At 57.6% G+C, this 57671-nt stretch carries 51 protein-coding genes and 1 tRNA gene (2 of these 52 running past the window's edge); 23 read left to right on the top strand and 29 right to left on the bottom strand.

Features of this window, described 5'->3' with window-relative positions; all coding sequences use genetic code 11:
- Both CDO73_RS15720 and CDO73_RS15715 read right to left on the bottom strand, forming a co-directional pair.
- A protein-coding gene (locus CDO73_RS15720) for an aminopeptidase (protein ID WP_088489464.1) crosses the window boundary here: on the bottom strand, window positions 1-621 show its 5' portion. It extends 498 nt beyond the left edge of the window; 621 of the gene's 1119 nt are visible here — the first part of the coding sequence; it begins with the start codon at window positions 619-621; its stop codon lies off the left edge, out of view.
- A 209-nt stretch (window positions 622-830) separates the two neighbouring features.
- Entirely contained in the window at window positions 831-2816 is a 1986-nt protein-coding gene (locus CDO73_RS15715; protein ID WP_088489463.1) for a sensor domain-containing diguanylate cyclase, read from the bottom strand.
- A gap of 570 nt (window positions 2817-3386) precedes the next feature.
- Here CDO73_RS15715 and rpsD point away from each other — a divergent pair.
- Together rpsD and CDO73_RS15705 are read left to right on the top strand one after the other, a co-directional pair.
- A complete protein-coding gene (gene rpsD, locus CDO73_RS15710) occupies window positions 3387-3986 on the top strand; it encodes a 30S ribosomal protein S4 (RefSeq protein ID WP_088489462.1) in 600 nt (199 codons plus the stop codon).
- 268 nt (window positions 3987-4254) lie between these two features.
- A complete protein-coding gene (locus CDO73_RS15705; RefSeq protein ID WP_088489461.1) occupies window positions 4255-7449 on the top strand; it encodes a transglycosylase domain-containing protein in 3195 nt (1064 codons plus the stop codon).
- Between the two features lie 149 nt (window positions 7450-7598).
- On the opposite strand, the gene CDO73_RS15700 is transcribed toward CDO73_RS15705, so the two are convergent.
- The 4 genes from CDO73_RS15700 to CDO73_RS15685 all read right to left on the bottom strand — a co-directional run bounded on the left by CDO73_RS15700 (window position 7599) and on the right by CDO73_RS15685 (window position 10500).
- A complete protein-coding gene (locus CDO73_RS15700; RefSeq protein ID WP_088489460.1) occupies window positions 7599-8315 on the bottom strand; it encodes a 5'-methylthioadenosine/adenosylhomocysteine nucleosidase in 717 nt (238 codons plus the stop codon).
- A gap of 13 nt (window positions 8316-8328) precedes the next feature.
- Window positions 8329-9339, bottom strand: coding sequence for a catabolite control protein A (gene ccpA, locus CDO73_RS15695; protein ID WP_088489459.1), 1011 nt, complete (start codon window positions 9337-9339; stop codon window positions 8329-8331).
- Window positions 9340-9585: 246 nt separating this feature from the next.
- Window positions 9586-9927, bottom strand: coding sequence for a bacillithiol system redox-active protein YtxJ (gene ytxJ, locus CDO73_RS15690; RefSeq protein ID WP_088489458.1), 342 nt, complete (start codon window positions 9925-9927; stop codon window positions 9586-9588).
- A gap of 120 nt (window positions 9928-10047) precedes the next feature.
- Entirely contained in the window at window positions 10048-10500 is a 453-nt protein-coding gene (locus tag CDO73_RS15685; protein WP_088489457.1) for a hypothetical protein, read from the bottom strand.
- A gap of 381 nt (window positions 10501-10881) precedes the next feature.
- Between CDO73_RS15685 and CDO73_RS15680 the strand changes: the two genes are divergently transcribed.
- Window positions 10882-11418 carry a type 1 glutamine amidotransferase domain-containing protein gene (locus CDO73_RS15680; protein WP_088489456.1) on the top strand — a complete coding sequence of 179 codons (537 nt, stop codon included), beginning with the start codon at window positions 10882-10884 and terminating at the stop codon, window positions 11416-11418.
- Between the two features lie 135 nt (window positions 11419-11553).
- Here CDO73_RS15680 and ptsP read toward each other — a convergent pair whose 3' ends face one another.
- Together ptsP and CDO73_RS15670 are read right to left on the bottom strand one after the other, a co-directional pair.
- Window positions 11554-13278, bottom strand: coding sequence for a phosphoenolpyruvate--protein phosphotransferase (gene ptsP / locus CDO73_RS15675; protein WP_088489455.1), 1725 nt, complete (start codon window positions 13276-13278; stop codon window positions 11554-11556).
- Window positions 13275-15164 carry a glucose PTS transporter subunit IIA gene (locus CDO73_RS15670; RefSeq protein WP_088489454.1) on the bottom strand — a complete coding sequence of 630 codons (1890 nt, stop codon included), beginning with the start codon at window positions 15162-15164 and terminating at the stop codon, window positions 13275-13277. Before CDO73_RS15670 ends, ptsP begins: the two co-directional genes overlap by 4 nt.
- Before the next feature lie 222 nt (window positions 15165-15386).
- On the opposite strand from CDO73_RS15670, the gene CDO73_RS15665 reads away from it, so the two are divergent.
- The gene (locus tag CDO73_RS15665; RefSeq protein WP_088489453.1) at window positions 15387-15971 is read left to right on the top strand and encodes a hypothetical protein; all 585 of its coding nucleotides are present in this window, start codon (window positions 15387-15389) and stop codon (window positions 15969-15971) included.
- 266 nt (window positions 15972-16237) lie between these two features.
- Here the strand turns inward: CDO73_RS15665 and CDO73_RS15660 are convergent, their stop codons facing one another.
- Both CDO73_RS15660 and aroA read right to left on the bottom strand, forming a co-directional pair.
- Window positions 16238-16672 (bottom strand): CoA-binding protein, encoded by a 435-nt coding sequence (locus CDO73_RS15660; RefSeq protein ID WP_088489452.1) that lies wholly within the window; start codon window positions 16670-16672, stop codon window positions 16238-16240.
- 68 nt (window positions 16673-16740) lie between these two features.
- A complete protein-coding gene (gene aroA / locus CDO73_RS15655; protein WP_088489451.1) occupies window positions 16741-18030 on the bottom strand; it encodes a 3-phosphoshikimate 1-carboxyvinyltransferase in 1290 nt (429 codons plus the stop codon).
- Window positions 18031-18125: 95 nt separating this feature from the next.
- Between aroA and CDO73_RS15650 the strand changes: the two genes are divergently transcribed.
- Entirely contained in the window at window positions 18126-18431 is a 306-nt protein-coding gene (locus CDO73_RS15650) for a rhodanese-like domain-containing protein (protein ID WP_088489450.1), read from the top strand.
- A gap of 206 nt (window positions 18432-18637) precedes the next feature.
- On the opposite strand, the gene gndA is transcribed toward CDO73_RS15650, so the two are convergent.
- Complete coding sequence (gene gndA, locus CDO73_RS15645) at window positions 18638-20056, bottom strand: NADP-dependent phosphogluconate dehydrogenase (RefSeq protein WP_088489449.1); 1419 nt, start codon at window positions 20054-20056, stop codon at window positions 18638-18640.
- Window positions 20057-20397: 341 nt separating this feature from the next.
- Between gndA and CDO73_RS15640 the strand changes: the two genes are divergently transcribed.
- The gene (locus tag CDO73_RS15640) at window positions 20398-21033 is read left to right on the top strand and encodes a YktB family protein (protein ID WP_088489448.1); all 636 of its coding nucleotides are present in this window, start codon (window positions 20398-20400) and stop codon (window positions 21031-21033) included.
- A gap of 89 nt (window positions 21034-21122) precedes the next feature.
- Here the strand turns inward: CDO73_RS15640 and CDO73_RS15635 are convergent, their stop codons facing one another.
- The 3 genes from CDO73_RS15635 to CDO73_RS15625 all read right to left on the bottom strand — a co-directional run bounded on the left by CDO73_RS15635 (window position 21123) and on the right by CDO73_RS15625 (window position 24470).
- A complete protein-coding gene (locus CDO73_RS15635; RefSeq protein WP_088489447.1) occupies window positions 21123-21917 on the bottom strand; it encodes an SDR family NAD(P)-dependent oxidoreductase in 795 nt (264 codons plus the stop codon).
- Window positions 21918-22075: 158 nt separating this feature from the next.
- Entirely contained in the window at window positions 22076-23377 is a 1302-nt protein-coding gene (locus CDO73_RS15630) for an MFS transporter (RefSeq protein WP_088489446.1), read from the bottom strand.
- Window positions 23378-23507: 130 nt separating this feature from the next.
- Window positions 23508-24470: a GNAT family N-acetyltransferase gene (locus tag CDO73_RS15625; RefSeq protein ID WP_088489445.1), complete on the bottom strand. Its 963-nt coding sequence runs from the start codon at window positions 24468-24470 to the stop codon at window positions 23508-23510.
- Between the two features lie 243 nt (window positions 24471-24713).
- Between CDO73_RS15625 and CDO73_RS15620 the strand changes: the two genes are divergently transcribed.
- Complete coding sequence (locus CDO73_RS15620) at window positions 24714-26192, top strand: aminotransferase class I/II-fold pyridoxal phosphate-dependent enzyme (RefSeq protein WP_088489444.1); 1479 nt, start codon at window positions 24714-24716, stop codon at window positions 26190-26192.
- A gap of 165 nt (window positions 26193-26357) precedes the next feature.
- On the opposite strand, the gene CDO73_RS15615 is transcribed toward CDO73_RS15620, so the two are convergent.
- Together CDO73_RS15615 and CDO73_RS15610 are read right to left on the bottom strand one after the other, a co-directional pair.
- Window positions 26358-26693, bottom strand: coding sequence for a DUF1292 domain-containing protein (locus tag CDO73_RS15615; protein ID WP_088489443.1), 336 nt, complete (start codon window positions 26691-26693; stop codon window positions 26358-26360).
- A gap of 119 nt (window positions 26694-26812) precedes the next feature.
- Complete coding sequence (locus CDO73_RS15610; protein WP_088489442.1) at window positions 26813-27361, bottom strand: stalk domain-containing protein; 549 nt, start codon at window positions 27359-27361, stop codon at window positions 26813-26815.
- A 232-nt stretch (window positions 27362-27593) separates the two neighbouring features.
- On the opposite strand from CDO73_RS15610, the gene CDO73_RS15605 reads away from it, so the two are divergent.
- Window positions 27594-28322, top strand: a complete 729-nt coding sequence (locus tag CDO73_RS15605) for an MBL fold metallo-hydrolase (RefSeq protein WP_088489441.1) — start codon at window positions 27594-27596, stop codon at window positions 28320-28322.
- Between the two features lie 115 nt (window positions 28323-28437).
- On the opposite strand, the gene CDO73_RS15600 is transcribed toward CDO73_RS15605, so the two are convergent.
- Window positions 28438-31659 carry a bifunctional cytochrome P450/NADPH--P450 reductase gene (locus CDO73_RS15600; RefSeq protein WP_088489440.1) on the bottom strand — a complete coding sequence of 1074 codons (3222 nt, stop codon included), beginning with the start codon at window positions 31657-31659 and terminating at the stop codon, window positions 28438-28440.
- A 339-nt stretch (window positions 31660-31998) separates the two neighbouring features.
- Window positions 31999-32400, bottom strand: a complete 402-nt coding sequence (locus CDO73_RS15595; protein ID WP_088489439.1) for a winged helix-turn-helix transcriptional regulator — start codon at window positions 32398-32400, stop codon at window positions 31999-32001.
- A gap of 247 nt (window positions 32401-32647) precedes the next feature.
- Here CDO73_RS15595 and hxlA point away from each other — a divergent pair, with 247 nt between their 5' ends.
- The 4 genes from hxlA (at window position 32648) to CDO73_RS15575 (ending at window position 35606) form a co-directional block, all read left to right on the top strand.
- On the top strand, window positions 32648-33298 hold the full coding sequence (gene hxlA, locus CDO73_RS15590; protein ID WP_088489438.1) for a 3-hexulose-6-phosphate synthase: 651 nt from the start codon (window positions 32648-32650) through the stop codon (window positions 33296-33298).
- Between the two features lie 4 nt (window positions 33299-33302).
- Window positions 33303-33890 (top strand): 6-phospho-3-hexuloisomerase, encoded by a 588-nt coding sequence (hxlB, locus tag CDO73_RS15585; RefSeq protein WP_088489437.1) that lies wholly within the window; start codon window positions 33303-33305, stop codon window positions 33888-33890.
- 207 nt (window positions 33891-34097) lie between these two features.
- Window positions 34098-34802, top strand: coding sequence for a Na-translocating system protein MpsC family protein (locus CDO73_RS15580; protein WP_088489436.1), 705 nt, complete (start codon window positions 34098-34100; stop codon window positions 34800-34802).
- Window positions 34803-34865: 63 nt separating this feature from the next.
- Window positions 34866-35606, top strand: a complete 741-nt coding sequence (locus CDO73_RS15575) for a Na-translocating system protein MpsC family protein (RefSeq protein WP_143536137.1) — start codon at window positions 34866-34868, stop codon at window positions 35604-35606.
- 131 nt (window positions 35607-35737) lie between these two features.
- Here the strand turns inward: CDO73_RS15575 and CDO73_RS15570 are convergent, their stop codons facing one another.
- On the bottom strand, window positions 35738-36004 hold the full coding sequence (locus CDO73_RS15570; RefSeq protein ID WP_088489434.1) for a hypothetical protein: 267 nt from the start codon (window positions 36002-36004) through the stop codon (window positions 35738-35740).
- Between the two features lie 149 nt (window positions 36005-36153).
- Window positions 36154-38484 (bottom strand): beta-glucosidase family protein, encoded by a 2331-nt coding sequence (locus tag CDO73_RS15565; protein WP_088489433.1) that lies wholly within the window; start codon window positions 38482-38484, stop codon window positions 36154-36156.
- A 169-nt stretch (window positions 38485-38653) separates the two neighbouring features.
- Here CDO73_RS15565 and CDO73_RS15560 point away from each other — a divergent pair, with 169 nt between their 5' ends.
- Together CDO73_RS15560 and CDO73_RS15555 are read left to right on the top strand one after the other, a co-directional pair.
- Window positions 38654-39466 carry a helix-turn-helix domain-containing protein gene (locus tag CDO73_RS15560; RefSeq protein WP_179218717.1) on the top strand — a complete coding sequence of 271 codons (813 nt, stop codon included), beginning with the start codon at window positions 38654-38656 and terminating at the stop codon, window positions 39464-39466.
- 92 nt (window positions 39467-39558) lie between these two features.
- Window positions 39559-39630 (top strand) — tRNA-Val (locus CDO73_RS15555).
- A 107-nt stretch (window positions 39631-39737) separates the two neighbouring features.
- Here CDO73_RS15555 and CDO73_RS15550 read toward each other — a convergent pair.
- The 4 genes from CDO73_RS15550 to CDO73_RS15535 all read right to left on the bottom strand — a co-directional run bounded on the left by CDO73_RS15550 (window position 39738) and on the right by CDO73_RS15535 (window position 41881).
- Window positions 39738-40376, bottom strand: a complete 639-nt coding sequence (locus tag CDO73_RS15550; protein ID WP_088489431.1) for a hypothetical protein — start codon at window positions 40374-40376, stop codon at window positions 39738-39740.
- Window positions 40366-40863, bottom strand: coding sequence for a sigma-70 family RNA polymerase sigma factor (locus CDO73_RS15545; protein WP_088489430.1), 498 nt, complete (start codon window positions 40861-40863; stop codon window positions 40366-40368). The genes CDO73_RS15550 and CDO73_RS15545 overlap by 11 nt, the downstream gene beginning before the upstream one ends.
- A 156-nt stretch (window positions 40864-41019) precedes the next feature.
- Window positions 41020-41640, bottom strand: a complete 621-nt coding sequence (locus CDO73_RS15540) for a hypothetical protein (protein ID WP_088489429.1) — start codon at window positions 41638-41640, stop codon at window positions 41020-41022.
- Window positions 41641-41674: 34 nt separating this feature from the next.
- Window positions 41675-41881 carry a hypothetical protein gene (locus tag CDO73_RS15535; RefSeq protein WP_088489428.1) on the bottom strand — a complete coding sequence of 69 codons (207 nt, stop codon included), beginning with the start codon at window positions 41879-41881 and terminating at the stop codon, window positions 41675-41677.
- 159 nt (window positions 41882-42040) lie between these two features.
- On the opposite strand from CDO73_RS15535, the gene CDO73_RS15530 reads away from it, so the two are divergent.
- The 5 genes from CDO73_RS15530 (at window position 42041) to CDO73_RS15510 (ending at window position 47375) form a co-directional block, all read left to right on the top strand.
- A complete protein-coding gene (locus CDO73_RS15530; protein ID WP_088489427.1) occupies window positions 42041-42361 on the top strand; it encodes a hypothetical protein in 321 nt (106 codons plus the stop codon).
- Window positions 42362-42373: 12 nt separating this feature from the next.
- A complete protein-coding gene (locus CDO73_RS15525; RefSeq protein WP_088489426.1) occupies window positions 42374-44026 on the top strand; it encodes a glycoside hydrolase family 32 protein in 1653 nt (550 codons plus the stop codon).
- Between the two features lie 292 nt (window positions 44027-44318).
- Window positions 44319-45290, top strand: coding sequence for an ArsR/SmtB family transcription factor (locus tag CDO73_RS15520; RefSeq protein ID WP_088489425.1), 972 nt, complete (start codon window positions 44319-44321; stop codon window positions 45288-45290).
- Window positions 45287-46600 (top strand): MFS transporter, encoded by a 1314-nt coding sequence (locus tag CDO73_RS15515; RefSeq protein WP_088489424.1) that lies wholly within the window; start codon window positions 45287-45289, stop codon window positions 46598-46600. The genes CDO73_RS15520 and CDO73_RS15515 overlap by 4 nt, the downstream gene beginning before the upstream one ends.
- Before the next feature lie 523 nt (window positions 46601-47123).
- Window positions 47124-47375, top strand: coding sequence for a hypothetical protein (locus CDO73_RS15510; RefSeq protein ID WP_088489423.1), 252 nt, complete (start codon window positions 47124-47126; stop codon window positions 47373-47375).
- A 135-nt stretch (window positions 47376-47510) separates the two neighbouring features.
- Here CDO73_RS15510 and CDO73_RS15505 read toward each other — a convergent pair whose 3' ends face one another.
- Entirely contained in the window at window positions 47511-48110 is a 600-nt protein-coding gene (locus CDO73_RS15505) for a sugar O-acetyltransferase (protein WP_088489422.1), read from the bottom strand.
- Window positions 48111-48138: 28 nt separating this feature from the next.
- Window positions 48139-49170, bottom strand: coding sequence for an ROK family protein (locus CDO73_RS15500; protein WP_088489421.1), 1032 nt, complete (start codon window positions 49168-49170; stop codon window positions 48139-48141).
- A 202-nt stretch (window positions 49171-49372) separates the two neighbouring features.
- Here CDO73_RS15500 and CDO73_RS15495 point away from each other — a divergent pair, with 202 nt between their 5' ends.
- Together CDO73_RS15495 and CDO73_RS15490 are read left to right on the top strand one after the other, a co-directional pair.
- Entirely contained in the window at window positions 49373-49915 is a 543-nt protein-coding gene (locus CDO73_RS15495) for an RNA polymerase sigma factor (protein WP_088489420.1), read from the top strand.
- The gene (locus CDO73_RS15490) at window positions 49890-51617 is read left to right on the top strand and encodes a DUF4179 domain-containing protein (protein ID WP_088489419.1); all 1728 of its coding nucleotides are present in this window, start codon (window positions 49890-49892) and stop codon (window positions 51615-51617) included. The genes CDO73_RS15495 and CDO73_RS15490 overlap by 26 nt, the downstream gene beginning before the upstream one ends.
- Window positions 51618-51733: 116 nt before the next feature.
- On the opposite strand, the gene CDO73_RS15485 is transcribed toward CDO73_RS15490, so the two are convergent.
- Window positions 51734-52894: a copper amine oxidase N-terminal domain-containing protein gene (locus tag CDO73_RS15485; RefSeq protein WP_088489418.1), complete on the bottom strand. Its 1161-nt coding sequence runs from the start codon at window positions 52892-52894 to the stop codon at window positions 51734-51736.
- 176 nt (window positions 52895-53070) lie between these two features.
- Between CDO73_RS15485 and CDO73_RS15480 the strand changes: the two genes are divergently transcribed.
- The gene (locus CDO73_RS15480) at window positions 53071-54177 is read left to right on the top strand and encodes a glycerol dehydrogenase (RefSeq protein WP_088489417.1); all 1107 of its coding nucleotides are present in this window, start codon (window positions 53071-53073) and stop codon (window positions 54175-54177) included.
- 125 nt (window positions 54178-54302) lie between these two features.
- Here CDO73_RS15480 and CDO73_RS15475 read toward each other — a convergent pair whose 3' ends face one another.
- A complete protein-coding gene (locus tag CDO73_RS15475; RefSeq protein ID WP_088489416.1) occupies window positions 54303-56615 on the bottom strand; it encodes a putative bifunctional diguanylate cyclase/phosphodiesterase in 2313 nt (770 codons plus the stop codon).
- A gap of 238 nt (window positions 56616-56853) precedes the next feature.
- On the bottom strand, window positions 56854-57345 hold the full coding sequence (locus CDO73_RS15470; RefSeq protein ID WP_088489415.1) for a YflT domain-containing protein: 492 nt from the start codon (window positions 57343-57345) through the stop codon (window positions 56854-56856).
- 152 nt (window positions 57346-57497) lie between these two features.
- On the opposite strand from CDO73_RS15470, the gene CDO73_RS15465 reads away from it, so the two are divergent.
- On the top strand, window positions 57498-57671 hold the beginning of the coding sequence (locus CDO73_RS15465; RefSeq protein WP_088489414.1) for a GNAT family N-acetyltransferase. Its footprint extends 276 nt past the window's final position; the window shows 174 of its 450 coding nt (coding positions 1-174); it begins with the start codon at window positions 57498-57500; the stop codon falls past the right edge of the window.

Raw genomic sequence — 57671 nt, 5'->3', positions numbered from 1 at the left:
TTTGATTGCCGGAATATCTTTGATGGAGAACGTCAGGTCCGTCGCGCCCGGTCCCACGATGCGAACCTGCTCCGTTCGATTCATTAACGTTTGCAGCGAATCCTGCGCCCGGTCCATCTTCGCGTAATCGAGATTGCATACGTCGAAATAGAAGTCTTCGAACGCTTGCGTGCTCATGTTCGCCAATTGGGCCATGCTCGGACTCGGATAGCGCATCACGACCCATTTGGTGTGCTTGACGCGCTGTTCGCTATGTACCGGATGATTGTAGAGCGAATTGTACATCTTCATCTTGTCTTCCGGCACGTCGGCCAGTTCGTTCACGTTCTCGCCCGAACGGATGCCGATATACCCTTGCATCTGCTTCATCCGGTTCAGATCCGTTTCCGCCCAAGTGCGGATCATCTCTTCGGTGGCATTCATCAGCATCGTGCGCTGCACCATCTTGTCGGTCAACAGCACGAACGGATTGCCGCCCAGCGCCGCGACCTCTTCGACGACCGCTTGCAGCAGATCCCGCTCCGGACCGATCATTTCGACGAGAACGTTCTCGCCCGGCTGCACGTTGACGGAATAACCCGCCAGCGTTTTCGCCAACTTCTGTACTCTAGGATCACGCATCCTGTTCGTTCCTCCCGCGATTCGGACTTTCGATACTGCTTGAGAGCCCGATTGAATTGAACGGCGGTCAGCCGAACGCCGACGCCGATAGCTTTACTATTGTAGCACTTCCCCCGCTTGAAGTCAGGTGTTAAACCTATCTTTGGTCCGCAAAAAAACGCCCCTGCCGCAAAAAGCGGCAAAGGGCGCGGAAAAAGACGATGGAGTTCTTATTCGGCGACGGCGGTCCGAATGCGATTCCGACCGCTGTGTTTGGCTTGATACAGAGCCATGTCCGCGCGGTAGAACAGCGATTCGACGCTGATGGTCGTATCTTCCGCCGACCATTCGGCGACGCCGCACGACACGGTTACCGAAGGTCTCGTCTCCTGTTCGACCAGACTTCGAATCCGTTCGGCCACGATCAGCGCTTCTTCCAACGTCGTCTCGGGGAAATACACGGCCAGTTCTTCGCCGCCCCAGCGTGCGGAGACATCGGTCATCCGGATCGAATTCCGCATGATTGCGCTCACCTGCTGGAGAATCGAATCGCCGATCTGGTGGCCGTACGTGTCGTTCACTTGTTTGAAGCGGTCGATGTCGATCACGAGCAGCGAGCCTTTCGAACCTTCGAGCTGGTGATTATGGATTCGTTCGTCCAGATGACGCCGCACGTGAAGCCCCGTCAACGTATCCCGGTTCGCGATGCGCTGAAGCTCGGCGTGCAGCGTGGCATTGGCTACGGCGAGTCCGATATGAGTCGACAGCATCTGAAGCAGCTTGAAGTTCTCGTAAGAGAAATAATGATGTTCGCGTTGAGCCAGCAGCACCGCGCCCATCGTCTTGCCGTTGGAGATCAGCGGCGCGGCGATCATCGACCGGGCTTCCGACAGCTCCATGAAACGCGAAGGTACCGACGATTCCAGATAGTCGGAAATGATCAGCGGCTCCTGAGTGCGCAGAACGATCCCGCCGAAGCCGTAATCGCGGCTGAACGAACTCCCCTCGAGCTCGGACAAACTGCAGGCCATGACGTCGAAGCGGTGTTCGGCCGGGTTATCTCCCAGAATGCAGCAGAAATCGGCTCGGAAGATCCCCATCAGCTCTTGAATGGCAAAAGAAAAAACGTCGCTGAGATGCAGGTTCTGGTTCAGGCGCTTCGTCAATTCGTTAATCAGCAGCAGCTCGCGAATCAACAAATTGGATTGCTCGTACAACTTGGCGTTCTCGAAAGCTTTGCCTGCCGTATCCGAAACCATGCCGAGCAGCCGCGTATCCAAGCGTTCCGGCGGCAGATCCAATTCGAAACGGAACACGCCGTAGATGCCTTGATGACCCGCCAGCGGAAGAGCCGCTTCGATGCGATGCGGGTACTCGGGAGTCGGAACCTGCTCGACTTCCACGCTTCCGCGCATGAAAGCCGTCATGCAGATATCGGCTTTGCGCTGGTCGAGCAGCGCGACTTTGAGCTGCGGGTTCGAACTCTGGTAATCCTGAGTCATCAGCAGCTCGCAGCGCGCGGACGGATGCAGCACCAGCACGATGCGCAGAAGCTCTTCCAGCACGCCGTCGACGTTGAATTTGTCATAGAGCCTGCGTACCATACGAAACAGCGCCGAATCCCCGTTCAGCGCTGTCGATCGTGCATGACGGGTATACAGCGTATCATGAATGAAAGAGTACTCCAGCCTCTGGTAGAAACAAGTTCGGAAATGCGCCGCGCCCATCTCGACCGCCCGCAGCATGCCTTCCGCTTCTTCTTCCGGAACGACGCAGCCCAGCACGGCAAAAATTTCTCCGCCGCTTCGCGTGAATACCGGAACCGCGAGAGTCGCCCGTTTGCTCATGTAGAGGCCTTCGTGCCGGCCGGCCGGAACCAGAACGGATTCTCTTCTTGCAAGCGACAACCATGCGGCATGTTCGGACTCGCTTTGCAGCCGACCGATCAGCCCCGGGTCGCCTGCCGCCGCTTCGCCTTCATGGCTGAACAAGAACCATTCGGCGCCCGATCCGGAGAACGAGGACGAGTTCTGTTCGCGCCAATCGGCAAAACTTTCTTTAAGCAAAGGTTCTATATAAGGAAAATCGGCAGTGCCGATGTCCACGTGCTGGATCCAGAAGGACTGGTCGCCGCGGGCGATAACAGGGAATAACGCCTCCCCGATATCGTCGCGCCGAATTGCCTCCACCGGGTTTTTCCCTGCGTGCTCGGACATAACTTCTCTCCTTTGCCGAAAACAAATAACCTGCTACCTTGCCCGATCGGATCGGCCGAGGTACTGCTGGCTTGCGGCCTTGCTCGCAAACGGCCGAACGACCGGCGCGTTTGCGTACTCGTCCTATCGTAAGGCCCGGTGTCTTGCAGCAAGATCTGCAAAAGCCGGGCTTCTGGTTTATATTCGAAATGCCTTTCCCTATATTACTCTTTTCGCCCCATTTTTGCATCCTATTTTTCACTATTTCTCCTTTTTCATTGGGTCTTTTGTCTCAAGACGCTTTTCGAACCTTTTAAGTTGCATTTCTTTTCATTTTAAAGGCTTGACGTTGGTGATGTTTTCCTATAAAATTTGGTGATGTATGAACGCCGGATACTTACGTATCTGGGTGTAACGGTGCGTCACCCTCACGCGTTTTGTGGCTGTCGGGACAGCGGCTGAACTTTCCCGATATGAGTACGCTGATTCGTTTCCTATTATATAGGCGGACGTCTCCGGCCTGCGTACACAAGCAAAACACGGCGCACACGGTTCCCCGGCCATTACACATGACAAAGGAGTTTTTCCAATATGGCACGTTACACAGGCCCTAAATTCAAACTCAGCCGCCGCCTCGGTATTTCCCTGAGCGGTAACGGCAAAGATCTCAAGCGTCCTTTCCCTCCGGGTCAGCACGGCGCTAACCAACGCAGAAAACAAAGCAACTACGGCATGCAGCTTCAAGAAAAGCAAAAACTGCGCCACATGTACGGTCTGGGCGAGAAGCAATTCCGCACGCTGTTCAGCAAAGCGCAAAAAATGCAAGGCATCGCCGGCGAGAACTTCATGTTCCTGCTGGAAAGCCGTCTGGACAACCTCGTGTACCGTCTGGGCTTCGCTAACTCCCGTGCAGGCGCACGTCAGTTGGTCGCTCACGGCCACGTAACGGTTAACGGCAAAAAAGTCGACATCGCTTCCTACGCGGTAAGCCTCGGCGACGTAATCGGTCTTCGCGAAAGAAGCCGCGGCCTTTCCTCCATCAAGGAAGCCCTGGAAAACCGTTCGCACGTACCGGGTTACATCGAGTACAACGATTCGGCTCTGGAAGGCAAATACATCCGTTTGCCTGAGCGTTCCGAACTGTCGCAAGAAATCGACGAAAAGCAAATCGTCGAATTCTACAACCGTTAATCGGAAAGCAAGGTCAAAATCCCTGCAAGCCTTCGGGCTTGCGGGGATTTTTTTATATCTTCGCGCATGGAATGAGAACGATTTCGTCCTTCCGTCCCGCTCCCCAATTCATATGCTGTTTTTCTTGTTTTTGTGCTATAATAAGGCCTGTTCTATTACCTTTAGTAGTTGACAAGGTATTAGCTCGCGCGACAGCTCAGATTTTAGCCGCCCGGGTCATCCCCTGCACGGGCGCGTGGATTGAAACACTAAGGAGGAAGATACTCTAATGGCTGACGAGAACAAAAAGCCCGAACAGAATCCTCCCGTCAAAAAAAGATCATTTTTCCGCAAAACGCTGACTTTCTTTAAATGGATCGTCATTTTGGGCTTTGCGGCCGTTCTTTTTGCGGGCGGCGCGGCAGCGGGGTATATTACCTCCATTCTCAAAGACGAGCCGGTACGCTCGGAAGCTTCCATCGTACAGGCGGTCGACGAGAACGCGATCACGGGCTTCGCTTATTTCCGGGATGCCTCCCCGATCGGCCAACTTCGTACCGACGAAGATCGGAGGCCCGTATCGTTCGATCAGATTCCTCAGCCCGTTATCGAAGCGCTGATCTCGATCGAAGACAAGAATTTCTACGAGCATCCCGGCATCGACACCAAAGGCACCCTGCGTGCCGTCAAGCAGAAACTGCTTAACGAAACGGTTCAGACCGGCGGCAGTACGCTGACCCAACAGCTCGCCCGACGGGTATTTTTAAGCCTCGACAAAACGAACGACCGCAAGATCAAAGAGATTCTGCTGTCCCTCCGCATGGAACGCTTTCTGTCCAAACAGGAGATCGTTACGGCTTACTTGAATAAGATGCCGTTCGGCAAAGGTTCCGCCGGCTACAACCTGTTCGGGGTCAAAGCGGCCGCGAAAGGGATTTTCGGTCTCAACGACCCTTCGCAGTTGAATCTGGCCCAATCCGCTTATCTGGCCGGCCTGCCTCAATTGCCGACGACGTATTCGGCGTTCAACAGCAAAGGCGATTTTAACGAAAAAGGCTTCAAAAGCGCCGTAAGCCGGCAGCATCGCGTGCTGGAGAACATGTTGGAAGACGGCAAGATCACGCAGAGCGAATATCAAGAAGCGCTCGATTTCGATCTGAAAAGCTCGCTCGCCGGCAAGATGCCCAAAGCGTACGCCACTTATCCGTATCTGATGACGGAAGTCGAACGCGAAGCGACGAAAGTGATCATGAAACTTCAGAATCCGGGCGGCGACGCGGCTTCGGGAGAAGGCAGTTCCTCCTACGAAGCGGCCAACCAAATGCTGCTGACAGGCGGATACCGCGTCTATACGACGATCGACAAAGGCATTTACAAGACCATGCGCGCCGTGGCCGAGAATCCGGAAAACTTCGGCGCGGCCGACCCCGGAGGTCTGCCGCAGCAGTTGGGTGCCAGTCTGATCGATCCGAAGACCGGCGCCGTGCTGGGCATGATCGAAGGACGCAGTTTCGATACGCTGGAACTGAACCTCTCCACGCAGATGAAACGCCAGCCGGGTTCGACCATGAAGCCGATCGCCGCTTATCTGCCGGCGCTTGACGCCGGACTGATTCAACCGGCCGGCATCATCGACGATGCGCCGATCATTCTGCCTTCGGGATCGTCTTATCATATTCCGAAAAACGCGAACAATCGCTATCAGGGGTTAGTTACCGCCCGGCATGCGCTGAATCAATCTCTCAACATCCCGGCGCTCAAATTGTTCAACCAGAAAGTCGGGGTCGCCAAAGCGTGGGAGTTTTCGAAGAAACTGGGCATCACGACGATTACGGACGACGACTACAAGAATACGACCGGCGTAATCGGCGGGATGAGTCAAGGCGTAACCGTGCAGGAGCTTACCGGCGCGTACGCCTCGATCGATAACGGCGGCGAATTCAACGAGTCGTACATTATCAGCCAGATTGTCGATTCCAACGGAAAAGTCGTTTATCAGCATCAGGCAAGTCCGAGCCGCGTTTATTCCAAGCAGACGGCTTACCTGATGACCAGCATGTTGGAGTCGGTCATCAGCGACGGTACGGGCAATGCTCGTCAAGGCAATATTCCGAAGATGTTCGACGGATACGGCAAGATCGCCGTCGCGGGCAAGACCGGTTCCACGCAGAATTACGGCGACGTATGGTTTATGGGCTACACGCCGGATCTGACGTTGGGCGTATGGTCGGGTTACAACCAGCCCGTGAACACGATGAACGACGATAAGAGCCGAGCCCGCGTATTGTGGGCCACGATCATGAACCAACTGCTCGCGACGCGGCCGGATCTGTTCAAAACGACGGAGTTCGCCGAACCGGACGGCATCGTCACGAAGACCGTCTCGGGTTACAGCGGCAAACTGCCGACCGAATTGACCGTGCAATCCGGCAATCTCGTTACCGACATTTTCAACGAAAAATATGTACCGAAAGATTACGACGACGGTCTGGTTAACGCCAATTACATCATCTACGACGGCGTAAACTACGTGCCTCAACCGGATACGCCGGACGATATGGTTTTGTCCAAAGTGACCGTCAACCGCGAAATGCCGATCAACCAGCTCATCATCGATCTGCAAAAAGCGCTGGCGAAGATGAGAGACGGCAGACCGCTCAGTTACTACATTCCGGAAGACGCCGGCGTCGACGCGCCTAAGGAAGTCGATCCGCGCAAAGACGACGGTTCTGCTCCTTCCGCTCCCGTGAACGTATGGATGAACGATGCGGGAACGGAGATCGCGTTCACGGCCAATCCGGAAAACGACGTGGTCGGTTACCGTCTGTACAGCTCGTGGAACGGCGGAGGTTCGTTCCAGTATGCCGGTGCCGTACGGACAGGAGAATTCTTGCAGTTCCGAATCTCTCCGAGTCAAGCGATCCATTACGTGACCGCGGTGGACGTGGCGGGCAAAGAGTCCGCGCCGAGCCGTACCGTAGGAGGAGGAAGCGCGCCGAGCCGGCCGGCCGACAAACCTGACGTTCCCGATCAAGAGACCGGGCAGACCGTCGAAGGGATCGTCGTGCCGAACGAGCCTGTCGAATCTCCCGAAGAGGTTCCGACAGAGCCTGCGGAACCGGCGCAGCCGGAAACGAACGCCGAACCGGAACAGCCGAAGGTCGAAGAACCGAAACCGGAAGAAAAGCCGCCTGCCGAGACGCCCGTAACCGCGGTTACGGCTCCGGCAGCACCGGAACAGCTTCAGGTCAGCGCTTCCGCTTCCGGCGCTCAACTGAGTTGGAAAGCTTCGGAAGGCGCGACCTCTTATACGATCTACTTCAGCCAAACGGCGGAAGGTCCGTTCACGTCGATCGGCACCTCTTCGTCCGCGTCTTACCATTACGCGGCTCAAGCTCCGTTCTCTGCTTGGTTCAAGGTATCGGCTTCGAACGAAGCCGGCGAATCGGCGCATTCCATGACCTTGTACGCAGCCAGTCCTTGATTGCCGCGCGGCGGCTCTGCCGGTTGTCTCCGGCACCCGCTCGACAGAAAACCCCGAATCGCCATGACGGCGATTCGGGGTTTTCTTTGTCTTCTATTCGCTTAACGACGGGGGTCCGGAATCGAACATCCTCGCTTTTTCCGCTTCGTTCAGCTTGCCGGTTCCGATGCGTTCCAACGATCCAGCATGCCGGCAACGACCGCATGCGACCGAACCGAAGCCAAGATCGTGAATTCGGCGAAACTTTCGGGCGCTTCGCCGTTCGCTTTGTCCGACATGGAACGGATGACCACATGCGGAATCTCGTTCATCCAGCAGACCTGCGCCACGGCTGCGCCTTCCATCTCCGTGCAAGCGCCGTCGAACGCCTCGCGCAGCCGACGTCCTTCTTCCTTGTCCGCCACGAAGCGGTCTCCCGACAGCACCCGGCCGATCCGGTAACGAACTTGCTCCGATTCGCAAGCGGCTTCCGCAAGCGCGATCAGAGCGGAGTCCGCCTTAAAACAAGATTCGGACTGATCCGGAATGATGCCCGGCGCGTAACCGAGCGGCGAAACGTCCATATCGTGCTGAAGACTCTCCGAAGACACGACGATGTCGCCGACTTCGAGTTCGGGATCCAACGCTCCGGCCACGCCGGTAAAGATCAAAGCTTGCGCGCCGAATTCGCTGATCAGAATCTGCGCGGCCGCGGCCGCGTTGACTTTGCCGATTCCGCAGCGGCAGATGACGACATCATGTCCGCGAAAACGGCCTTTCGTATACGCGATGCCTGCAACCGTGCGGCTGCTGGCCTCTTCCGTCTCGTCAAGCAGCAGCTTGATTTCTTCGTCCATTGCCCCCATCAGGGCGATCGGTCCGCTCATCTCTGCACCCCGCTTAGTCATTCAGACGCGCGACGGACAAACGTAGAATCGTTTCGTGCGGCAGGATGACCTGCGAATTTTCCACGTTTTCCTTCTTCATGAGCTTCGTCAACAGACGCATGGCGACCGCGCCGATATCGTACATCGGCTGAGCGACCGTCGTCAGCTGCGGACGAACCATCGAAGCCATCCGAATGTTGTCTACGCTGATGATCGAGAAATCGTCCGGTACTTTATAGCCTTCGTCTTGAACGCTATGAATAGCGCCGATCGCCATTTCGTCCGTTGCCGCGAAGATCGCCGTCGGCTTATGTTTGAGGCCGAGGAAATATTTCATGGCTTCCACGCCGGACTCGTAACGATAGTTGCCGATCCGGACCAGGTCTTCTTGATATTCGATGCCCGCCGTCTCCAGCGCGCGTTTGTATCCTTGGAAGCGCGAGTAACCGTTTGCCGGATCTTGCAGCGTGCCGCTGATCATCGCGATCTCGCGGTGACCGTGGCGCACCAACGTGCTCACGGCATCGAAAGCGGCCGCTTCATGATCGATGTCGACGGACGGAATCGTACCGTTTTCATCTTTGGTCGCGCAAAGTACGATCGGCACGGAAGCCGTCTGGAACGCTTGCACATGATCTTCCGTAATCGTTCCGCCCATGAACAGCAGACCGTCCACTTGCTTTTCGAGCAGCGTGTTGATGACGCGGATCTCTTTTTCTTTCTTCTTATCGGCATTGCACAAAATAATATTGTAATGGTACATGTTGGCGATGTCTTCGATTCCGCGCGCGATTTCCGCGAAGATCGAGTTCGAAATATCGGGAATGACCACGCCGACCGTCGTCGTCTTTTTGCTTGCCAGACCGCGAGCGACCGCATTCGGACGATAGCCGAGACGTTCGATCGCCTCATAGACCTTTTTGCGAGTCTGCGGCTTTACGTTAGGGTTGTTGTTTACGACCCGGGAAACGGTGGCCATCGAGACTCCCGCTTCGCGCGCCACATCATAAATAGTTACCGTCACATCTGTTCTCTCCATTGCCAGTAAATTTTTCAATCAGGTTTCAATGAATTACATTCAAGCTTTCATTATTACCATGATACGATAAATTTGCTTGGTACGCAATGTTAACGCTTCACTTTTTTCCAAATAAGGCGTCTGTATCAGGACGTCGACCGATAACGATGTCAGGTTACGCCCATCGGAAACCCGCTTGAACCCTGCGTGTTTCCGATGAACGCAAACTTCGGATTCGATTCGGTCGACGTTTTAGGACAGTACCTCTTGCAGCGCGGACGACGTGATTCGGGAATGGGAAACGTTCCATACGGCCTTGCCGTCTTTCAGCAGAATCGCTTGAGGCGAAGCATGTTCCACGCCCAGAAGGTCCGCGGCTTCGAGCGACACGGGACGGTCTTCGACCACGTGAATCAGTACGTAAGAAGCATCGGGATTCGGCGTATTTTTCAAATAGTTTTTGGCTTCCGCGTAAGCGCCTGCGCTGATCGGGCAGCGGGTACTGTGTTTGAACAGCAGCACCGGTTTATCCTGCGATTCGCGAATGGCGGCTTCCAGCTGCTCGCTGGTCGTAATCTGAGTAAAAGTAGGCATGGGTCATTCTCCTTTCCGTTCTGCGACGGTTCCGTTTGTCATTGTCCACACAAGTGTTCGCTCTCAGTGTAACAACCCCGCAAAATGAAGTCAAAAAAGCAGGCTTCGCGCCGCTTTGCGTCAAGCCGGCGAGAAGCGCAGCTGCCGCCCTTCGACGCACACCTTTTCGGTCAGCTGCGCCAACCGCGTTTCGATCTCCGCCATCCAGACTTGATCCCCGACGTCGCCGGCGCAGCGATACAGGTCGAGCAGCGCGTTGATTCTGGCTTTGCAGCTTTCTTTGATTTCCGCTCTGAGGGCATCTTTCGTATCTACCGGGCTGCACGTGAATACCGTATAAACGATATGGGCCAATTCGTTAAATTCGGTATAATCCAGCCCGTACGGTTCGCCGTCGAGCGGCAAACTCAGAAGCAGCGCGGTCAGATCGCGCTTCAACCAGTGGAGCACTTCTTCATGTTCGCATCCGGGACAGACCAGAACCGGCACGTTATCGATACTGACGTGTTTCTTATAATCGACGAGCCGAAAATCCAAGTCGTATCTTTGTCCGCACTCGCAATGCTCCAGCATCTTGCGATCCCCTCCAACATGGATATTTCCCCCTGCCTCCGGCCGTTCTTTCCCGCCTGCGACGGATTTTCATGCCGGCTTACTCTGCTGCGATCGATTCGCCGCTGAAGTCGGCGAATCGGATCTTGAGCCTGTTTCGACGCGAGTTCGGCCTGCGAAATTCGAGATTCCGCTCCCCTGCTCTCCCCCGTAATTGCCGGTTCAGGTTCTTGCTGCAATGGATTCGATACCGCTTGCGCAAATTCCTGCTTGTTTTCCAAAGAAATTAAGCGCTTTCAAAAAATATTGCTGAATCTTTCTTTCTCTTTTTGCGGCGAACGGACGGGACTGCTACAATAAGACAAGAAAGAGCCTATACGAAGAACGAAAGGACGGTTATTCATGCGACTTGACGGCAAAAAAGTCATTGCGTTGGTAGACGAAGAGTTCGAAGATCTGGAGCTGTGGTATCCGGTCTATCGGGTACGCGAAGAAGGCGCCGAAGTCCATCTGGCCGGTGCCGAAAAAGGCAAAACGTATATCGGAAAGTACGGGGTTCCCGCGCAAGCGGAATACGCGTTCGACGAACTTGATTCCGCCGACTACGACGGAATTCTGGTTCCCGGAGGCTGGGCTCCCGACAAACTGCGCCGTTATCCGAAAGTATTGGAACTGGTGCGGGAGATGAACGAAGCGAAGAAACCGATCGGACAGATCTGCCACGCCGGTTGGGTGCTGATCTCCGCGCGCATTCTCGACGGCGTGACCGTGACTTCGACTCCCGGGATCCGCGACGATATGGAAAACGCGGGCGCGATCTGGAAAGACGAGCCGGTCGTGACGGACGGTCATATCATATCGGCTCGCCGACCGCCGGACCTGCCTCCTTACGGCAAAGCATTCTGCGACGCGTTGGCCGATTCGCAGGCCGACGGTTAAATCGGCCGGCTTTTGGGGCGATCGGGTCGATCTTGCGAAAGTCGACACGGCGCTATGACGAAGCGTAAATCGAAGAATAAAGAAGAAGCGCCTTTCCGAAGAAAGGCGCTTCTTGTCGTTCAAAAACGAATCGGCTTACACGACCGTCGTCACGAATTCGGACAGCAAACGCTCGATCTCGCCGGAGCGGCTGCGCTTGAAACATTCGCGGCCCGTCTCGCGAGCGGCGGAGGCCGTCGTGTTGAGTACGCGGTGTTTTACGCGCAGCAAAGATTGAGGCGACATGCTGAGCTTGTCCACGCCGAGCTCCAGCCAGATCGGCACGGCCCGTTCGTCGCCGGCCAACTCGCCGCAGACGCTCACTTCGATGCCGCGATCCCGCGCGGCCTGCACGGTCATCCGCAGCATCCGCAGCACGGCCGGATGGTAAGGATGATACATATGCGCGATCTGCTCGTTCATCCGATCGACGGCCAATACGTATTGGACCAGATCGTTGGTGCCGATGCTGAAGAAATCGACTTCTTCGGCCAGCAGATCCGCGATCGCCGCGGCTGCCGGCACTTCGATCATGATTCCGGCCGGCAGATCGGCATTGTAGGCGATGCCGCGCTCGTCCAATTGTTCTTTGGCCCGGCGCAGCAGGTCGTTAGCCTGTCGGACTTCCTCGACGGAAGAGATCATCGGGTACATGACCCGAACGTCGCCGAACGCGCTGGCGCGCAGAATCGCGCGAAGCTGCGTCAAGAACAGATCCGGACGGTCCAGACAGATGCGGATCGCCCGGTACCCGAGAAACGGATTGTCTTCTTCCGGCAGCGCGAAATAGTCGAGCTGCTTGTCGCCGCCGATATCCAGCGTGCGGATGACGACAGGCTGACCGGCCGCCCGTTCGGCGATGCGGCGATAGATGTCGAACTGTTCGTCTTCGCTCGGGAATTCGGAGCGGTCCATATAGAGGAATTCCGTCCGGAACAGTCCGACTCCCTGGGCGCCGTGTTTGAGCGAAGTTTCCAGTTCCTTAAGCGAACTGATATTGGCCGCCAACGTCAAACGGTGCCCGTCGCGCGTGACCGCGTCGACTTCGGCGAGCAGTTGAAGCTGCTCTTTCTTGCGCTGAAGCTTGCGGCGCTTCTCTTCGTAGACGCGAAGTTCTTCGGCGTCGGGATCGACGAACAGCAGCCCTTCGTCTCCGTCGATGACCAGCATCTCTCCGGTCTGGAACGGCTCGTCCCGTTTGCCTTCGAGTCCGGCGACCAGCGGAATCCCGATCGCGCGGGCCATGATGGCGGAATGCGACGTTTTGCCGCCGATCAACGTCACGATCCCCAATACATGGTTCGGATTGAGATGGACCAGCTGCGACGGAGACAATTCTTTCGCCACCAAGATGTAAGGCTGCGTATCCGAAGGCAGCTTGATCTCCGGCGCGCCGAGCAGATGCTTGAGCAGCCGGTTGCCGACGTCTTTAATGTCCGCGGCTCTTTCTTTCATGTATTCGTCGTCGAGCAGATCGAACATGGTGACGAAATGGTCGATCGCTTCTTTGACCGCCACTTCCGCCGCTTTGTACTGCCTTTCGATGATCCCCTTGATTTCGCTCATGAAGACGGGATCTTCCAGAATGGCGAGGTGGGCATCGAAAATGCTCGATTCTTCCGGCCCCACCATTTCTTTGACTTCTTTCTTCATGTCTTCGATCTCGCAGCGGGATGTACGGATGCCTTCGGTCAGACGCTCGAATTCGCGCGTCAGATCGACGACGTCCATCTTCTGCTCCGGAACGTCCCATTCCCATGTCGGTAGAACGAACGCTCTCCCGATCGCTACGCCCGGTGCGGCCCCGATACAGGTTATCATCGTCCTCCCCCTCCCGTTTCTCTATCTTTATCGTATAAGACCACGGACATGACCGATCCTTGGCCTTTTTTGACCGCTTTGAACGGCGCGAAGCTCCAAGACCGCACGCGATCCGGATTGGTAATCAGCATCGGCGTCGCCAGCGACTTGGCTTTCTCCCGCAGCAGCGGCAGATCGAACCGGATCAGCAATTGTCCGGGTTCGACGATATCCCCTTCTTTGACGAACGCTTCGAACGCGCCTTCCAGATGAGAAGTATCGATGCCGATATGCAGCAGAACGTCGACCTCTTCGTTGGTGCGGATGCCGAGCGCATGCTGGGTCGGATAGATATGCAGCACCGTTCCCGCCACCGGAGAGACCAGTTCGTCTTTCTCGGGGATAAACGCGACGCCGTCGCCGACCAGCTTTTTGGCGAAAATCTGATCCGGCACTTCGTCGAGCGGCATCATCCGGCCCTGCATCGGCGACGCGAACAGCACCTGATCCAATTGGCGGTCGATCAATTTATTGATCTCTTCGCGGATCAGCTCCGAATACGTGCCGAAGACCACCTGAACGTTGCCTCCGCCCAAACGGATCAATCCGGCCGAACCGAGCGATTTGAGCGCATGGCCGTCGATCTTGCGATCGTTCGCCACCGTCAAACGCAGCCGGGTGATGCAGGCTTGTACCTGCACGATATTTTCCCGTCCGCCGAGCGCTTGCAGAATCAGCGGCGCGCGGTAAGGAATATTGCCCGCCCAATCTTCCAGCGTCGAACCTTCTTCGCGGCCCGGCGTCGGGATCTGAAATTTGCGGATCGCCCAGCGAAACAAGATATAGTATCCCAGACCGTACACGATGCCGATCGGAATCAGCAGCCAGCCGTTGGTCGACAAATGGAAGTTGAGCACGAAGTCGATCAATCCCGCCGAATAAGAAAAGCCGTGATGGATATCCAACGCGTACGTCAGCCACATCGCGAATCCTGCCAATACGGCATGCAGCGCGAACAGGAACGGCGACGCGAACAAGAAAGCGAATTCGATCTGTTCCGATACGCCGGTCAACAAGCAGACGAGAGCGGCGCGAACGAACGTTTTGCGGACTTTGGGTTTCAAGTCTTCGCGCGCTTCGTGGATGACGGCCATCGCCGTAGCGGGCAGCGCGAACATCATGATCGGGAACAGCCCCGACATGAACAGGCCCGCGGTCGGGTCGCCGGCGAAGAAGCGCGGCAGATCCCCCTGCACGATCATGCCCGAAGCGGTCTCGTAAGAACCGAACTGGAACCAGACGACGTTATTGAGCAGATGATGCAGGCCGAAAGCCGACAACGCCCGATACAGAATCCCGTATACGAACAAGCCGAATCCGCCGGTCGAACGGACCTCCAAGTCCATCCAGTCGATAATGGCCTGCAGAACGGGACCGATCGCCAGCATGGCAAACGCGAACAAAGCCGACAGCAGTCCCATAAACAGCAGGACAAAACGCGATCCGCCAAAAAACTGGATCGTTTCCGGAAGCTTGAAGTCTTTGAAACGGTTATACAGCGCACCGGCGATCGCGCCGAGCAGAATCCCGATCAGCGTGGTCGGCTGAATCTGGCCGCTCGCGAAGTGGTCGATGACCCGTTCGTAGATCGTCATGCCCATAAGCGCCGCCAGGCCCGCGTATCCCGCCTGGTTGGCGAGTCCGAGCGCTACGCCTACGGCAAATATATAAGGCAGGTAGAGCAGTACGCCCGACCCTGCCACGTTCAACGCTTCGGCCGCTCCGGGAAGCCCCCACGCTTCCCAAGGAAGGCTGCCCGCGCTGAGCAGGATCGCCGCCGCGGGAAGAACCATGGTCGGGATCATCACGGCCCGGCCGAGCTGTTGAAGCGAACCTAACCAATTCAAAGACGTCCCTCTCCTCTCTTCCTTCAAATGTTAAGCTTTGAAAGGCGGTTTGTCAAAGGATTTGCGGGGGTCGGCGCGGGCATTCGCGGGCTTTTTTCGGACGCTTTTCGGTGGACATGACCGTCGTTCGAACCTTATGATGGCTGATAAGAGCGAGCCTGCGAAACGCTGCGGATTCCGCGCGCTCGGAGGCCTACTTAATAGAAGGAGCTGACTTACGGGATGATCGACAAAAGCATTTTTCCGGCCGACGTTCAGGAAGTGCTGGATTGGGCGGAAAACGGAGAGTTTCTGAACGGGCTTTATCGGGAAAAGACGGATCGCGCGGCGGTTTCGGAACATCGAAGCGGGCGCGTCGGAATCGTAAAAAGCGGACCGTTCGCCGGACTCGAAGAAGCGCTGCGTTTCGAGCAAGACCAAGACCTCGAACCTCCTTACGTTTTTCTGCAAGACATCGTCGACGATGCGGCCGGAGATATTCCGCCTGCCGCGGACGGCGCGCAAAAAGAATTGGCGAGAGCTTTGATCTTCTACGAAGAAGAGCAGGATTTCCCCAAGAAGCTTATGGCGAAACTCGCGCCGCTGGCGGCCGAAAACGGATTGAAAGCCGAACTGCTGGCGGCGCTGGCGGATAAGATCGGAAGCGAGCTGTATCAATGCGCCAAAGCTCGGCTGCTGGCCGAAGAACGTCATCCGTTCTTCGAAACGTTGTTCGCGATCTACAAAAATCAAGGGCTTCCGGTAGGTTGGATCGGCGGCGAAAGCGCGGACGACGGACAATTCGTCGTTTATGCGCGCTTCGAATAGACGGCGTTCGGCGGTCGAACAAGGTTCGGCACGGCAGCTTCCCGGCTTCTCGATACGGGGACGGCCTTGTCTGCCCCACACGGCGCCAGTCTTCCGATCGCTGCGGTTCGGCCGGACTTCGGACCTCGGCCGCAGCGCAAAAAAGCCGCACGGCATGCCGCGCGGCTTTTTTGCGTTGTTCTTGTCGAAGCTTCAATTAGGAAGCTTCTTAACGAAGGTCGTTTATCGAACCTTCTTCTCGGTCTTCCCGCTTCGCCGCCTTCGGATCAGCGCCGCGAACCGGCGCCGGTCACGGCGTCTTCGACTTTGATGCAGCGATCCATGATGACCGTCATGCCGGCGGAACCGGCGATCTCGGCGGCTTCGTCGCTGTAGACGCCGGATTGCAGCCATAAGGTCTTGGCTCCGGCGTCCACCGCTTCGCGGGCGACGTCCGCGCAGAATTCGCTGCGGCGGAATACGTCGACGATATCGATCGGCTCCGGCACGTCGGCGAGCGACGCATAGCACGTCTCGCCGAGGATCTCCTGTCCGGCGGCGGTCGGGTTGACCGGAATGATGCGGTAACCGCGCGACTGCATCGCCTGCGCGACCATGTAAGACGTCCGGTCGGGCTTGTCCGACAAACCGACGACGGCGATATTGCCCGCTTGTTCGAGCAGACGGCCGATCTCGTCGCGGCTTGGATTTTGGAAAGACATGGTTGACTCCTCCTCGATTCTGGAATGAATCCCGGAATAAGCTTCGTTGTGCGTTTATCCGTTCGCCTTTATTTTACCCATTCCACATTCGCGCCAAGCGCGATCATGTGATCGAAGAATCCCGGATAAGATTTGGCGACGTGATGGGCATCGGTAATGGTAATCGGCTGCTCGGCGCGCAGGCCGACGATCGTCAGCGCCATAATGACGCGGTGGTCGTAATGCGAATCGATGCGCACGCCGCCCGCCACGCCCTGCGGGCGTCCGTGCACGATGATCTCGTCGCGCTTCTCTTCCACGTCCGCGCCGGCTTTGCGAAGCTCGCTTAGATAATCGGTGATCCGGTCGCATTCCTTGTAACGCAGATTCTCTACATTATAGAAACGCGAAGTGCCTTCGGCGAATACGGCGGCGGCGACCATCGCCAGCACGGCGTCGGTCGCGGCGTCGCCGTCGAACTCGACGGCTCTGAGTTTGCCGGTGCCTTTGACTTCCACGATGTCGTTCTCGTGCGTCAGCGGCGTCTCCATCATCCGCAGCACGTCGACGACGGCGCGCTCGCCTTGACGGCTGCGTTCGGCCAACCGGCGCACCGTCACGTCGGACGGCAGAACCGCGGCGGCGGACAAGATCGCGGCCGAACCCGGATAATCGCCTTGCACCGAATATTCGCGGGCCTGATACGCTTGGCCGCCCGGCACGCGGAACAGCGAATAATCGTCGCTTGCTTCGACCCGGATTCCGGCTTGTTCCAATACTTCGAGCGTCTGGCCGACGACGACTTTGGACTTCAGATCGCCGGTTACGACGATCTCGCTGTCTTCTTCGAGCAGCGGCGTCAAGAACAGCAGCGCGCTCAGATACTGCGAGCTGACTTCGCCCGATACGGTGATCTTGCCGCCTCGGACCGGCCCTTTGACCGTGATCGGCAGACGGCCGTCGTTATGGTCGATCTTCGCGCCCATCTGCCCGAGCGCCTCGATCAGGTCGTCGTGCGGACGTTTGCCGAGCGAATCGGGATACGTGTTGACGAAATGAACGTCTTCAGACAGCGCCGCGACGGCCAGCAGGAAACGCAGCACCGCGCCCGCATTGCCGACGTTCAGCTCGGCGACGGGTTTCGGCCGGCGGCCGAAGCCTTTGATGACGATCTTCTCGTCGTCTTCTTCAAGCTCCGCTCCGAGTTCCGCGATGCAGCGGCGCATGGCGTCGCTGTCTTCGCTGTGCGCGGGAAAGCGCACGGTGCTGGTTCCGTCGGCCAGAGCCGCGACGAGCAGATAACGGGTGGTATAATTTTTGGATGACAGCGCCTCGATGGCGCCTTCGAGTTTTTCGGTGCGTCTGACGATTACGTCCATGAATTCGTTTCCTCCAAGCGGCTTATTAAAATTTGACATAAGTTTGGTCGGTTCGTATCATGAACCTATCCCAACCGAAAGGCAGGAAGTCCACGATGTCCATTGCACAAATCGAACCTTCGGAGCTTCGCGAACGGATCCGGCAGGGCGACGCTCCGCTGATGATCGACGTCCGCGAACCGGAAGAAGTCGCGCACGGCATGATTCCGGGCGCCGTTCATATTCCGCTCGGACAATTGTCCGGCCGATTGGACGAACTCGATCCCGACCGCGAGACGGTATTCATCTGCCGCAGCGGTTACCGCAGCGAACGCGCCTGCGAATATCTGGAGATGTCCGGCTACGACAAAGCCGTCAACATGACCGGCGGCATGATCGCCTGGTACGAAGACGAAGAATAGTCCGGTAAAAAGGAGCCTTGCGGCTCCTTTTTTCATGCCTGCTTCCTTCACTATACACGTTGGAACACGCTTATTCAACCATTAGACGCTGTGAAGCGCTAAACTGATTTACGTTCGCTTTTTTCTCCGCTTGGGCAAAAAGAAACAGCGGCGAAGGCCGTCCCTAAAGACGAACTTCGCCGCTGCTTAACCTCATGTTGCCGATCTTAGTTGTCCAGTTGCAGCCACTCGTGGTGGAAGACGCCTTCTTTGTCCACGCGTTTGAACGTGTGGGCGCCGAAGTAGTCGCGCTGCGCTTGCAGCAGGTTCGCCGGCAGGCGCTCCGTGCGGTAGCTGTCGTAGTAAGCCAGCGCGCTGGAGAAGCCCGGCACCGGAATGCCGTTCGTTACGGCCGTCGCGATGACTTTGCGCCACGAATCTTGATATTTCTCGACCACGTCTTTGAAGTAGTCGTCGAGCAGCAGGTTGGCGAGCGCGCCGTCTTTGTCGTACGCGTCTTTGATGTTTTGCAGGAACTGCGAACGGATGATGCAGCCGCCGCGGAAGATCATGGCGATGTTGCCGTACTTCAGGTCCCAGCCGTATTCGTCGGAAGCCGCGCGCATTTGAGCGAAGCCCTGCGCGTACGAAACGATTTTGCTCGCGAACAGCGCTCTGCGCACGTTCTCGATGAACTCCGCGCGATCGCCGGAGAACGCTTCGGTCTTAGGTCCGTTCAGCACTTTGCTTGCCGCTACGCGTTCTTCTTTCATCGCGGACAAGAAACGGGCGAAGACGGATTCCGTGATCATGGACAGCGGAACGCCCAAGTCGAGCGCGCTTTGGCTGGTCCATTTGCCCGTGCCTTTTTGGCCGGCGGAATCGAGGATCACGTCGACCATGGCTTTGCCGGTTTCTTCGTCTTTTTGCGAGAAGATGTCGGTCGTGATCTCGATCAGGTAGCTGTCGAGTTCGCCTTTGTTCCATTCGCCGAAGATCTGGTGCAGTTCGTCCGTGTCGGCGCCTACCACGTCTTTGAGCAGGTGGTACGCTTCGCCGATCAACTGCATGTCGCCGTATTCGATACCGTTATGAACCATCTTCACGTAGTGGCCCGCGCCGCCCGGTCCGATGTACGTGCAGCAAGGATCGCCGTTCACGTGCGCGGAGATCGAAGTCAGGATCGGCTCGACCAGCTCGTACGCGCTTTTCGGTCCGCCCGGCATGATCGCAGGGCCTTTCAGCGCGCCTTCTTCGCCGCCCGATACGCCCGTGCCGATGAAGCGGAAGCCTTTGGCTTCGAGATCTTCGCTGCGGCGCTGCGTGTCCGGGAAGTAGGCGTTGCCGCCGTCGATGATGATGTCGCCTTGATCCAAATGCGGGATCAACTGCTCGATCGTCGCGTCCGTCGCCGGACCCGCTTGAACCATGATCAGGATCTTGCGCGGCACTTCGAGAGAAGCCACGAACTCTTCGACGGAGAAGGTGCCGACCAGATTTTTGCCTTTCGCTTCCTCGACCAGATCATGCGTCTTCTGAGGGGAGCGGTTATATACCGAGACGGTAAACCCTTTGCTTTCGATATTGAGCGCCAAATTTTTGCCCATGACGGCAAGGCCGACTACGCCGATTTGCTGTTTCGACATTTTAGGTTCTCCATCCTTTGCTTATGAAATAGAGTTGCAATAATTTTCATTGTACTCGTTTTGTTTAGTAAAGTGAAGTCCTCGGAAATAGGAATACATTCAAATTGATACACTTAATCCGCGAATTTCCGAACGGATCGGAGCACTTTAACGCCGCAAAGCGCGTCAGGACAACGAAAACGCCTTTCCGGCTTTCCCGAAAATTTCTTGCGAATCCGTGCCGGCTTCATAAACTCTTCATGTTGCTTCCGCTTGTTCGCGCCCCTTCCCCCTATGCTATAATGGCCGATGAATCGCTTGCGGCCGCTTGCAGAAGAGCGGTTTCGGAAAGGGGCATACACATGGAAGTTCAAGGTTTCGACGAAAAAGACTTTGCCGTATTCGAGATAGAGGGGCTCGAACCCCGGATGAACGCGCTGATCGCGAACGTGCGTCCGAAGCTGGAAGAATTGGGCCGGGAGCTGGCTCCGTTCCTGTCCGCGCAGACCGGGGAAGAGATGTTCGCGCATGTCGCCAAACACGCGCGCCGTACCGTGCATCCGCCCGCCGACACTTGGGTCGCATGGGCTTCGAGCAAAAGAGGCTATAAAGCGCTGCCTCATTTTCAAGTCGGGATGTTCGCCGATTACCTGTTTATCGTGATGGCCGTCATCTACGAGAGTCCCAACAAATCGACGCTTGCCGCTTCGCTGCGCGAAAACGAGCGTCAAGTGATGAATCTGGTGCCGAAAGAGCGGCAGGAGCAGTTCTATTGGTCGGTCGACCATACCAAGCCGGGCGGCACCCGACACTCCGAGCTGGGCAAAGACGGATTGGCGCGAATCGCCGAACGCCTCGCTTCCGTCAAAAAGTCCGAAGTGTTATGCGGCCGTTTTTTGCAGAAAAACGATCCGCTGCTCCAAGACGGCAAAGCGCTGGTTCGCACGATCGAAGAAACGTTCGAAACGCTGCTTCCTTTGTACAAAATGGCGTTCTGACGCCCGACCGAAAACGGCTTTCCCCGCGTATCGCCATGCGGGAGCAAGCCGTTTTTTCGCGTTTCGGAGTCGAAGCCGCCTCGCCGTCGTCACATGCCTTTGAACGAACCGCCGTTGACGGGATATTCCGCGCCGAACGCGTATTCCGCACGTTCGGAAGACAAGAACACGATCATCGACGCGATGTCTTCGGGCTGCCCGATCCGTCCGACCGGCAGTTCGCGCACCTCGTCCACGAAATAATCGATCGCTTTGTCTTTGGGCTGATCGAATTTTTCGGAGATCGCGTCGATCATGCCTCCCGGCTGGTCCCAGATATTCGTATGGGTCGGACCCGGCGAGACGGTGTTGACGCGAATGCCTTTTTCCCCGAATTCCATCGCCAGCGCTTTGCCTACGCTCAGCAGTCCCGCCTTGAACGCCGAATAATCGACCGACATCGGCTGCGGTTGGCGCGCGTCTTCCGACGCCACGCTGATGATCACGCCGCCGCCCTGTTTCAACATCTGCGGAATCGCCGCTCGCGACGTGCGCACCATGCTCATCAAATTGTTGCGGTACGTCTCGTCCCATTGATCGTCGTTCGTTCCGAGAAACCCGTCCAGACGGGAATGGGAGATGCCGGCGTTATTGATCAGAATATCGACGCGTCCGAACTTTTCGATCGCCGCTTGCACGAGCTTCTTCGGCCCGTCCGCCGTGCTTAAGTCCGCTTCGACGGCCAATACCCGATCCTCGCCGCCCAGTTCGCCGATCTTCGCCGGATGACGGCTCGCTCCGACGACTTTCGCGCCTTCTTCAAGAAAAAGTTGGGCCGTCGCCAATCCGATGCCCGAACTGGCTCCCGTCACGATCACGACTTTGTCCCGCAAATTCAGTTCCATGTTCGATTCCTCCGTTTGTCCGATTCGGTCCTTGCTTTTGCATGCGTACAAGGTCACTTTCTTTTTTTAACCGTCTCGGGCAAAAACAAACGAAAAACGCAAAAATGCCGCCCTTAAAGGCGGCATCGCAGACATTCGGGCAGACGCGCGCGCTGGCGTCAATGCGGTTGAACGGTGCGCGTTCTGCGCCGGGAAGCTCTCGACATCGGCGCGTGGATCAGCAGCAGCAGCGCCATCGAGATCGCGCTCGCCCAGAACGGCGCTTGCGGTCCCAGATGGTCCCACGTCCAACCTCCGGCCAGCGGGCCGAGCACGGTTCCCAGACCTTGCAGCGTCAGAAACACGCCCCAGATCGCCCCGCGTTCTTTCTCCGGCACCAGTTCCGCAAGCAGCGTGTTCCACGCGGGCAGAATCATGGCGAAGCCTACGCCGGCGGTCAGGATGAAGCACCACACGAGCGTCATGGCATGCGTGGACGCGATTCCGCAAAGCGCGATCACGGCGAACAGGAAGCCGATATGCAGGAACCAGCGCGTGCCGTATTTGTCGACCAGCCGTCCCGCCGGAATCATCCCGACGACCGCGACTCCCCCGCCGACGATCAGCAGAATATTGAATTGCCCCGGCGTCATGCCCAGTTCGTTGCGGATATAGACCGAGATGACCGGCGTCAGAATGCCGATCGCGAACGATTGCAGGAACATGGCCGGATACAGCAGCGGCGTGAGCTTCAAAGCGGTCAAAGCCCGGAACACTTTGCGGATCGAATACACCGAACGGACCGTATGGCGTTTGACGACGCGGCGGACCTTTTTCGGAAACGGATAACCCGTATGCGACCGGCGCACGTTCTTCGGCGTCAGCGGAGCCATCATGCGTCTCGGAAGCAGGAACGCCGCCGCGGTCACCGCCGCCATGACGCCGAACAGCACCCAGAAGACCACTTGATAAGAGTCGCCGACAAGAAGATTCGAGACGATCGGGCCCGCGCCCGTACCGGCCAGCGTCGCGATCTGGATGCTGCCCATCTTGGCTCCGGTTCCGCCGTTCAGATCGGCTTCCATGCTGATCGTGCTCATCACGACCGGCCAGATCGGCGCCGTGCCGATGCCCAGCAGCGCGCAGGCGACGACGAGCGAGACGCCGGTCATCGAGAACGCGATGACCACGACGGCCGCCCAAGACAGCAGCAGGCCGGCCGCGATCGTCCCGCGAAGCCCGACATGCTCCGCGAGCCATCCGGTCGGGCTTCTGAGCAGATTATCGCCGACGTATTGCAGCGAAAAAGCCAAACTGATCGTAAACGCCGGCAGTCCCAGCGTGTCGTTCATATAGACGGGCAGCACCGTAACCAGCAGCGCCCCTTTGACGAATTCGGTCAGAAACACGATGATCCATAGACAAGTGAAAACAGAAAATAAAGCAGATGCCGGCTTCGTTCCGGCTGTGCGGTTGTTCATGGCTTCCCCTTTCGAGCCGTTCGCTTTCCATTCGAAAACGGCTTCTCCCCGCGCTGCGCCCGCGAACGCAGCTTGATGTCTGACGCAATCTCTCTATATCCCTATTATATCGGCTATTCGCGGAGGAAGTCTAACGAGACGCCGAGCGAATCTTCGCGAAATTCAACTCGTAAACGTTCATTTCTTCCCGGACGCGGAACCCGCATTTGCGGTATAAGCCGATAGCCGCCGCGTTGGTCGCGCTTACCGTCAACCGGGCTTCGGCGGGAGCGAATTCTTCGAATAATAAGCGCAAAGCCGCCCGAAGCAAGTTCTGCCCGACCCCCTGCCCTCGCGCCCGCGCGGCAGAAGCCAGAAACTCCACGTCGCCTTCCGCGAACGTTCGGCTGCCCGAGACGAAAGCATAACCGAGCAGTTCGCCTTCGCGAACGTATCCGATCAGCCGATGTTCGGCGTCGCGCTCTTCGAGCAGCTTGTGCCCGGACGCGTACGAACCCGGAAAAGCTTCGTCGTGCAGCCGCACGAACGCTTCTTCGAATTCGGCGCCCAACTCCGCGATCAAGGAGTCTTCTTCTTGCGATTCGGCCGAGAAGTCTGCCTGCCTCAGCGCCAACGTCAAATGCCGTCCCGCCAGCGAAGCGCCCGAACGCCGCATCAGCGACTCGGCTTCCGCGTTGTCTTGATGATAGAACCCTTGCAAGCGAACGATCGAACCGTTAGCGCGTTCGAGCGCCGTTCTCCACAGCCCTTCGATCAGCTCCGCGCGGCCGACGGCCGGACCCGCTTTTTTGTTCGCGCAATCGCCTGCCCGCTTCTCTTCTTCGTCCGCGAAAGGACCCCAGATTTCCGCAAGCCCCGTATCGGGATCGAGATCGAAGCCGAGCACGCCGACCACTTTTTCTTCGAGCAGCGCCAACGTGAAATCTTGCTCCAACCGCTTTTTTTCGAAGTCGTTTTCCAGCGTATGCCGAATTTCCGACGCCTCGACGCCGCAGTATCCGACATGCCGATGCACCTGATTATTTTGCACCGCGATCAGCCGCGACATTTCTGCCGTATCCGCCGAAAACGCCCCTCTGTATCTAACGTTCATCGCGTTCCGCCTCCCTGCGAAGCCTGCTTCGAAAAATTGCCTTCTTGCAATCCGGCCCCGTTTTGCTATACTCAATTTGTTTGATTTTTAACCGTGCTTTATAACGTTGACCGAATCGATCAAAGGATTGCGTTCGCCTGAATCGCACCTGAAGCGTGTGCGATTCAGGCGAGCGCAATCTTACTTCTAACTCGGTCAACGTACGAAACTACTTTACGCACACGAAAGGTTGTGACAACCCTAATGGATCATGCTCGTACTCCGCTCTTCACCGCGCTTAAGCGCCATGCGGACCAAAATCCGGTACAGTTTCACATTCCAGGTCACAAGAAAGGAATGGGGACGGATCCGGAATTTCGTGAATTTATTGGGGATAACGCCCTTTCCATAGACCTGATCAATATCGCCCCTCTGGACGATTTGCATCAGCCGATGGGCGTCATCGAGGAAGCCCAACAGCTCGCTGCCGACGCATTCGGCGCGACGCACACGTTCTTCTCCGTTCAAGGCACCAGCAGCGCGATCATTACGATGATCCTGTCCGTGTGCGGTCCGGGAGACAAGATCATCGTGCCGCGCAACGTGCATAAGTCGGTCCTCGGCGCCATCATCTACGCGGGAGCCAAACCGGTATTCATCGCGCCGGAACGCGATACCAATCTGGGTATCGATCACGGCATCACCGTCTCTTCGGTCAAAAAAGCGCTGAAGCTGCACGGAGACGCCAAAGCGCTGCTCGTGATCAATCCGACTTATTACGGCGTGTGCGCGGATCTGCAGCAGATCGTCGCGCTCTCGCACAGCTACGGCGTGCCCGTGCTGGTCGACGAAGCGCACGGCGTCCTGATCCATTTCCACGACCAACTGCCGCTGTCGGCGATGCAGGCGGGCGCGGACATGGCCGCGACGAGCGTGCATAAGCTCGGCGGTTCGATGACGCAGAGTTCCGTTCTGAACGTCAATACGAAGAACGGCTATATCAATCCGAAGCGGGTGCAGACGGTCATCAGCATGCTGACGACCACCTCCACTTCTTACATCCTGCTGGCTTCGCTCGATACGGCACGCCGCCAGCTCGCGCTGAACGGCTACGCGATGGCCGAGCGCGCGCTCGATTTCGCCGACTACGCGCGAAGCGCGATCAACCAGATCGAAGGCTTGTACTGCTTCGGCGAAGAGATCATCGGCAGCGAAGCGACGTACGATTACGATCCGACCAAGATCACGATCCAAGTCCGCCGCCTCGGCATCACCGGTTACGAAGCCGAGAACTGGCTGCGCGACAACCATAACATCGAAGTCGAGATGAGCGATATGTACAACGTCCTCTGCCTGATCACCGCCGGCGACAACGAAGGCACGATCCGCGTGCTCCTCGACGCGCTGCGCGAGATGGCTCAGGAATTCCGGGGACAAGGCAAGGAAGTCAAAGAACTGGCCGTCAAGATTCCGGATATCCCGCATCTGGCGCTGCTGCCTCGCGACGCTTTCTACGGCGAGACCGAGTCGATTCCGTTCAAAGAATCCGCGGACCGCATCATCGCCGAATTCATCTACGTGTATCCGCCGGGCATTCCGATCCTGCTGCCGGGCGAAGTCATCACGCAGGAAAATATCGATTACATTACCGACCACGTCGAAGTGGGACTGCCGGTCAAAGGACCGGAAGACCGCTCCGTGAAGTTCGTCAAAGTCATCGTGGAACCGGGCGCCATTCGTTAAAGCCCGTCAGCAAACGGCCGCATTCGCGGCCGTTTTTTTGTCGGTTCCCGCTTCGCGTGCCTGTCGTTTCCGCCGTCCGGCATGCGCACGAAAAAACGGATGTTCTCGCGGGAGAACATCCGTTTCAAGAAAGGGCGGCATCGCGAATCGGGCCGCCGCGTCTTCTTACTCTTCTTCGCTTTGCGCGGCAACCAGCTCGTTGTAAGCCGCTTCGACTTTTTCCCATTCCGCTTCTTCCTCGATGTTGACGAGAACGGTCTCGCCGTCTTCTTCTTCGAGGCGCAGAATGAAGCCGTCGGCTTCCGGGTTGTTGCGCTCGAGCAGGAGCGCGTAGACGTCTTCGCCGACGTCGAAGGTCTGCACGAGAACCATTTCTTTCTCGTTGCCGTCTTCGTCGCTGAACGCGACTACGATTTCTTCGTCGTGACTATGGTCATGACCGCATCCGCAATCGTCGCCGTGCTCGTGATTGTGAGAGTGGTTATGTTCGTGTTCGCTCATTGTGGTAAACCCTCGTTTCTCCGGCCGATGCGCAACAGGCGCACGGGCCCTGAATTTAATGGACACTGCTTATCCTACCACTTCGCCCGTCCGAGGTCAATTTGCTTACGCGCGCATAATCAGTCGACGGCGTTGATCGCTTTTTGCGCGACCATCGAGTATCCTCCGCTGCTTTTTTTGATGTAAAATTCGACGTAATATTTGCCCGCGCGATTGAAATCGTAAGTAAAATCGTACGTCTTGAACCAGAAGTTGTCTTTGCGGGAACTCAACTCCTGAGACTGAATGTCTTTGAGGTCGCCGGAAGGATTGCGAATGGATACCTTGACCGAATCGATATCCGTATTCAGACTGTCGACCTGCGAAAAAATGTAAAATTTCAACTTGCCTACGTTCACGTTCCCGAACGGCGTATCTCCTTTGAACAGGAAAATATCGACGTTGGGCTTCGTGAAACTGACCGTGCCCGTATTCTCGTTATATTCGGCCAAACCGTCGAACTCGCGAACCGGCACGTAAGTCGTGCCGTCGATCAGATAACCCCCGGTGCTTACCGCACTCCCGTTGATTAAGACTTTGATCTTCTGAAACGCCGAGTCGGCAAACGCCGCGGAACCGCTCACCAGCGATAAAGCCAGCGCGCAGACCGCAATTTTCTTCCACTTCATGTTCGGGCGTCATCCTCTCTGTATGATCTATGGGAACCTTTAAGCCGACGCAGCCCCTCTGCCCAGCTTCGGCCTCTTTTCTCGAAAGGCCGTTCTCATAGATGTATACTCGGGCTCCGCTGTCAAGTTGCGGTCGTTTTGTTGATTCCCGCGGGGAAATCGTCCATAATGGGGCGGAAGAAACGGCAGGCATCTTAAGGGTCCGCCGACTACAGAAATGGGGGCATACGCGATGAATCTGCAAATGATCGGAACAGGTAACGCCTTTGCCAAAAAATACTTCAATAACAACGCGCTGATCGAGCAGGACGGATTCAAGCTGCTGATCGACTGCGGCATCACCGCGCCTCTGGCGCTGTACGAGCTGGGCATCGGCATGGAAGAGATCGACGCGGTGCTGATCACGCACACGCACGGGGATCATGTCGGCGGTCTGGAAGAGTACGGATTTCAGATGAAATTCAAGCACGGGCGCAAGCCGGTACTGTATCTGGCGGACGCGCTCGTCGATCCGTTATGGACGAATACGCTGTCGGGCGGCATGACGCAGGACGGGCTGGAACGTCTGGAAGACGCGTTCGACGTAAGGACGCTGCGGGTAGGCGACGTTCAGGAACTGGCGCCGAATCTCTGCGTCGAGCTGATCCGCACGCAGCATATCCGAGGCAAAAAAAGCTATTCGCTCGTTCTTAACCGCGACGTCTTCTACAGCGCGGACATGACGTTCGATCCGGAGCTGCTGACCACTCTCGTTCGCGATCGCGGCATTCGGCGCATCTTCCACGAAGTGCAGCTCGAAGGGCCGGGCGAAGTTCATACGACGCTGAACGAACTGCTGTCTCTGCCGGAAGAGATTCAAGCGATCACGAAGCTGATGCATTACGCGGACAACAAGGACCAGTTCGAAGGACGGACGGGAAAAATGGAGTTCCTGGAGCAGGGCTTGGTGTATTCGATCTAGGACGCTGACCGAAAATATAGAAAAAGCCGATCTCCGCGTAATGCGGGAGATCGGCTTTTTACGTAACATCGATATGTTGATAAGCAAGGCAAAAGACAGTGTGGCAGCCGGAAGCTTAGATCCCGGTCCAGACGTCTTTCACGTAACGGCCGGCGTCTTCCAAATCGTTCAGCCAACGCTGCGCCTCTTCTTCGCTGACGCCGTGAACGTCGCGGTAAGAACGGCGCAGGGTCGTTTCGACGTCGGGAGCCATATGGACGCCGTCGCCGCAGACGTAGAAGATGCCTCCGGCATCCAGCAGGCGGATCACCTCGGCGGTGTTCTCGGCCATGCGGTGCTGCACGTAGGTCTTCGGTTGACCTTCGACGCGGGAGAACGCGGTATGCAGTTTCACGATGCCTTCTTCGGCATACGATTCCAGTTCGTCCCGATACAGGAAGTCGGTCTCGGGGCTGCGGCAGCCGAAGTAGAGCTGCGCTTCGCCCAGAACGGCTCCCTGCTCTTTCAGGACGCGGCGCGCCTGAAGGAAACCGCGGAACGGAGCGAGGCCCGTTCCGGGGCCGACCATCACGATCGGCGTCGCGGGATCTTCCGGCAGCGCGAAGCCGCTGCCCGGATCGCGGACGAACGCGGATACCTCCGCGCCTTCGGGAAGACCCGCCAGATAATTGGAGGCGATCCCGGCGTATTCGCCGTTCCCGCCGCGCGCGGGTCCGCGGACGACGGCGACCGTCAGGCTGAGCCGTTTCGGGTCGAGCTTCGGCGAGCTGGAGATGGAATAATAACGCGGCTTCAGCGGCGGAAGCAGCGTCAGGAAACGCTGGAATTCCATTTCGCAGGCGCGGTATTTTTCCAGAATGTCGAGCATCGTCAGGCGCTTGAACAAGACTTCGCGTTTGTAGGTCTCTTCATCCTTCATCAGCGCCTCGATCTCGACCTTATGCGGCGGACACACGGTCTTCTCCGCCAGTTCTTTGAGCTGCGCCCGCGTCGCCGGTTCCTGAAGCTCGACGCTGCCGGTCAGCAGTTCGCGCAGCTCCACCGGACGGCCCAGCGGCAGGTGCGCGGCGGCGCGGCCGCTGCCTTGAAGCTGCACGCGCGCGTCTCCTTGCAGTCCGAAACGCGCCAATACCCGGTCGACGAGCGGCCGCGGATTGCGCGGAAGCACGCCCAGATGATCGCCTTCTTTATAAGAGGCGGCTGCGGGAACTTCCAATTCGATATGCCGGGTACTGCGTTCGCCTTCGGGCGCTTGCAGCTCGACGCTGCGCAGAATCTTCATCGGCAGCGCGCCGTACGTATCGGCCAGCGGCGAAGCCGCCCGTTCGGCGTCGACGAACTCGACGCGGATGCCGGCCGGCGTTGCCTGATCCGCTTCCTCCGGCATTTTCGCTTCGATGTCCAGCGCGCGCAGAACCTCCGGCCACAGCTTTTGTTTCCAGTCGTCGAGCATCCGCTCGAAATCGTCGTTGGCGTCGCCTTCGCCGCGTTCCGACGCCCGCTCTGCGCCGAGACGTTCCAGCGCTTCGTCGACCAGCCGCGGAATGCGCTGATACGTATTCGCCCAGTTGCGGTCTCCGCAGCCGAATACGGCATAATGCAGTCCTTTCGCCGATCCGGCTTCGGCTTTATCGAGCCAAGCCATGAATTCGCCCGCGTTGGAAGGCGGCCGGCCGTTATAGGAAGCCGTCACGACGATCAGCATGCCTTCCGACGGCAGATTGCCCGCCGCGTTGTCCATCTTCGCGACCGAAGCGCGGAAGCCCAGACGCTCGCCTTCTTCGGCCAGCTCGTGCGCGATGCCTTCGGCCGTACCGAGATTGGAGCCGTAAAGGACCGTCAGCGGCGTCTCGTGGCGGTCCGCTTCGATCTCGTCGGTTCGAGGTTCCGCTTCGGCGACCGCGGCTCCGCCTGCCGAAGATGCCGCATTCGAGAGCGTCGGCGCAGGCGCCATCGGCGCGTTCGCACGAGGGCGCACCTGCATCGTGAACCCGTCCGGTTTGAGCGTCAGCGTTTCTTTGACTTTCAATTCGTATTTCGCGCCGTCGACGATATCGAAATGCCGCAGCAGCATGCCCAAGACGAGCGTCGCTTCGTGCAGCGCGAACTGCTGCCCGATGCAGGCCCGCTGCCCGTTGCCGAACGGCTTGTACGCGTCGTCCGGAATCTTGGACGGATCTTCGAAACGCTCCGGACGGAAGGCTTCGACATCGTCGCCCCAGGCGCTTTTGTCCCGATGGAGCACCGGGATCAGCACGTTGACGGCTTCGCCCGCGGCCATCGGATAACGCCCGGCGAGATTCGTGTCTTCTTTCGCGCGCAGCGAGAAAGCCGGCGCGGTCGGCCATAGCCGCAGCGTTTCGCTTAGAATCATGCGGATATATTTCATCTCGCGAACCTGCTTGTACGTCGGAGCCGCCGAATCGGTCAGGATGCCGTCCACTTCCTCCTGCGCTTTGCGCAGCGCGTCCGGGTGATGCAGCAGGAAATACAGCGCGAACGACAGCAGGCCGCTGGTCGTCTCGTGTCCCGCGATCAGGAACGTGATGATCTGATAGCGGATGTTTTCGTCCGACAGCGATTCGCCCGTATCCGGGTCCTGTCCGCCGAGCATATTGTTCAGCAGGTCTTTTTCGCCTTGATCGCCGCGTTCCCGCCGTTCTTTGACGATCTTGTCGACCAGGGAAAACATGTATTCGATGTCATGGCGCATCTGCGCCTTTTTGCCCAGCATGAGTTTGTTCTGCACGCCCAGACGCTGAAGTTGGCTCATCGACTCGTCCAGCGAACGCGTCATCGCTTCGACGAACGGATGATTGGATTCGCGATAGAAACTGTTGAAGCGGTAATGGAAGCCGCACAGTCCGATCGTATCCAGCGTCAAGCGGGTCATGTCTTCCGGCACTTCGACGAATTCGTCGGGATTGAGCCGCGCCCATTTCTGCACGAGCTGCATCGCGATGTCCACCATCATGTCGTGGTAACCGGCCATCGCCCGCTGACTGAAGCTCGGCATCAGGATATTATGCGCTTTGCGCCAATTCGGTTCTTCCGTCCAACTGGTAAATAAGCCGTCTCCGGCAAACGAGCGCACGTTTTGCAGCGGCGCCCAGACATTTTTCTCGAATCGGGATTCGTCGCAGGCGTCCGCCACCAGTTCGCGTCCCGAAATATACAGATTGCCGGGACGGCCCGGCAGGTCCATCTTGAAGATCGGGCCTTGTTCTTCCGCCAGCTTCATCAGCGACTGCACCGGAGCTTTCGTATCGACCAACGGCAGGTTGCCGAGCGGACCGAACGTTTTGGGCTGCGGAATCTTCGTTTCAGGGGTCGCCATGTTCATTCTCCTTTCGTGTCTGAAAAAAAGGCCGTTCGTCGAACGCTTTCTTGCACGAAGCAAGTCGGCAGCGTCGAAGAATGACCGAATGACCGTTTTTATTTTTCGGTTCTGGACACTCTTGTACCTTTGTCCGATTGTTCTTGCCTTGAAACGATTTTCGGGCAAAATAAGCAAAAAGCCCCCTATGCGGCGAATGCAACGCGGCGGGAGGCTCAGGCGATAAGTCCGGCAGTCCGGGATAAGCAGGATCGCGAGCGCGAACCGTTTTTCGTTTCCGTCGGCAACTCGGATCGCGACAAAAAGACGCCCCCGAAAGGACGTCCGTTTTATGCGTTTTCAGTCGGCCGCGCTTGTCTCGACGATTCGGTCGGCTTCTTGATCCGGCGTTTTCCAGATGACTTCTTCGCCGTACTTCTTGCCCCAGTCGTACATCATCCGCAGGACCGGGATCAAGCTCTCGCCGTACGCGGTCAGCGAATATTCGACTTTGGGCGGCACTTCGCGGTACACCTCGCGATGAACCAGCAGGTCTTCTTCCAGTTCGCGCAGTTGATTGGTCAGCATCTTCTGCGTGATATTCGGAATCAGCTTCTTCAGCTCGCTGAACCGCTTCGTGCCTTCGAGGCCGAGATGCCAGAGGATGATCAGTTTCCACTTGCCCCCGATGACGGCCAACGTCAATTCTTTCTCGCAGTTGATCGCCTGAAGGTCGATCCGTTCTTTCACTTCGCTTGCCATCTTCCAACCTCCTTCGCCATATTCGATTGTCCCAATAGTATACAAGAGATACGTACTCCCCTGCAAAGGAAGTAACGTTTTTTTTCATACCGGCTCTCGCGAACCCGCGCCCCGCGCAATAGTATCCTCGGCGTAACTTCCTCACTTCAAAGTGCCTTCTTCCGTCGCAAAGAGAAATCGGCATACAATAGGTGCAGCAACAACGAGCACCCGCTAATCCAACTTGACCGATAAGGAGAGAATAAATATGAAATTGCAATTGGCACTGGATCTGGTCGACATTCCGGGCGCGATCGAAATCGTCTCGGAGGTTCAATCGTTTATCGACGTGGTGGAGATCGGCACGCCGATCGTCATCAATGAAGGACTGCACGCGGTGAAGGCGCTCAAAGAAGCGTTCCCTCATCTCGACGTGCTGGCCGATCTCAAAGTCATGGACGCGGGCGGCTACGAAGTCATGAAAGCGACCGAAGCCGGCGCGAGCATCGTGACCGTACTCGGCGCGTCGAACGATTCGACGATTCGCGGCGCGGTCGAAGAAGCGAAGAAACACGGCACGCAGATCTTGATCGACATGATCAACGTGCCGAATCTGGCGGAGCGCGCCGCTCAAGTCGACGCGCTGGGCGTGGATTATATCTGCGTGCACACCGGTTACGATCTGCAAGCGGAAGGACAAAGCCCGTTCGAAGACCTGCAAGTCATCAAGTCGGCCGTGAAAAATGCCAAAACGGCGGTAGCCGGCGGCATCAAGCTCGATACGCTGCCGGGCGTGATCGCGGCGCAGCCGGATCTGGTCATCGTCGGCGGCGGCATCGCCGGCCAAGCCGACAAAGCGGCCGTGGCGGCCGAAATGCGCCGCTTGATCGAAGCGGGCGCCGCTGCGGCGCAGGTCTAAGGCCGTGAGCGGCCTTGGCCTTAACGCGGCCCCGGCGGGCACCACCGATTACGCGGCGCGGATCGCCGCCGAGCTGGCGGAAGCCGTGCGCGGCATCGATCCGGCGCAGGCCGAGCCGTTCGCCGAAGCGCTGGACCGCGCGGCGAACGTGTTTACCGCCGGAGCCGGACGTTCCGGCATGATGGCTCGGGCGCTGGCCATGCGCTTGATGCACGGAGGAAGCTCGGCCCACGTGGTGGGCGAGACGACGACGCCGGGCATCGGGCCCGGCGATCTGCTGGTGATCGCGTCCGGTTCGGGCGAGACCCGCACGCTGGTTCCGATGGCGGAGAAAGCGCGCGAACTCGGCGCGGAAGTCGCCGTCGTGACGCTGAAGCCCGATTCGACGCTGGCGAAGCTGGCGACCTTGGTCGTACGCCTTCCCGGCGCATCCAAATCCCGGGAAGACGACGATTACGAGACCATCCAACCGATGGGATCGCTGTTCGAACAGACCTTGCTGCTGTTCTTCGATGCTTCCGTCCTGCGTTTGATGCAGCGCCGCGGACTCGACGGCGGACGGATGTACGGACGTCATGCCAATCTTGAATAGACCGCTCTTCGAAAGCCGACGTTTCCTTCAGAAGGAAACGTCGGCTTTCGCCCGCTGTTCGGGCTCGCCGCCTTTATTTTCTCGACAGTCTTCCGGCGCGTTTCAAAGCTTCGTGCAGGTTTATTTGTAAGTAGACATTTTACCGATCGTTCTCTACTCCTTCCCACTGCTCATACTCGAAGTCTGAATACAGAAGGAGCCCGTTCCATGTCCAATTATACCGTGTCGGATACGATCCGCTATAAGACGTTGGCACTCTTCGCCGAACATTTCGGCATTTCGCCCGCACGGGTAAACGTTCGACTGAACGACAGCTGCGTGATCATCTGCGCGGAACGTTTTCTTCAACCGATCGTCGAGTCGTTGATTCACGAAGCTTCTCACGGCGCGCTGCAATCCACCCGGGAACTGATGGTCGGCTATTTGCTGCCCGAACTGTGCCGGTACGTGCGCGACGACTGCGGGATTCCGCTCGGAGCTCACGCTTACGATTGGAACGACGACGATCTGTCCTGCCTGATCTTCATGCTGGTCGAAGAACCGGAGTTTCTGCGCGAGAATCGTCCTTATGCGGGCCAAGACAAGATTCATCGCAGCATCGCCGCTTTGACGTATGACGTTCAGCGGTTTCCCGACAAGATTTATTCGTTCTGGTTGGACTCGCAGCTGCTCGTCGTGATTCGGGACGGCACGCTGATTCAGGTCGAAAAAGCTTTGATCGAAGACGGGCACTCCGAAGTGCTGCGCATGTCCAAACGCCGCGTGGAGAAATCGAAATTTCGCGAAGAATTTCCGTTCGACGAGAACGTAAAACGCAGCATCAGAGGCATCTATCTCGACTGGATGTTCCCGCATGACCGAAGCGTATTGGTCTACGTGTTCGACAAATCCCCTCTTCCTTGGTTAAACTGAGGCAAGGGGAATAAACAAGAACCGCTCTCACATTCCTAATTCCTTGCAAGGAGGTTCTGCTTCGTGACACTCGACCCGATCATGCCGCTCGTGGAACAAACCATATCCGCGTTGTTCCAACAAAACTTCGGCAAACTTCCGGACAACGTTCGCGTTTCCGCCAATGAAAAATGCCTGATCATTCGGCTCGAAGGCTTTATGGGAGATACCGTCAAAACGATGATCTCCGAAAATTCGTACGGCGCGTTAAGCTCTACCCGCGAGTTGATCGTCGGCTACATGCTGGCTCAACTGGGCGATCTGCTCCAAACCGAATTCGAATTGTCCGCCGCGCGTTTCTATTACGATTGGCATGACGAAGACCTGTCCTGCATCATTTCCGTCATCCTGCGCGAAGACGAACATTATGCGCTCGACGATACGTATACGCACAAAGAAGAGATCCATGACGAGGTCGCCAAGCTTACCGCTCAAGTGGAAAAAATACCTCAAAAACTCCACTCGTTCTGGGTAGACCGCGATTTTCTCGTGGTGGTCCGGCGCGGTCTGCTGATCGACTTGGAACTCGCGCTGCTCGAGGACGGGCATCAAGAGGCGCTGCGCCGAGCCAAACGCAAAGTCGAAAAAAGACAGTTGGCCCAAAAGTCCCGAGTCTCCGCCATCGTCGGCCGCAAGCTCAAAGGCGTCTATCTCGACTGGGCTTTCGAAGCGGACTCCAGCATGCTGGTCTACGCGTTCGAATCCGCAGAAGAGAACGCCGAAGCTTCTTCCGGCGCTTCGGATTCGGCTGCCCTGTCCGATTAGGCGTTATCCGAATCGGCTCCGGTTCGGCTCGGCCCATAAACCGAAGAAAGCCAAGAAGCGGCGAGATTTCGCCGCTTCTTGGCTTTTTGCTGCTTGATTCCGTTCTTTTACGTGATCTTGCCCGTACCCGGTTACTCGTTATCCCCGGTCATCTCGATCCGGTCAATGCCTTGGACGGTAATCGAGACTTCGAAACTGCCGTCGCCCACAGGACTCATGCGCAGCAGGCCTTTCTCCGCCAGATAACGGTAAGCCAACTTCTTCTCGTTCTCGCCGTTGATCTCGTCTCCGCCCATGATGGTCGGCTCGCCTCCGCGTTCGAACCAGCTGTCGTACAAGCGGCCCAGAATCTCGCGCCGAAGTCCCCGGCGGCGGTTAAACTGTCCCATGCGTTCCAACAGACATCTCCTCCTTCGCGTGTGAATCGCGGGGCTGTTCGTTCGCCCTCGGACGAAAGCCCTCACTCTCTATTACACGATTCTGATCCTGTTCGCTCAGAAAAGCAAGAGACGAACCGACAAAAAGAAGTTTCGATCGGAGCCGGAATTCAGCTGTTCAACTTCTCCAGCAGCGCCGACAGCTTCTTCTCTCCGTCCGCTTCTCCGGCGAAGCCTACGACCGCTCTCAGCGGCAGGTAACGCCCCATCGCTTCCATCAATCCGGCATGGCTGTCGTCTTCGCCTTCCGCCTCGGACGAAGCTTGAGTCTCGTCCGGTTCGGGAGCGGTAAACAACCCGCCTTTCAAGAAATCTTCCAGCATCGCTTTCTTCTCCGGCGTCAATCGGCCCGGCCGCATCAGATCGCCGACCAGCGAGTTGCGGTGCACCGGCTCGAAGATCGGCGCATCGCCTTCGACTTCCGCTCGGGCGGTCAGCGCGATATCGCGCGAAGACGAACCTACGCCCAGTTCGAACACGCCGCTTTCCACGCGCCAACCGCTTGTTTCGACGTCGTAGTAAGCAAAGGAACGACGATCAAGGACAAACGTCACGGTCGTGCTTTCGCCCGGCGCCAATTCGACCTTTTCGAATCCTTTCAATTCGCGATCCGGACGATCCACGGTACTCTCGACGTCCCGGACGTACAGCTGCACCGCTTCTTTGCCCGCGACGCTGCCGGTGTTGGTCACTTTGACGCTGACTTCGAGCCCCGCGTCGGCCGTCGTCTTCGCTTTATTCAATTTCAGATCGGAATAAGCGAACGTCGTATAAGACAATCCGAACCCGAACGGGAACAGCGGCTCGATCTTCTTCTTGTCGTAATAGCGGTAGCCGACATAGATGCCTTCGCGGTATTCGACCCGGTCTCCGACTCCCGGGAAACTCAAGAACGCCGGCGTGTCTTCCAGACGCGCCGGAAACGTCTCGGCCAGTTTGCCGGACGGGCTGACATTGCCGAACAGAATATCGGCGATCGCGCCGCCCAACGCTTGGCCGCCGAGATACGCTTCGAGCAGTCCTTTGACGCCGCCGAGCCACGGCATCTCCACCGGCGAACCGTTGCTGAGCACGACGACCAGATTGCGCTGCGCCGCCGCCAGTTCTTCGATCAAGCGCAGTTGGTTGTCCGGCAGACGCAGATGGTCGCGATCGTATCCTTCCGATTCGTACGCGTCCGGCAGTCCCGCGAACAGCACCGCCACCTCGGCTTCGCCCGCCAGCTTGACGGCTTCCGCGATCTTGGCTTCGTCCGTTTCGTCGCTTTTGAGGCTGTAGCCGTCGGCATACTTCACCTGCGCTTCGCCCGCTTCTCGGGCGAACTCTTCGTAGATGTTCTCGAGACGGGTCGGCTTGATATGCGAGCTGCCTCCTCCTTGATAACGCGGACGTCTCGCCAACTCGCCGATCACGGCGATCTTGCCCGAACGCGCCAGCGGCAGGATGCCGTCTTCGTTCTTCAGCAGTACCATGCTCTCGCGAGCGACTTTGCGCGCCAGACGATGATGTTCTTCGCGGTCGTACGTCGCGTTCTCGACTTTCTCGTCCGCGGCGCGCAGCACCACGCGCAGGATGCGTTCGACCGCCGCGTCCAATTTCGCTTCCGGCAGGCTGCCGTTCTTGACCGCTTCCACGATCTTCCCGTCGCCGATCCCGCCGCTCGAAGGCATCTCCAATTCCAAGCCGGCCGCGAGGCCTTCCGCCCGCTCGTTGACCGCTCCCCAATCGGAGACCACGAATCCTTCCAATCCCCACTCGTCTTTTAAGATATCGTTCAGCAGGTATTCGTTCTCCGAAGCATACGTGCCGTTGACCCGATTGTACGAACACATCACCGTCCACGGCTGCCCTTTCTTCACCGCGCCTTCGAAGCTGGCCAGATAGATCTCCCGCAGCGTCCGTTCGTCCGCGATCGCGTCTACCGACATCCGGCGGTGCTCCTGATTATTGACGGCAAAATGCTTCAACGACGTGCCGACGCCTTGACTCTGCACGCCTTGAATATGGCTCGCGGCGATCTCCGACGACAAATACGGATCTTCCGAAAAGTATTCGAAGTTGCGTCCGCAGAGCGGAGAGCGCTTGATGTTGGCTCCCGGTCCGAGCAGCACGGCCACGTTCTCCGCCTGACATTCTTCGCCGAGCGCCCGGCCCATGCCGCGGATCAGATCGCGGTCCCAAGACGACGCGATGCCCGCCGCCGAAGGAAAGCAGGTCGCGGGCACGCTGTCGTTCAGCCCCAGATGGTCCGCGTCCGCCGCCTGCTTGCGCAGCCCGTGCGGGCCGTCGGTCATCATCACGGACGGAATGCCCAGCCGTTCGATGCCTTTGGTATGCCAGAAATCCCGGCCCGAGCAGAGCCCCGCTTTCTCCTCCAACGTCATCTGCGCGATCCATTCCTTGATCTTCGTTTCGGCGTTCGTATGCGTATGCTGCGTCATATGAATGCATGCTCCTCTCCGTATTGGCGATTCGGCTTGAAGTCGTCCCGACCTTCTTGCGCCTATTGTAGAGCGTTTTCAAGAAGCGATTCTATTAAAAAACGGACCTTTTTTGCAAATTCCGTACTTGCGTTCTAAAATGGGAACAAGACGAAAGGAGCCGGCAAACATGAAAAACGCGAACACGGAAAACGACGAGCGCACGCCGGACGAGCGGCCGAACCGTCCGTCCGATTCGCCGCCGGCCGCGTTCTTCGAAGACCGCGAGCTGCTGCTCCGCTTGGCGCAAAGCCGTCAGGACGAACGGCTGCATCACGATCTGCCCGCCGAACGCAAGATGCTTCGGTACGTGCGCGAAGGAAGATACGAAGAACTGACGGAATTCCTGACCGATTGGAACCGGCGCGAAGATTTCGGGATTCTTTCCCGCAGCAGCATGCTCCGCCATCAGAAAAATTTGACCATCTGCGGCATCACGCTCTATACCCGCGCGGCGATCGAAGGCGGTCTGAACGCGGAGATCGCCTTCACGCTGAGCGATCTGCTGATTCAGCGTCTGGAAGAACTGCGCACGCTGGAAGAGGTCAACGAACTATCCACGGCCGCGCTCCGCGAATTCGCCCGGCGCGTACGCGACGCCCGCGAACATTCCGTCAGCGGCACGTTCGAAGCCTGTCGACAGTATATTTTCAACCATCTGTATGAAGAACTACCTCTAGCGCGCGTGGGCCGAGCCATAGGACTGAACCCCGCTTACCTGTCCCGTTTGTGCAAACAAGAAACCGGCCTGTCCCTTTCCGCTTATATTCGCCGGGAAAAAGTCGAAGAAGCGAAACGGCTGCTCGAACTTCAAGAATACGGCTTGTCCGAGATCTGCGCGCTGCTCGGGTTCAACGACCAAAGCCACTTTACCCAAGTGTTCAAAACGTGGGCCGGCGTAACGCCCGGAACGTACCGCAAACGGATTCCGAAAAAAAATTAAAGTTTTTTCGCCAAAGTGCTTGCTATACGTCTAGGTCTCATGGTATGATCTTTCTTGTCGACAAGAGATCAACGCTCGAACGGCACACATGAAGGACGGTAGCTCAGCGGGAGAGCACTATCTTGACAGGGTAGGGGTCATGGGTTCGATCCCCATCCGTCCTATACGAGCAAGGCCAGAGAAACCACCGGAAACGGTGGTTTTTTTGCGCTCTCTTTTATCGATCGCTACGCTGCGGAACTGTTCGGAAAAACAGTCCCGCTTCTCCTTATCAGTCTTCGATCCACTTCGCCATATACAGGCCGCCGTCGTCCGCCTTGATTTCGATCCGTCCGCTTCCCAACTTCTCGTTCTGCCGGTAAGCGGTCATTTCCAGCTCGGCCGAATCGGCGGCGGACGACCCCGTTTCTCTTAGAGGGCTCCAGTAGAACGTCTCCCCGGCCTTGAGGTCCATCCGATCGCCTTGTCCTCTCACCCGCGAATCGGACGGACTCCACGATAACAACTCTCCTGCCGAGGCGCGAATCTCGATGCGATCCGCTCCTTCGGCAGAGACGGCGACCGGAAAGCCGGGAACGCTGCTCATGAACATCGAATAGCGGCCGAGCGGAAACTCCGCATTCGGTTTGACGTTGATCGGCGCGCCGTCCGCCGCGTAGGCGGTCACCGCGAATCCGTCGAACCAAGCGGGCGCTCGCCCCGAATCGTTCCCGCGAAGCCATAACGGCCCGACGATCGCGAACAGAAGTACGAATGCCGCGGCAACCGCGACCATCGCCGTTCGGCGGCGGAACGGCGCGACCGAAGTCCGGGGAACGGAAGAATCCGACAGCGCCCGGCGGACAATCGATTGCTTGAGTTCGTCGCTTGCCCGAATCTCTTCGACGGCTTTCGCGTATTCATTCTTCATCGTCGATCCCTCCCGCCAGGTACGTTTTCAAACGTTCCCTGCCTCTTTTCAATCGCGTGCGCACCGTGTTCTCGTTCAGATCCAATAATTCGGCGATCTCGGCGGTACGATAACCTTCGTAATAATGCAGATGAATCACGATGCGGTATTTGGAAGGAAGCGCCAGCACCTGCGACAAGATCTCCGTACTTCGAGCAGGGACTTCCGGAAGCGGAACCTCGGCGAACAGCAGGAATCTTTTTTTCCAGCGGCTTCTTCCGACGTCGCGGCAGGCATGGAGGGTGACGCGAATGATCCAAGCTTTTTCGTGTTCGGCATCGTTGAACGTATTCCGATACTCGAACAGCTTGATCAGTACTTCCTGACATACGTCCTGCGCATCTGCCGCGTTGCCTAGACGAATAAACGCCAGACGCAGCACGAGATCCGCATATTCGTGGACTTTGTGTTCGAAATCCTGTTCTCCATGCCGCTTGTCCGTTTCCAAAAGCTCTCCTCCCTTCTCTTCTAACACGCCCGCCGCACCGAAAATGTTTCGCGACGGCCGAAAAGATTCGGACGAACGCGGAAAACCTATCGACGCGCACGCTAAACAGAGCAGCGCCGGCTTCGGCCGACGCTGCCCTGTTCATCGCTTGCTTATTCAGTAAGAAGGAACCCCGGCTGCCCGCAATTCCTCAATCGTCCGCAGCGGATACGGATCGCTTCCCGTTCTCGCTTTCTCTTTCGCCGGATCGATCCAACGCCCTTCTTCGAACGACAAGATCAGGCGGCGGATCAGCTCGTAGCCGGTATTGTGGCCGGTCCACTCGTAACGATCCCAGAGCGCGCGATCATCCCGCGAAACATGCCGCTTCACGATCGGGTTGCCCAGAATGCCTTGATCGCCCCGAGCGGGATCGATTCGGACCAGATTGTACAGCAGCTCGTCGTCGCCGAGTTCGCCGCGCCGTCCCCATTGAAGCGGATCGGGACTGATAAACAGCTCCGGAATTTCCGCGTCCATGGAAGGAACGAACCGATCCGTCAGCTTGACGGCCGCGCAGGTCTTGAAGAAGTCTTTCAGCACCATGCACGTTCCGAGCGGCTTGCGACCGTTAAGATCGATCGTACCGGGCGGCAGATCCCCGAAGTCTTCCGCCGTGCTCCCGATCGCGTAGAAAGCGGCATACGGCTTCGCCAGCAGCTGCGCCGGAATATAAAGGTTCTGTTTCAAACGGATCGAATACACGTCGTTTTCTTTCCAGACGAATCGTTTTAACATATCGGTTGTTCCCGTCTCCGCTCTCGTACCCGACTTATTCTTCTTCGTCGTCTTCGCGAATATCGTAGAACCAGAAATATTTGATCGTCGACGTGTTGATGGTACTGCCGTCGATCTCGACCCACGGATTCGATTGGATCTCCTCCGAGAGCCGCTCGAAGTCCTCCTCGCTGATCCCGATCTCCAGCACTTCGCCGTCCGTGAAATGAATGGCGATCACTACCGATTGTTCTTCTTCCATTCCGCACGCCTCCCCCGTTGGGTAATGTGTTGCCTTTAACCTTTTCGACGTGCGCCAGGTTTTTCCTGTTAACGGCCGACAATTTCGTCATCTCCTAAGTGATCTGGTAAACTGGAAAAGAAAACGGCTTCATCCATTTCGGCTTAAAGGAGGATCTTCATGCAGTTGAACCAACTGACCCGTCAGGGCGACGAGCTTCGGGAAAAAGTTGCCGCCAAAGACGATTTCCGCGCGATCACGTTATGGCTGTCGAGCGCCGCCGTCTATCTGGAAGCCCGGCATAAGAATCTCAAAGAGACCGCTTCTTTTATCGCGGAGAAAGACCGTTTCAAAGCGCTCGTCATGGAAAAGGACGAATATTCGCTGCATCTGTTCGATTCGCTGTACGGCACGCTTAAAGCGATCGAAATGCTGGAAGACATGCAGCTTCGCGAACGCAGCGAGACCAGCCGCGGCGCGCGGAACTGGAACGACTTTTAAGGAGGCCTGCCGATGAGCACTTCGCGAAACGAACATGCCGCCGAGCTGGAACGCGCCGAAGCTTCGCTCGCCGAAGCCCGGCAGCGGGTCGCGCAAGATCCGTGGAGACTCCGTTATCACGTGGCGGCGCCGGCTTATTGGATCAACGATCCCAACGGATTCTGTTTCTATCAAGGCGAATATCATCTGTTCTATCAGCATCATCCCTACTCCGCCGAATGGGGACCGATGCATTGGGGCCATGTCAAAAGCCGGGATCTCGCGCATTGGGAAACGCTGCCGATCGCGCTGGCTCCGAGCGAAGAGTATGATGCGGACGGATGCTTCTCGGGCAGCGCGATCGAAAAAGACGGGCGGCTGTGGCTGATGTATACGGGCAATCGCTGGACCGGCCTTGACCGCGACGAAGATCTGCTGCAAGTGCAGGCGCTGGCCGTCAGCGACGACGGCGTTCATTTCGAAAAATACGCCGGCAATCCGGTGCTGTCCGCGGCTCCGGAAGGGGATATTCATCCGTTCCATTTCCGCGATCCGAAAGTCTGGATTCATGAAGGCGTTTACTACTGCATCCTCGGCTCGCAGACCCGGAACCGGCGCAGCGGGCAGGTGCTGCTGTACCGTTCGGCCGATCTGACGGACTGGTCGTTCGTCGGCGTAACGGCCGGCGGAATCGAAGACCGGGACAAGCTCGGTTACATGTGGGAATGTCCCGATCTGTTCCCGCTCGGCGGACGCGACGTGCTGATCTGCTCGCCGCAGGGCGTCGCTCCTTCCGGCGATCTCTATCTCAACTTGCATCAATCCGCCGCGTTCGTGGGCGAGCTGGATTACGGGACCGGCAAGTTCGAGCACGGCGAGATGCTGCTGCTCGATCACGGATTCGACTTCTACGCGCCGCAGACGACGCTCGACGATCAAGGGCGGCGGATTCTGATCGCTTGGATGGCGATGTGGGAAGACAAGATGCCCGAGCAGGAGCGCGGCTGGGCGGGCGCGATGACGGTGCCGCGCGTCATTACGCTGGAGAACGGGCGGATCTACAGCCGCCCGGTGCCGGAACTGTCGCAGCTTCGCGGCGCCGAAGTTCGGTATGCGAACGAGCCGCTGGGTCGAGCGGACTCGGAAGCGGCGGAGCATCCCGCGCGCGCGGACGCGTCCCGAGGAACGGGCGGGTCGGTCCGAGAAGCCGGACCGACGGGTACGGACGCGCATGGCGACGCGGCAAAGCAAGCTTCGGGCGAGCCGGCGGGATACGGCGGAAGCCGCCGGTCGTTCGCCGGCGTCGAAGGCGACTGCCTCGAATTGGAGGTCGAGTTCGACGGAGGCACGGCGTCGAGATTCGGGATCGCGCTGCGGGCAGACGAAGCCCGGGGCGAAGAAACGGTGCTGGCGTACGATCGGGCCGAGGAGAAGCTGATCCTCGACCGCGAGCGCTCCGGCGCCGGGTCCGGCGGCGTGCGCCGGGCCGCTCTCCGGCTTCAGGAGGCACGCCTGAAGCTGCGGGTCTTCCTCGACCGTTCCTCGGTCGAGGTGTTCGCGCAGGACGGCGAGCGGGTCATGTCCGCGCGCATCTACCCGGATGCCGATTCGACGGGCATCTCGTTCTTCGCCGAAGGCGGGTCAGCTGCGATCGTGTCGCTGAGCTGCTGGCCGTTGGACCGGTAAGCAGGTCGAACCTCAATCGCGAACGGCGTTGACGGACCCGCGGTCCGAAGCCTACAAAAAGGCTGTACCTCCCTTCTTCTCCTTTCGGAACGAATCTCGTTCCGCTCGCCGGGAAGAATCGGACGGTGCAGCCTTTTTGCGCGGACGGCGGACGGATGCTTTCGCGTGCGGCGCGAAAAGGCGTTTCCCGGAAGAAGACGGATTGTCTTGCGCCTTTCTCAATGTTCTGTTAATGTAGAAAACATAAAAGTTCTACATTTGTAGAACAAAATTCGAAAAGGAGGGCTTCTTGATGGAATTTCGTCTGGAATCCGATTATGCCGAAGCTTACGAATGCGCGTCCAGCCTAAGCGCCTATGCCCGCCGCACTCAACATAAGACGCTTGAAGCCGGAACGGCGTGGGTCAAAGAGACCGCGGCTTCGCTGTCGCCGTCTCTGCACCGAACGCTTCAGAAACTGGGCGATCCCGAACGGTTCGATCTGCCGCTGTTCGTCTCTCTCTGCCCGGGCGACCGCACGGCGGAAACCTTCGCGAACTGGCTGTCGGCCTTGTCCCCGGGCGAACTCTACGATCTGGCTTCTTCGACGGGCGACAGCGTGCCGGCCGGTCTTCCGGAGATCAAAGACCGGGCCGCCGAAGCTCTGCTGATGTGGAACGAACAATATTTCTCCCGGATCGATCCGGCGATCTCGGCAGGATTGAAGCAGGCGGAAAAACGGTTGAAGCAAGAAATCTCGAATCGGCCGCCGGAAGAAGTCTTCGAATCCGCGACCTGCGGGATGCGTCTGTCTCCCGGCATGCAGCCGCCCGACCGCGTGATTCTGGTACCTCAATATCATCAACGGCCGTTCAACCTCTTGTCTTTCTATCCCAAGCTTGCGATCACGATGTTTCCCGTCGACGCCCTGCCGCAGCCGGAAGGCTTTCCTCCGCCCGCGCTGCTTCGCTTGGCGCGTGCGCTCGACGACGAGAGCCGCCTGCGCATTCTCCGTTTCGTCGCCGACAACGGACAAGCGACATTCACCGAGATCGTCAAACAGATCGGCATCTCCAAAAGCACGATTCATTATCACCTGATTCTGCTGCGCGCGGCCGGGCTGCTGACCGTGTATGCGGGCAGCGGCAGCAAGCTGTCGACGTACAGCCTGCGGAACGCGGATACGGGCGAGCTCGGCGCGCAGTTGACGGCTTATTTGCATCCGGCGTCTTCGCGTACGGCAAGCAGCCGCGGGTCCGTCGATCCGAACGCGGCGACAGAATGAAGAATCCGTTCGGATCGGCGTATTCCCGGTTGATAAGCGCCGTCGCGCTGAGCAGTTTCGGCGACGCGTTCGGGCTGCTGGCGATGGAATGGCTGGTCTACGGTCTCACCGGTTCCAAGCTGGCGATGGGAACGCTGGCGCTGTGCGCGGGCATTCCCGAACTTATGCTGCGGCTGCTCGGCGGACCGCTCGTCGACCGTTTTCCGAAAGGCCGCTTGATGGCGGTGCTTGCGGTCATCCGTCTGGCCGCCGTCTCGCTTCCGCTGATTCTCGGAGCAGCCGGCCGCCTCGAACTCTGGCATCTTTTTGCGGCTGCCGCGGCTACGGGCGCGTGTTCCGCGCTGTTCATGCCGGCCGCATTGGCTTCGATCCCCGCGCTGACCGGCAAAAAAGGCGGCGTGCGCGCGTTCGCGGTCATGGACGGCGTACGCAGCGGCGCGGCATTGATCGGGCCGGCCGCCGCCGGCGGCATGACCGCTCTCTGGGGCGCGCTGGCCGCTCTGGGCGTCGATGCGGCTTGTTACGCCGCAGGCGCCCTGCTGCTGCTGTCGCTTCCGGCTTCGGTCATGTCGGCTTCGGCGTATTCGGCTTCCCGGCCCGCCGATCACGAACCCCCGTCCGGGAAATCCGGCGGCAGGCTCCCGATCCGCATTCTGCTAACTAACTATGTCGGAGAAATTCGGGAAGGATTCGGATTCTATCGCCATTATCCGGCCATGCTGCTCGTGATGCTGCTGGTCTCGATCAGCAATATGGGGTCCGGCGCGGTCTGGACCATGATGGTGCCTTACGGCCGGGAGATTCTCCGGCAGGACGCCGCGGCGATCGGCCTGCTCGCGACCGTTTCTTCGTTGGGCACCGCGGCAGGCATCGCGTTGATCGCTTGGATCGGCGAAGTCCGGCGGTACAAACGCTGGATGCTGGGCAGCCTCTCGTTAATCGGCCTGCTGTATATGGCGATGGGCTTGACCTCCGATTACGGACTGGCTCTCGCGCTGGTATTCTTGATTGGACTGTCTTCGCCGTTCTTCTCGTCGCTCAGTTCTTCGCTGTACGGACGCCTCGTTCCCGACGGCATGCAAGGCCGCGTCAATACGATTCGTTATTTCATCGGCGGCTCGCTTCAGCCGGCCGGCGGATTCCTCGGCGGCGCGATCGGCCACGCTTGGGGCCTTCCCGCGTTATTCCTAATCGCGGGCGGCTTACCGCTGTTGTGCTCGCTCGGCGCGCTGCCTTCCCGGCTGCTGAACCGTCTGGATGCCGAACCTGCCGATCCCTCGAATCCTTCTGCATCGGCAGGTCGAGCTTGACGGCGGGACAGAACGAAACGAAAAGCAGAAGAACGCCGCTTTTCCCGTTCTTCTCAAACCGCCTCGGAAGCCGCGCCGGAGCGGAAGAAAGCCGATTCCCTAAGAATTCCTTTCCTGTAGTTTGCTAAGCAGCTTCTCTAACGGATCGTAGATTCCTTAGGAGCGCGAAAAACCTTTTTTCGAACGGCTAACGGAACGTCGATTCCTTAGCCGTCCGATTGTCGTCTTTTTCGGCCGGAAATCCGTCTATTTTCATTCTAGGCGTCATCTGGATCCGTTAGCATTTTAAAACCGTTCGAAATGCCCGCTAAGCGTCGCTTCGTTCCGTTAGAAAGCAAGCGCGCATCACGCTCGATGCGGACGAGATCGCAGCGGCAGCTTAATTGGCAAAATCGCCGGCGAATCGGCATTCCGTCGCGCTTTTTCGCCGCAAAATCGTAAAAAGTCTCCCTCGCATTCTCATTGTTGGCTACGCTTACAAGGTTTATAATGGAAACATCAATCACGGAAGGTGGCGGTGACAGTGACAGCTCCTAATCTTCTGTATCAGATTCTCAAAGAAATCCAATGGGAGAAAGATCCGACGGCATCGGGTCTCGGCGTCGATCAACGGGAATTCATGAGAGCGCTTCACGAGGTGGATCAGGCAGGGTATGCTTCCAATATTTCATTTCTTCAAACCAACGGCGGCGAAGCGATTCCGTTCGCGGAATATTCCCGTCTCAGACCGGCGGGCCGGGAATTCATTCGGAATTACGAACGCGGCGGTCGATGAATACTCGCGGCAGGCCGAAACAGCATCGAAGCACCGGGTCCCTTCACGGAACCCGGTGCTTCGGCGTTTGCGGTACGTATTCAAGTCCGAAAGTTCTGCTTGACGGCAAACCGAGTGCCATGACCCAGCATAATGTTAGGTTGCGTTTGACGGATGCTGCGGTCTCTCTCCGACTTCGATCGCCCGAATGATCCGCGCCGGATTGCCGCCCACGATAACGTTATCCGGAACGTTCTTGGTCACGACGGCACCCGAAGCGACGACGACGTTATCGCCGATCGTCACGCCGGGATTGACGATCGCGCGGCCGCCGATCCAGACGTTGTCGCCGATCGCGATCGGCTTGCCGTATTCCGGCCCGGCGATCCGTTCGTACGGATCGATCGGATGCGTCGCCGTATAGAGGCTGACGCCCGGCGCGAACATGCAGTTGTCGCCGATGCGCACTTCGCATACGTCGAGAATGGTGCAGTCGAAGTTGGCGAAGAAGTTCTCTCCGACATGAATGTTATAGCCGTAATCGACTCTGAGGTTCGGCTCCATGTATACGTTTTCCCCCGTCGAACCGAACAACTCTTTCAGCAGTTCGACGCGGCGCTCATGTTCTTCCTCGGTCGTCGCGTTGAACAAGCGGACCAGCTTTTTGGCATGCAGGCTTTCCCGCCGAAGTTCCTCGTCCCAAGCTTTGTAGAGCTCGCCCGCGATCATTTTTTCTTTTTCCGTACGCTGCGTCATAGGTTCTCTCCTTCTGCTGTACTTGATCTCAATACTTCTTCTCGACCAGTTCGAACGAATAAGACAGGCTTTCCAGCGTCATCGCGATCAGCCCTTCGATATAAGGTTCCCGCGGCGCTTCGAGAAACGTCAATTCGGGCATGTGTTCGGGCGGAATGACGGCCAGACATCGCTCCCGGATCGCGGCCAGATCGGATGCGGCGACCTGAGCGCCCGTCAAAGCCACGATCTTGGGATTGACGATCGCGGCCAGACTCGCTACCGCATGGGCGGCGAGCGGAACGAACGTTTCTTTGACGTTCAAGCGGCGCAGTTGTTCTTCCCGCGAGACGCCGAACGGCAGAAACGACACTTCGCCCGCGAAACGGCTGCTTCCCCGATGGATCCGTCCGTCGATCATCAGCCCCGCTCCCGGAAAACAGCCGCGTTCGAAGATCATCGCCGCGACGGTTCCCGGCTCTTCCCATTCGTTTCGGCGATACAAACCGTACACGGTCAGATTCATGTCGTTCTCGACCGTGACTTTGATCGCGTATTTCTCTCGAAGGCGTCCGGCCAGCGGCACGCCGATCAATTCGGCCGCGTCGCAAATATGGATCACGCCTTTGTGCACCAATCCCGGGATGCCGATGCCCAGCGCTTTGATCTGCGGATAGTTGACCAGCAGCCTGCCGACGAGCGTATCGATCGCGGCTTCGTCGAGGGCGGCCGCTTCTTCGGACCGCCGTTCCAACACGCGTCCGAACGAATCGGCGACCGCATAGATCAGCATCGGACGCTCGAGCTCGTATACGGCGCAAACGCACGCGATATGCGAATGGTCCGCGTTGTAGACGAAACGACGCGCACGCCGGCCGCCGCTCGATTCTTCCGGTTCGTCTTCCAGCGCTTCTCCGGTCTCCAGCATCTCGCCCAGCAGCGTGCCGCAGGTAGCGACGCTGAGCCCGGTCGTTTGCGCGATCTGCGACTTAGTCGCGGATTCCGACGCTCGCAGCGCCTGACGGACGCGTTCTTCGTTCATCCTTTTGACTTTGATCGAGCTGGGCGTAACCGAATTCATCAGGCTTCCTCCTTTGCTTTTTCGAACTTTCGATAATACTTAACGAAAGTTAAATCATAAGTTTGACTATAGACGTTTCCGGTTTGTTCGTCCAGTGTTATTTTTGCTGCTTCTTCCGACTGCGTTTTTGAAAAAGAATGAACCTTATCAGCCGATCGTTTGTTTTATACACGAAATCGACGGAAAGGAGGCGCGCATTCACGTGACCAACCACCAATTGTTCGAAACCTATCGCTCGGATGTCTACCGCATCTGCTACTACATGCTCGGACAGGCAGCGGACGCGGAAGACCTTTGTCAGGAAGTATTTCTGACCGCGTTTCGCGCCGATCGTACAGGGATCGACAACCTGAAACCTTGGCTTCTGCGAATCGCGGTCAACCGCTGCGTCAATCTGTTGAAACGCCGCGGGAATCTGCGCAGCAAGCTCGCGAACCACTCGCATCTGCTGATCGGCAAAGCCGAACGGACGCCCGAAGACCGGCTCGAACAGCGGGAAGTAGCGGAAGAATGGGCCGATCGGCTCGCGAGACTTCCGCTCAAGATTCGCACAGTCGTCTCGCTGCGGTTCGTGCACGATCTCGGCATCTCCGAGATCGCCGAACTGCTGGACATCCCGCCGGGAACCGTCAAATCCAGACAGCACAAAGGTTTGAAGCTGCTGCGCGGCATGCTCGACAAGCCGCAAAATCCCTTAACCCCTATTCAAGGAGGCAACTATGACTACCAACCCGACAAAGGATAAACGCCTGCATACGGATGACATCGAAATGTCCCTGTTCGGCGCGATCGGCCCGGGCTCGGCGCTTCGCGAACCGGATTACGACGCGATGTGGCAGCGAATGGAAGCGGCGATGGCTTCCGACGCGCAAACGCCGCTCGTCCGGCCCGAACGCTCCGGCTCTTTTCGACCGTCTTCCCGCATTCGTCTCCGCAGAATCGCGCTGGCGACGACGCTGGGCGCCGCCCTTGCCGTCGTGCCCGCTTACGCGGCGATTCAATACGATTGGAGCGGGCTGCTGCAAGGACGCGAGAGTATTCAGGAAGCGCTGAAGCAAGGGCTCGGACAAGAAATCAATCGTTCGGTCACGCACGACGGCGTCACGCTGACGCTGCATACGGCGGTCATCGAGGAAGGACACACGCTGATCTTGTACAGCCTGAAAGGCGACAAACGGAGCGTGCAGAACGCTGATTTTTCCAAGGTATGGCTGCAAAGCGCCGACGGGGAAGTTTTTGAAGCTCGATCGGCGCGAACCTTTGACACGGACAAAAACGGAGAAAAGCCGGTCACCGGTTATTTCGAAACCGACTGGTCGCCGAGCAAATCATCCGAATCTCAAGCGGTGACGCTCAGCGCAGAAGGCCTTGCTTTCCGCGAAAAAGCCGGGCTGACACTGAACTTTGACGCCTCAGATCTCGGCGCTTACAAAGCGGAAGTAGGGAAAGCCGGCGTGGACTACGCAAACCTGCAAGCTTTCGATCAAAATGACGGGCAGATCATGATCCGAACGACTCTGATGCCGCAAAAAGGGCAGACGCTCGCATCGGCCGCTGTCAGCCTTGCCGCCTTCGACCGTAACGGACAAGCGATCTCTCCATCCCGAGGCGGCATTTACGGCACTCCCGACGGACAAGGCGGATTCGCGAACCAAGAATATTTCTCCGCCACCGATCTGAAGCAAAGCGGAGTGACTTACAAATTAACGTACGAGCAGACGACAGACCGAATCGACACGTCCTGGACCTTCCCGCTCGTACTGGACCGTTCAAAAATGGCTCATGCCAGTATCGAACAGAAACTCGATCTGGCATTCGGAGGCGGCGACAGCATGATGAAGATCCGCAAACTGACGATCACGCCGACTCGGATTCGCGTCGACGTGCGTCAGGAACAATCTTTTTCGCCCGCGTTCAACGAATACCGGCTGCTGGTGGACGGCAGGGAGATCAGCCGCGAACCCGGATGGTTTTTCGACAGAGAAAATCCCGAACACGCCGTCCTTGTCCTCGAGCGGCCGGCCGATCTGAAGCTGACCGCGGATTCCGTAATCGAGCTGCGAGCAAAAAATGAAATCCTTCGGCATAAAGGCGATCTCCCGACTCCGATTCTGCTTCAATCTATCAGCGCGCAGAAACAGGAGTTGAGCACCGAAGTAGGCGGGTATCCGGTGACCTGGACCTATTACAAACAAAACGGAGATCTGGTCATCGGCGCGAGCAGCACAGATCCGAATTTCGGCGGCATCGGACAAACGTATATCGCCGAAGGATCGAAACGCAAATTGGCCGACGATCGAAACGCCCGGATCTGGGGAGACGCGAACAATACGTTGACGGAAATCTACAAAAACTATTCGGCGGACAGCGCCGAACTGCATATCTTCTCCTATGTGGAACATCGTCCGGAGCAGCAGGTACAAGTCAAATTGTATCCGAGCAAATAAAACAATCGTCGCACCGCGCGTTTCGAAACAACCCGAAAGCGCGCAAAAAGCCCTTCCTTGTCGAGGAAGGGCTTTTTCTGCTTTTACCGGGAAGCTTTTCGAAAACCGGCATTCGGTTACAGACCCTTATTCAGCGCAAAACTCCAACTCTCTTCGCGTCCGTTCGCTTCGCCGGGCGCGATCCGTTTGTAACGGAACAGCAGCCGGTCTCCTTCCTGCTTTACGAACCGCAGCCGCGCATCGAGCAGCATCGATTCGCCGACGTCTTGCGTGACTTCGTCCCAAGCCCGGACCTCCGCCGCATCCGGCAGTTGACGGTACAGCAGCGTAGACCGTCCGTCATTCAGATCGATCAAGGTGAGCTGAAGCGTGTCGAAAGCGCGCACCAGCAGGTAGTCCGCCGTGACCGATTCGACGATGAACGGCCCCTTTTGCCCCGTCAACGGTTCCAGATCGTATTCCGCCGTCGGTTTGCCGCCCATGCCGACGACCTGAACGGTGCGTCCGTCGCTTAGATAAGCGCGCTGCGCGGGCAGTTCCGACGGCCCTTGTTCGCCCGTGACGTACATCCCCGAATACCGGTAATGCGCCTGACCGCTCAACGCGCCGTCATGAACGAGAAACTGAAAACGGTTATGTACGTTCTGCATGGAAGCGCCATATTCCCGCTCGACGGTCAGCAAATAAGCGCGATCGCCGAGTCCTCGAACGTCCATGGTCCCCCAGGGCAGTTCCGATACGTCCGCTCCCTGCAGCTTTCGCGGCGTTCCTTGTTCCAACGAATAGACTTCTCCCGTCGCGAAAGACACCCAAGCCGTCTCGCCTCCGGAAGAATCCATGCGGTACCGTTCCGGATCTTCCATCACCGCGCTCGACGTTCTCGGATTCCAATTCGTTTTGGTCTTGAGCGCGGTCGACAGCGTGCGCAGCGGCACATAAATCTGTCCGTCCTCGGCATAAGCGGCTTCGCTTTTGATCCTTCTTCCGTCGATTTCCGCTCCCTCGCTGCCTACTTTCATCTCCAGTTTGACGCCGGGACGCATCAGCGTCAGCTTATGCGAAGAGTCGTCGTAACGCGAGAAGAAACCGAGCAGTTCCGACGCTTTGCGAGCCGGCATATAAGCGTGTCCGCCTCGAAGCTCCAATTCTCCGCTCTGCACGGCCGAACCGTTCAGCTCCAGCGAGACGTTCTCGGGCGGCGCCGCATGTGACACGGGCGAGATCAATAGACTGCCGGCCAAGAGTCCGGCGGCCCACTTGCTCCATTTATGTTTCATGCTCCTCGTTCCTCCAATAGAAAGCGCCTATCCAAGCAGCGCTCCACTCGGTAAAACGTCGGATACCGCCCGAAGGTTTCTTTCTGCATGACATTTTCGCGAAAGTTCGTGTCGATCCGGGCTTTTTACGGGTAAAAAGAAGGTTGTACGGTCATTTGGAAAGGAGCTGTAAATTCATGAGCGAAAAAGTGTTTATCAGTCCCGGCAAGTACGTACAAGGCAAAGACGTGGTGGACAAAGCGGGCGAATACGCCAAAGCGCTCGGCACGTCGGCGCTGGTCATCGCGGATAAGATCGTCTGGCCGATCGCGGGCGACCGCGTCGTGAAAAGTCTGGAAGCCGCGGGCATCAAAACGACCAAAGCCGAATTTCAAGGCGAAGCTTCGCGCGGCGAGATCAAACGCATCGCCGATCTCGGCGAAGGCATCGATCTGGTAGTCGGCGTAGGCGGCGGCAAGACGCTGGATACGGCCAAAGCGGTGAACGACGTGCTCGGCTCTTCGGTGGTCATCGTGCCGACGACCGCTTCCACGGATGCTCCGACAAGCGCTTTGTCCGTGCTGTACACGGACGACGGCGCGTTCGACGCGTATTCGTTCTACAAAAAGAACCCCGATCTGATCTTGGTGGATACCAAAGTGATCGCCGGCGCGCCGCCGCTGTTCTTGACTTCCGGCATCGCCGACGCGCTCGCGACTTGGGTCGAGTGCCGAGCCGTTATCGAAGCGCGCGCGACCACGATGGCGGGCGGCCTGCCGACGCTGGCGGCGGAAGCGATCGCGCGCAAATGCGAAGAAACGCTGTTCGATTACGGGCTGCTCGCTTACGAATCCGTTAAACGCAAAGTCGTGACGCCGGCGCTCGACGCGGTCGTCGAAGCCAATACGCTGCTGAGCGGACTCGGTTTCGAAAGCGGCGGATTGGCCGGCGCGCATGCGATCCATAACGGATTCACGGTGCTGGAAGGCGATATTCACCATATGACCCACGGACAAAAAGTGACGTTCGGCACGCTGGTCCAATTGGCGCTGGAGCGCCGGCCGATCCACGAGATCGAACGTTATATCGACTTCTACCTGAAACTCGATCTCCCGGTCACGCTCGAAGATCTGCATCTCAAAGACGTATCGAACGACGATCTGTACCGGGTAGCCGAAGCCGCGACCAAAGAAGGCGAGACGGCGCATAATCTTCCGTTCCCGGTTACGGCCGGCGACGTGCTGGACGCGATTCTTGCGGCGGACCAATATTCGAAAGCTTATAAAGCGAAGATCGGGCATTAAGCGCCGCGTTCTTCTTATAAAGGATTCTCTTAAAAAAGCCCGGGTTCCGCGTGATGCGGAATCCGGGCTTTCGAACGACTAAACTTAGGCGGATCGTTTCTTCGGGATACGAAACCAGCCGCTTCTCAGAGCGATCCGATCATGCGATAAGGTCCGCGCAGCAGCTTCTCGACTTCCACGGCGGGAAGCGGGCGGCTGAGCAGGTAGCCTTGCACTTCGTCGCAGCCTGCGGCTCGCAGAAATTGGAGCTGCTGCTCGGTCTCCACGCCTTCGGCCAGCACTTCCATGTTGAGGCTGCGGCCGATCGCGATAATCGCTTCGACCATATCGCCGCGTTCCGCCTGCCGATCGATCCCGTCCACGAAGAAACGGTCGATCTTCAGCAGATTCGGCTCGAAAGTCCGCAGATATTTCAACGAAGCATACCCGGTGCCGAAATCGTCGATCGCGAGCTTGATGCCCGTTTCGCGCAGCAGCTTCAATTGAGCCGATACTTTCTCCACATCGCGAATCGCCAACGATTCGGTCACTTCGAGCGTAATGCTCTCGGGATCGACCTCGGTCTCCCGCAGCGTGTGCAGGATCTTCTCGACGAACAACTCGTCTTGGAATTGATAAGGCGAGACGTTGACGCTCATGCGCAGCGAACCGAACCCTTCGCGTATCCAACGGATTTGCTGCAAGCAGGCTTCTCTCAGCACCCATTCGCCCATCGGAATGATCATCCCCGTTTCTTCCGCCACCGGAATGAATTCGACCGGGGAGATGCTGCCGAGCGTCGGGTGGTTCCAACGGATCAGCGCTTCTACGCCGACGATGCCGCAGTTCTGAATATTTTTCTGAAGCTGGTAATGCAGCGAGATCTCGCCGCGTTCGATCGCGCCGCGCATCTCATGCTCCAACTCGACTTTGTACGCCAGACGATCGCGAAGCGCGGGTTCGAAAAACAAACTTTTCTGATGACGGTTCTTCTTCGCCTCGTGCATCGCCATATCCGCGCCCCGCATGAGTTCGTCCGCCGTCTCCCCGTCCCGCGGATAGATCGCCGCTCCGATGCTGACCGAGGTATAAAGCGCCGTCCCGTTGACGGTAATCGGCTGCTTGAACACTTCTTCGACGGCAGCGATCGTCCGGTACGCTTCCACCTCGCCTTCGAGCGGATCGAGCAGCACGGTGAATTCGTCGCCGCCTTGACGGGCCAACAGATGAGACGCGGGAATATATTCCTGCAAACGTTCCGCTACCGCCCGCAGCAGTTGATCGCCGACGGTATGTCCCAGACTGTCGTTGATATGCTTGAATCGGTCCAGATCGAAGAAGAGCAGCGCCAATTGACCGTTCTCCGCGGATGCCCGCTCCACCGCTTTGCATAGTTCGTCGTCGAATTTCCGGCGGTTCGGCAGTCCCGTCAACGCGTCATGATTCGCTTCGTGCTCTTTGAAATCGACCGTTTGACTCAGACGTCCCAGCAGATAGTCGTTTTCCGCAAACGTCAGGATCAGTCTCATGATGATCAACAGCACGGCAAAAGCGTTCCCGATCACCATGATGTTGAACTCCGATAATTCTTCTAAGATGATCGCGAACAAGGCCAGCAAGCTGACGTAAGGAAGCAAACGGCGAAACCAGCTTAAACGAGCTTTGACCTTCGGCGAAATTCGGCTTCGGCGGTCTGTCCGGCTGCTGTCGAGCGACTCGATGCCGGCCGCCGTCAACAAGAGTACGGAAGCGGTCCAAGTCAGGTCGATCGGACTGCCCGGCACGTAAGTACCGTTCAACTGCATATGCAAATGAGCGGAATCCCCTAAGGCCAGCAGAAGCACGCTAAGCAGAAAAGTCATATCCGTTCGGGCATTTCCGAGCGATTGATTGGCAAAAAGGAGCAAGCTGAGGAGGAAGATATTGCCCAGATCGATGATGGGATAGCTGAGATTGATATAAGCCGAGAACCAACCCGGATCGGCCGACGGATTCTTGAACATCGGCGCGATCAGCAGACTCCAGCTCAGCACGGCCGTCGTAGACATGAAGATCGAAGTATCCAGCAGATACTGCATCAAGCGCAGGCCCCGTAACTGCTGATAGACAAGGACAAGCAGAGCAAGCAGCAGCAGCGCGCCTTCCGCTTCCCAGAACAGATCGGCGATGCCGACGGAAGAACTCGTTCCCCTGCCCGACAGCGTCTCGCTCAGAATCAGCAGCAGCGAAATCAGATAACAGAAACTGCTGGCCGCGATCAGCAGCCAGAACGTGCGCATCCGCGCTTCCGAACGGAAAGCTACGCGCAGCAGCACCACCGTTCCGACCAACACGGGCAAAATATTCAACTGGCCGATCCGCAGCAGCGCGAGCTCATTTCCTCGATATACGAACGACAGGATAAAAAAAAGAACGAGATATCCCGCGGACATTCCGTAAAATATTTTTTTGTATTTCATTTCGAGAGCCTCCAAAACCGTTATGGCTTATTTCTTATATCGGTTCGAAAGCGTTAGTTGCTTAGTCGTTTTTACTTTTTATGTCATAAATCGAAAACCGAAACAAGCAAGCAATGCGTCTTGCGTCCGTTTCGATACGAAGCGAAAGCCGGTCAACGAAAAAAGACCGGCGTCTGAACGCCGGTCCGAAAAATCAAAGCAAATAAGTGTAGGTATCCGTATCCGTCGGCAAAAGACCTTACTGGCTTGTATTCGCAGTAGTGCCGAGAATGCTGCGAATGGCTCCCAGATCGCCGGAAGATTCTTCGAGCAGCAGCAGAATGCCTCCGTTTTGCACCGCTTGGTCGTATTTATCCGCCTCTTCCGCCGTAAAGCCGAGCGACGTGAAATCGTCTTTCCATCCGTGACCGCCGTAATAGGTATCGGAACCGATAAACTTCTCGGCGAGCGGGCCGGCCGCCACGTAAGGACCGACGTTCGTGAACTCGCTTTCGCCCGATTCGCTGAAGGTATCTCGGATGCTATGCAGGAATCCTTTGGATTTCTCCGGTTGGGTATTGGCTTCCGGCGATTTGATGTCGGTATCTTCGCTGATTTCTTCGATCGGTTGCGGATCGCGGCCGATTACGGTAATCCGGTCGCTCCCTACGCCTTGTGCTTTAAGCTGATGAATGGCGTCAAGTGCCGCCTGTTCGGTCGAAAAGATGCCGATGATCGTTCGATTCGTCATGATGCCAGCCTCCTGTTTGATCTTGTTCGTTCTTGTCTCCTATTAACCGTTTCCCGGGCTTTTTAAGCGAATCGCTCAAAGGCTTCTCTTGAACGGCGGACCGTTCCTTCGCTATAATGAAGCTTCGCGGCAGGAAGAACAGGAGGAACGGCATGGAACAAGCAAAGACGATCAAGGTCGAAAACGACAGCCAGCTTCGGCGCTGTCTGGCCGTACGAAGAGAAGTATTCATTCTGGGGCAGAACGTTCCGGAGGAACGGGAAGTCGACGATTACGACCGGATCGGTTCGGACGCGACGCATCGGCTGCTCCTATTCGGCGACGCC

Origin of the sequence: Saccharibacillus sp. O23 (assembly GCF_002205895.1) — a bacterium.
Lineage (GTDB): Bacteria > Bacillota > Bacilli > Paenibacillales > Paenibacillaceae > Saccharibacillus.
The sequence above is the reverse complement of the archived record's forward strand: the minus strand, read 5'-3'. Positions and strand labels throughout refer to the sequence as shown.

What these genes read in the sequence shown, in the direction of transcription:
- CDO73_RS15715 (WP_088489463.1), bottom strand. Translation starts at nt 2,816, where the DNA reads ATGTCCGAGCACGCAGGGAAAAACCCGGTGGAGGCAATTCGGCGCGAC.
- rpsD (WP_088489462.1), top strand. Translation starts at nt 3,387, where the DNA reads ATGGCACGTTACACAGGCCCTAAATTCAAACTCAGCCGCCGCCTCGGT.
- CDO73_RS15705 (WP_088489461.1), top strand. Translation starts at nt 4,255, where the DNA reads ATGGCTGACGAGAACAAAAAGCCCGAACAGAATCCTCCCGTCAAAAAA.
- CDO73_RS15700 (WP_088489460.1), bottom strand. Translation starts at nt 8,315, where the DNA reads ATGAGCGGACCGATCGCCCTGATGGGGGCAATGGACGAAGAAATCAAG.
- ytxJ (WP_088489458.1), bottom strand. Translation starts at nt 9,927, where the DNA reads ATGCCTACTTTTACTCAGATTACGACCAGCGAGCAGCTGGAAGCCGCC.
- CDO73_RS15685 (WP_088489457.1), bottom strand. Translation starts at nt 10,500, where the DNA reads ATGCTGGAGCATTGCGAGTGCGGACAAAGATACGACTTGGATTTTCGG.
- CDO73_RS15680 (WP_088489456.1), top strand. Translation starts at nt 10,882, where the DNA reads ATGCGACTTGACGGCAAAAAAGTCATTGCGTTGGTAGACGAAGAGTTC.
- ptsP (WP_088489455.1), bottom strand. Translation starts at nt 13,278, where the DNA reads ATGATAACCTGTATCGGGGCCGCACCGGGCGTAGCGATCGGGAGAGCG.
- CDO73_RS15665 (WP_088489453.1), top strand. Translation starts at nt 15,387, where the DNA reads ATGATCGACAAAAGCATTTTTCCGGCCGACGTTCAGGAAGTGCTGGAT.
- CDO73_RS15660 (WP_088489452.1), bottom strand. Translation starts at nt 16,672, where the DNA reads ATGTCTTTCCAAAATCCAAGCCGCGACGAGATCGGCCGTCTGCTCGAA.
- aroA (WP_088489451.1), bottom strand. Translation starts at nt 18,030, where the DNA reads ATGGACGTAATCGTCAGACGCACCGAAAAACTCGAAGGCGCCATCGAG.
- CDO73_RS15650 (WP_088489450.1), top strand. Translation starts at nt 18,126, where the DNA reads ATGTCCATTGCACAAATCGAACCTTCGGAGCTTCGCGAACGGATCCGG.
- gndA (WP_088489449.1), bottom strand. Translation starts at nt 20,056, where the DNA reads ATGTCGAAACAGCAAATCGGCGTAGTCGGCCTTGCCGTCATGGGCAAA.
- CDO73_RS15640 (WP_088489448.1), top strand. Translation starts at nt 20,398, where the DNA reads ATGGAAGTTCAAGGTTTCGACGAAAAAGACTTTGCCGTATTCGAGATA.
- CDO73_RS15635 (WP_088489447.1), bottom strand. Translation starts at nt 21,917, where the DNA reads ATGGAACTGAATTTGCGGGACAAAGTCGTGATCGTGACGGGAGCCAGT.
- CDO73_RS15630 (WP_088489446.1), bottom strand. Translation starts at nt 23,377, where the DNA reads ATGAACAACCGCACAGCCGGAACGAAGCCGGCATCTGCTTTATTTTCT.
- CDO73_RS15625 (WP_088489445.1), bottom strand. Translation starts at nt 24,470, where the DNA reads ATGAACGTTAGATACAGAGGGGCGTTTTCGGCGGATACGGCAGAAATG.
- CDO73_RS15620 (WP_088489444.1), top strand. Translation starts at nt 24,714, where the DNA reads ATGGATCATGCTCGTACTCCGCTCTTCACCGCGCTTAAGCGCCATGCG.
- CDO73_RS15615 (WP_088489443.1), bottom strand. Translation starts at nt 26,693, where the DNA reads ATGAGCGAACACGAACATAACCACTCTCACAATCACGAGCACGGCGAC.
- CDO73_RS15610 (WP_088489442.1), bottom strand. Translation starts at nt 27,361, where the DNA reads ATGAAGTGGAAGAAAATTGCGGTCTGCGCGCTGGCTTTATCGCTGGTG.
- CDO73_RS15605 (WP_088489441.1), top strand. Translation starts at nt 27,594, where the DNA reads ATGAATCTGCAAATGATCGGAACAGGTAACGCCTTTGCCAAAAAATAC.
- CDO73_RS15600 (WP_088489440.1), bottom strand. Translation starts at nt 31,659, where the DNA reads ATGGCGACCCCTGAAACGAAGATTCCGCAGCCCAAAACGTTCGGTCCG.
- CDO73_RS15595 (WP_088489439.1), bottom strand. Translation starts at nt 32,400, where the DNA reads ATGGCAAGCGAAGTGAAAGAACGGATCGACCTTCAGGCGATCAACTGC.
- hxlA (WP_088489438.1), top strand. Translation starts at nt 32,648, where the DNA reads ATGAAATTGCAATTGGCACTGGATCTGGTCGACATTCCGGGCGCGATC.
- CDO73_RS15580 (WP_088489436.1), top strand. Translation starts at nt 34,098, where the DNA reads ATGTCCAATTATACCGTGTCGGATACGATCCGCTATAAGACGTTGGCA.
- CDO73_RS15565 (WP_088489433.1), bottom strand. Translation starts at nt 38,484, where the DNA reads ATGACGCAGCATACGCATACGAACGCCGAAACGAAGATCAAGGAATGG.
- CDO73_RS15560 (WP_179218717.1), top strand. Translation starts at nt 38,654, where the DNA reads ATGAAAAACGCGAACACGGAAAACGACGAGCGCACGCCGGACGAGCGG.
- CDO73_RS15550 (WP_088489431.1), bottom strand. Translation starts at nt 40,376, where the DNA reads ATGAAGAATGAATACGCGAAAGCCGTCGAAGAGATTCGGGCAAGCGAC.
- CDO73_RS15540 (WP_088489429.1), bottom strand. Translation starts at nt 41,640, where the DNA reads ATGTTAAAACGATTCGTCTGGAAAGAAAACGACGTGTATTCGATCCGT.
- CDO73_RS15535 (WP_088489428.1), bottom strand. Translation starts at nt 41,881, where the DNA reads ATGGAAGAAGAACAATCGGTAGTGATCGCCATTCATTTCACGGACGGC.
- CDO73_RS15530 (WP_088489427.1), top strand. Translation starts at nt 42,041, where the DNA reads ATGCAGTTGAACCAACTGACCCGTCAGGGCGACGAGCTTCGGGAAAAA.
- CDO73_RS15525 (WP_088489426.1), top strand. Translation starts at nt 42,374, where the DNA reads ATGAGCACTTCGCGAAACGAACATGCCGCCGAGCTGGAACGCGCCGAA.
- CDO73_RS15520 (WP_088489425.1), top strand. Translation starts at nt 44,319, where the DNA reads ATGGAATTTCGTCTGGAATCCGATTATGCCGAAGCTTACGAATGCGCG.
- CDO73_RS15515 (WP_088489424.1), top strand. Translation starts at nt 45,287, where the DNA reads ATGAAGAATCCGTTCGGATCGGCGTATTCCCGGTTGATAAGCGCCGTC.
- CDO73_RS15505 (WP_088489422.1), bottom strand. Translation starts at nt 48,110, where the DNA reads ATGACGCAGCGTACGGAAAAAGAAAAAATGATCGCGGGCGAGCTCTAC.
- CDO73_RS15500 (WP_088489421.1), bottom strand. Translation starts at nt 49,170, where the DNA reads ATGAATTCGGTTACGCCCAGCTCGATCAAAGTCAAAAGGATGAACGAA.
- CDO73_RS15490 (WP_088489419.1), top strand. Translation starts at nt 49,890, where the DNA reads ATGACTACCAACCCGACAAAGGATAAACGCCTGCATACGGATGACATC.
- CDO73_RS15485 (WP_088489418.1), bottom strand. Translation starts at nt 52,894, where the DNA reads ATGAAACATAAATGGAGCAAGTGGGCCGCCGGACTCTTGGCCGGCAGT.
- CDO73_RS15480 (WP_088489417.1), top strand. Translation starts at nt 53,071, where the DNA reads ATGAGCGAAAAAGTGTTTATCAGTCCCGGCAAGTACGTACAAGGCAAA.
- CDO73_RS15475 (WP_088489416.1), bottom strand. Translation starts at nt 56,615, where the DNA reads ATGAAATACAAAAAAATATTTTACGGAATGTCCGCGGGATATCTCGTT.
- CDO73_RS15470 (WP_088489415.1), bottom strand. Translation starts at nt 57,345, where the DNA reads ATGACGAATCGAACGATCATCGGCATCTTTTCGACCGAACAGGCGGCA.